57 protein-coding genes and 2 tRNA genes (1 of these 59 running past the window's edge) are annotated in these 54,636 nt (G+C 65.1%); 32 read left to right on the top strand and 27 right to left on the bottom strand.

Features of this window, described 5'->3' with window-relative positions:
* Together AC1DVR_RS12080 and fabD are read right to left on the bottom strand one after the other, a co-directional pair.
* A protein-coding gene (locus tag AC1DVR_RS12080) for a LysE family translocator (protein WP_478000821.1) crosses the window boundary here: on the bottom strand, positions 1-135 show its beginning. 492 nt of this gene lie to the left of the window's left edge; 135 of the gene's 627 nt are visible here — the first part of the coding sequence; it begins with the start codon at positions 133-135; its stop codon lies beyond the left edge, outside the window.
* 39 nt (positions 136-174) lie between these two features.
* On the bottom strand, positions 175-1,104 hold the full coding sequence (gene fabD, locus AC1DVR_RS12075; RefSeq protein ID WP_478000820.1) for an ACP S-malonyltransferase: 930 nt from the start codon (positions 1,102-1,104) through the stop codon (positions 175-177).
* Positions 1,105-1,196: 92 nt separating this feature from the next.
* Here fabD and AC1DVR_RS12070 point away from each other — a divergent pair, with 92 nt between their 5' ends.
* The 7 genes from AC1DVR_RS12070 to AC1DVR_RS12040 all read left to right on the top strand — a co-directional run bounded on the left by AC1DVR_RS12070 (position 1,197) and on the right by AC1DVR_RS12040 (position 7,724).
* The gene (locus tag AC1DVR_RS12070; RefSeq protein ID WP_478000819.1) at positions 1,197-1,616 is read left to right on the top strand and encodes a PACE efflux transporter; all 420 of its coding nucleotides are present in this window, start codon (positions 1,197-1,199) and stop codon (positions 1,614-1,616) included.
* 262 nt (positions 1,617-1,878) lie between these two features.
* Positions 1,879-2,379 carry a 30S ribosomal protein S6 gene (gene rpsF, locus AC1DVR_RS12065; RefSeq protein ID WP_478000818.1) on the top strand — a complete coding sequence of 167 codons (501 nt, stop codon included), beginning with the start codon at positions 1,879-1,881 and terminating at the stop codon, positions 2,377-2,379.
* 29 nt (positions 2,380-2,408) lie between these two features.
* A complete protein-coding gene (gene rpsR / locus AC1DVR_RS12060; RefSeq protein ID WP_125327012.1) occupies positions 2,409-2,636 on the top strand; it encodes a 30S ribosomal protein S18 in 228 nt (75 codons plus the stop codon).
* A gap of 10 nt (positions 2,637-2,646) precedes the next feature.
* Entirely contained in the window at positions 2,647-3,231 is a 585-nt protein-coding gene (gene rplI, locus AC1DVR_RS12055) for a 50S ribosomal protein L9 (protein ID WP_478000817.1), read from the top strand.
* A gap of 249 nt (positions 3,232-3,480) precedes the next feature.
* A complete protein-coding gene (locus AC1DVR_RS12050; RefSeq protein WP_478000816.1) occupies positions 3,481-4,872 on the top strand; it encodes a calcium-binding protein in 1,392 nt (463 codons plus the stop codon).
* A gap of 102 nt (positions 4,873-4,974) precedes the next feature.
* Entirely contained in the window at positions 4,975-6,717 is a 1,743-nt protein-coding gene (locus AC1DVR_RS12045; protein ID WP_478000815.1) for a calcium-binding protein, read from the top strand.
* A 62-nt stretch (positions 6,718-6,779) separates the two neighbouring features.
* Entirely contained in the window at positions 6,780-7,724 is a 945-nt protein-coding gene (locus tag AC1DVR_RS12040) for a DMT family transporter (protein WP_478000814.1), read from the top strand.
* A gap of 68 nt (positions 7,725-7,792) precedes the next feature.
* On the opposite strand, the gene tig is transcribed toward AC1DVR_RS12040, so the two are convergent.
* A complete protein-coding gene (tig, locus tag AC1DVR_RS12035) occupies positions 7,793-9,127 on the bottom strand; it encodes a trigger factor (protein WP_478000813.1) in 1,335 nt (444 codons plus the stop codon).
* Positions 9,128-9,151: 24 nt separating this feature from the next.
* Positions 9,152-9,236: transfer RNA gene (locus AC1DVR_RS12030), tRNA-Leu, on the bottom strand.
* 340 nt (positions 9,237-9,576) lie between these two features.
* On the opposite strand from AC1DVR_RS12030, the gene AC1DVR_RS12025 reads away from it, so the two are divergent.
* Entirely contained in the window at positions 9,577-10,059 is a 483-nt protein-coding gene (locus AC1DVR_RS12025) for a Hint domain-containing protein (protein ID WP_478000812.1), read from the top strand.
* A 115-nt stretch (positions 10,060-10,174) separates the two neighbouring features.
* Here AC1DVR_RS12025 and AC1DVR_RS12020 read toward each other — a convergent pair whose 3' ends face one another.
* Positions 10,175-11,719: an NAD(P)H-hydrate dehydratase gene (locus tag AC1DVR_RS12020; protein WP_478000811.1), complete on the bottom strand. Its 1,545-nt coding sequence runs from the start codon at positions 11,717-11,719 to the stop codon at positions 10,175-10,177.
* A 181-nt stretch (positions 11,720-11,900) separates the two neighbouring features.
* Here AC1DVR_RS12020 and AC1DVR_RS12015 point away from each other — a divergent pair, with 181 nt between their 5' ends.
* Positions 11,901-12,239 carry a P-II family nitrogen regulator gene (locus AC1DVR_RS12015; protein WP_478000810.1) on the top strand — a complete coding sequence of 113 codons (339 nt, stop codon included), beginning with the start codon at positions 11,901-11,903 and terminating at the stop codon, positions 12,237-12,239.
* Positions 12,240-12,377: 138 nt separating this feature from the next.
* The gene (gene glnA / locus AC1DVR_RS12010; protein WP_478000809.1) at positions 12,378-13,787 is read left to right on the top strand and encodes a type I glutamate--ammonia ligase; all 1,410 of its coding nucleotides are present in this window, start codon (positions 12,378-12,380) and stop codon (positions 13,785-13,787) included.
* A 78-nt stretch (positions 13,788-13,865) separates the two neighbouring features.
* Here glnA and AC1DVR_RS12005 read toward each other — a convergent pair whose 3' ends face one another.
* Positions 13,866-14,612, bottom strand: a complete 747-nt coding sequence (locus tag AC1DVR_RS12005; RefSeq protein ID WP_478000808.1) for a trypsin-like serine peptidase — start codon at positions 14,610-14,612, stop codon at positions 13,866-13,868.
* 215 nt (positions 14,613-14,827) lie between these two features.
* On the opposite strand from AC1DVR_RS12005, the gene AC1DVR_RS12000 reads away from it, so the two are divergent.
* Complete coding sequence (locus AC1DVR_RS12000) at positions 14,828-15,616, top strand: hypothetical protein (RefSeq protein WP_478000807.1); 789 nt, start codon at positions 14,828-14,830, stop codon at positions 15,614-15,616.
* 1 nt (position 15,617) lies between these two features.
* On the opposite strand, the gene aroB is transcribed toward AC1DVR_RS12000, so the two are convergent.
* Both aroB and AC1DVR_RS11990 read right to left on the bottom strand, forming a co-directional pair.
* Complete coding sequence (gene aroB, locus AC1DVR_RS11995) at positions 15,618-16,730, bottom strand: 3-dehydroquinate synthase (RefSeq protein WP_478000806.1); 1,113 nt, start codon at positions 16,728-16,730, stop codon at positions 15,618-15,620.
* 2 nt (positions 16,731-16,732) lie between these two features.
* Positions 16,733-17,272, bottom strand: coding sequence for a shikimate kinase (locus AC1DVR_RS11990; protein WP_478000805.1), 540 nt, complete (start codon positions 17,270-17,272; stop codon positions 16,733-16,735).
* A gap of 184 nt (positions 17,273-17,456) precedes the next feature.
* Between AC1DVR_RS11990 and AC1DVR_RS11985 the strand changes: the two genes are divergently transcribed.
* From AC1DVR_RS11985 to AC1DVR_RS11970, 4 genes are read left to right on the top strand one after another with little or no spacing between them, the layout of a single operon-like run.
* On the top strand, positions 17,457-17,591 hold the full coding sequence (locus AC1DVR_RS11985; RefSeq protein WP_478000804.1) for a hypothetical protein: 135 nt from the start codon (positions 17,457-17,459) through the stop codon (positions 17,589-17,591).
* A complete protein-coding gene (locus AC1DVR_RS11980; RefSeq protein ID WP_478000803.1) occupies positions 17,581-19,212 on the top strand; it encodes a hypothetical protein in 1,632 nt (543 codons plus the stop codon). The genes AC1DVR_RS11985 and AC1DVR_RS11980 overlap by 11 nt, the downstream gene beginning before the upstream one ends.
* Positions 19,212-20,204 carry a site-specific tyrosine recombinase XerD gene (locus AC1DVR_RS11975; RefSeq protein WP_478000802.1) on the top strand — a complete coding sequence of 331 codons (993 nt, stop codon included), beginning with the start codon at positions 19,212-19,214 and terminating at the stop codon, positions 20,202-20,204. Before AC1DVR_RS11980 ends, AC1DVR_RS11975 begins: the two co-directional genes overlap by 1 nt.
* A gap of 1 nt (position 20,205) precedes the next feature.
* A complete protein-coding gene (locus AC1DVR_RS11970) occupies positions 20,206-21,510 on the top strand; it encodes an HlyC/CorC family transporter (RefSeq protein ID WP_478000801.1) in 1,305 nt (434 codons plus the stop codon).
* Here the strand turns inward: AC1DVR_RS11970 and AC1DVR_RS11965 are convergent, their stop codons facing one another.
* Together AC1DVR_RS11965 and AC1DVR_RS11960 are read right to left on the bottom strand one after the other, a co-directional pair.
* A complete protein-coding gene (locus AC1DVR_RS11965; RefSeq protein WP_478000800.1) occupies positions 21,511-22,089 on the bottom strand; it encodes a hypothetical protein in 579 nt (192 codons plus the stop codon).
* A gap of 35 nt (positions 22,090-22,124) precedes the next feature.
* Positions 22,125-23,696, bottom strand: coding sequence for a helicase HerA-like domain-containing protein (locus AC1DVR_RS11960; protein ID WP_478000799.1), 1,572 nt, complete (start codon positions 23,694-23,696; stop codon positions 22,125-22,127).
* Positions 23,697-24,165: 469 nt separating this feature from the next.
* Here AC1DVR_RS11960 and AC1DVR_RS11955 point away from each other — a divergent pair, with 469 nt between their 5' ends.
* Entirely contained in the window at positions 24,166-24,834 is a 669-nt protein-coding gene (locus tag AC1DVR_RS11955; RefSeq protein ID WP_478000798.1) for an invasion associated locus B family protein, read from the top strand.
* On the opposite strand, the gene AC1DVR_RS11950 is transcribed toward AC1DVR_RS11955, so the two are convergent.
* From AC1DVR_RS11950 to AC1DVR_RS11935, 4 genes are all read right to left on the bottom strand, one after another.
* Positions 24,835-26,019 carry a beta-ketoacyl-[acyl-carrier-protein] synthase family protein gene (locus AC1DVR_RS11950; RefSeq protein ID WP_478000797.1) on the bottom strand — a complete coding sequence of 395 codons (1,185 nt, stop codon included), beginning with the start codon at positions 26,017-26,019 and terminating at the stop codon, positions 24,835-24,837. It abuts the gene before it with no gap.
* Complete coding sequence (locus AC1DVR_RS11945; RefSeq protein WP_478000796.1) at positions 26,019-26,279, bottom strand: acyl carrier protein; 261 nt, start codon at positions 26,277-26,279, stop codon at positions 26,019-26,021. The genes AC1DVR_RS11950 and AC1DVR_RS11945 overlap by 1 nt, the downstream gene beginning before the upstream one ends.
* Positions 26,276-27,376, bottom strand: a complete 1,101-nt coding sequence (gene lpxD / locus AC1DVR_RS11940) for a UDP-3-O-(3-hydroxymyristoyl)glucosamine N-acyltransferase (RefSeq protein WP_478000795.1) — start codon at positions 27,374-27,376, stop codon at positions 26,276-26,278. Before lpxD ends, AC1DVR_RS11945 begins: the two co-directional genes overlap by 4 nt.
* 85 nt (positions 27,377-27,461) lie before the next feature.
* The gene (locus tag AC1DVR_RS11935; protein WP_478000794.1) at positions 27,462-29,072 is read right to left on the bottom strand and encodes a L,D-transpeptidase family protein; all 1,611 of its coding nucleotides are present in this window, start codon (positions 29,070-29,072) and stop codon (positions 27,462-27,464) included.
* Positions 29,073-29,424: 352 nt separating this feature from the next.
* Here AC1DVR_RS11935 and mepK point away from each other — a divergent pair, with 352 nt between their 5' ends.
* Complete coding sequence (gene mepK / locus AC1DVR_RS11930) at positions 29,425-29,994, top strand: peptidoglycan L,D-endopeptidase MepK (protein WP_478000793.1); 570 nt, start codon at positions 29,425-29,427, stop codon at positions 29,992-29,994.
* 85 nt (positions 29,995-30,079) lie between these two features.
* Here mepK and AC1DVR_RS11925 read toward each other — a convergent pair whose 3' ends face one another.
* A complete protein-coding gene (locus AC1DVR_RS11925; protein ID WP_478000792.1) occupies positions 30,080-30,817 on the bottom strand; it encodes an RlmE family RNA methyltransferase in 738 nt (245 codons plus the stop codon).
* A gap of 13 nt (positions 30,818-30,830) precedes the next feature.
* Positions 30,831-31,964, bottom strand: a complete 1,134-nt coding sequence (locus AC1DVR_RS11920; RefSeq protein WP_478000791.1) for a Ppx/GppA phosphatase family protein — start codon at positions 31,962-31,964, stop codon at positions 30,831-30,833.
* Between the two features lie 175 nt (positions 31,965-32,139).
* Between AC1DVR_RS11920 and AC1DVR_RS11915 the strand changes: the two genes are divergently transcribed.
* From AC1DVR_RS11915 to AC1DVR_RS11900, 4 genes are read left to right on the top strand one after another with little or no spacing between them, the layout of a single operon-like run.
* The gene (locus AC1DVR_RS11915) at positions 32,140-32,442 is read left to right on the top strand and encodes a virulence factor (protein WP_478000790.1); all 303 of its coding nucleotides are present in this window, start codon (positions 32,140-32,142) and stop codon (positions 32,440-32,442) included.
* 15 nt (positions 32,443-32,457) lie between these two features.
* Positions 32,458-33,375, top strand: a complete 918-nt coding sequence (locus tag AC1DVR_RS11910) for a methylenetetrahydrofolate reductase (protein ID WP_478000789.1) — start codon at positions 32,458-32,460, stop codon at positions 33,373-33,375.
* 15 nt (positions 33,376-33,390) lie between these two features.
* A complete protein-coding gene (locus tag AC1DVR_RS11905) occupies positions 33,391-34,371 on the top strand; it encodes a methyltetrahydrofolate cobalamin methyltransferase (RefSeq protein ID WP_478000788.1) in 981 nt (326 codons plus the stop codon).
* 54 nt (positions 34,372-34,425) lie between these two features.
* Positions 34,426-34,653, top strand: a complete 228-nt coding sequence (locus AC1DVR_RS11900) for an N-(5'-phosphoribosyl)anthranilate isomerase (protein WP_478000787.1) — start codon at positions 34,426-34,428, stop codon at positions 34,651-34,653.
* A gap of 107 nt (positions 34,654-34,760) precedes the next feature.
* Here the strand turns inward: AC1DVR_RS11900 and AC1DVR_RS11895 are convergent, their stop codons facing one another.
* From AC1DVR_RS11895 to AC1DVR_RS11860, 8 genes are all read right to left on the bottom strand, one after another.
* Positions 34,761-35,291 (bottom strand): DsbE family thiol:disulfide interchange protein, encoded by a 531-nt coding sequence (locus tag AC1DVR_RS11895; protein ID WP_478000786.1) that lies wholly within the window; start codon positions 35,289-35,291, stop codon positions 34,761-34,763.
* The gene (gene ccmD / locus AC1DVR_RS11890) at positions 35,291-35,443 is read right to left on the bottom strand and encodes a heme exporter protein CcmD (protein ID WP_478000785.1); all 153 of its coding nucleotides are present in this window, start codon (positions 35,441-35,443) and stop codon (positions 35,291-35,293) included. Before ccmD ends, AC1DVR_RS11895 begins: the two co-directional genes overlap by 1 nt.
* Before the next feature lie 2 nt (positions 35,444-35,445).
* Entirely contained in the window at positions 35,446-36,177 is a 732-nt protein-coding gene (gene ccmC / locus AC1DVR_RS11885) for a heme ABC transporter permease CcmC (RefSeq protein WP_478000784.1), read from the bottom strand.
* Positions 36,178-36,232: 55 nt separating this feature from the next.
* A complete protein-coding gene (gene ccmB / locus AC1DVR_RS11880) occupies positions 36,233-36,889 on the bottom strand; it encodes a heme exporter protein CcmB (RefSeq protein ID WP_478000783.1) in 657 nt (218 codons plus the stop codon).
* A complete protein-coding gene (gene ccmA / locus AC1DVR_RS11875) occupies positions 36,886-37,512 on the bottom strand; it encodes a heme ABC exporter ATP-binding protein CcmA (RefSeq protein ID WP_478000782.1) in 627 nt (208 codons plus the stop codon). Before ccmA ends, ccmB begins: the two co-directional genes overlap by 4 nt.
* Positions 37,513-37,598: 86 nt before the next feature.
* Positions 37,599-39,398, bottom strand: coding sequence for an ABC-F family ATP-binding cassette domain-containing protein (locus tag AC1DVR_RS11870; RefSeq protein WP_478000781.1), 1,800 nt, complete (start codon positions 39,396-39,398; stop codon positions 37,599-37,601).
* 47 nt (positions 39,399-39,445) lie between these two features.
* Positions 39,446-40,201 carry a GNAT family N-acyltransferase gene (locus tag AC1DVR_RS11865; protein ID WP_478000780.1) on the bottom strand — a complete coding sequence of 252 codons (756 nt, stop codon included), beginning with the start codon at positions 40,199-40,201 and terminating at the stop codon, positions 39,446-39,448.
* Positions 40,202-40,361: 160 nt separating this feature from the next.
* Positions 40,362-40,853, bottom strand: coding sequence for an outer membrane protein assembly factor BamE (locus tag AC1DVR_RS11860; RefSeq protein WP_478000779.1), 492 nt, complete (start codon positions 40,851-40,853; stop codon positions 40,362-40,364).
* Between the two features lie 312 nt (positions 40,854-41,165).
* On the opposite strand from AC1DVR_RS11860, the gene AC1DVR_RS11855 reads away from it, so the two are divergent.
* The 8 genes from AC1DVR_RS11855 to AC1DVR_RS11820 all read left to right on the top strand — a co-directional run bounded on the left by AC1DVR_RS11855 (position 41,166) and on the right by AC1DVR_RS11820 (position 47,411).
* Positions 41,166-41,774 (top strand): YceD family protein, encoded by a 609-nt coding sequence (locus tag AC1DVR_RS11855; protein WP_478000778.1) that lies wholly within the window; start codon positions 41,166-41,168, stop codon positions 41,772-41,774.
* 249 nt (positions 41,775-42,023) lie between these two features.
* Positions 42,024-42,230: a 50S ribosomal protein L32 gene (gene rpmF / locus AC1DVR_RS11850; protein ID WP_478000777.1), complete on the top strand. Its 207-nt coding sequence runs from the start codon at positions 42,024-42,026 to the stop codon at positions 42,228-42,230.
* A 22-nt stretch (positions 42,231-42,252) separates the two neighbouring features.
* A complete protein-coding gene (plsX, locus tag AC1DVR_RS11845) occupies positions 42,253-43,401 on the top strand; it encodes a phosphate acyltransferase PlsX (protein ID WP_478000776.1) in 1,149 nt (382 codons plus the stop codon).
* Positions 43,398-44,369: a beta-ketoacyl-ACP synthase III gene (locus tag AC1DVR_RS11840; RefSeq protein WP_478000775.1), complete on the top strand. Its 972-nt coding sequence runs from the start codon at positions 43,398-43,400 to the stop codon at positions 44,367-44,369. The genes plsX and AC1DVR_RS11840 overlap by 4 nt, the downstream gene beginning before the upstream one ends.
* Positions 44,370-44,636: 267 nt before the next feature.
* Complete coding sequence (ihfA, locus tag AC1DVR_RS11835; RefSeq protein ID WP_478000774.1) at positions 44,637-44,936, top strand: integration host factor subunit alpha; 300 nt, start codon at positions 44,637-44,639, stop codon at positions 44,934-44,936.
* Between the two features lie 15 nt (positions 44,937-44,951).
* Positions 44,952-46,034, top strand: a complete 1,083-nt coding sequence (locus AC1DVR_RS11830) for a MerR family transcriptional regulator (RefSeq protein ID WP_478000773.1) — start codon at positions 44,952-44,954, stop codon at positions 46,032-46,034.
* A 122-nt stretch (positions 46,035-46,156) separates the two neighbouring features.
* A tRNA-Pro gene (locus tag AC1DVR_RS11825) sits at positions 46,157-46,234 on the top strand.
* 100 nt (positions 46,235-46,334) lie between these two features.
* Positions 46,335-47,411 carry a 2'-deoxycytidine 5'-triphosphate deaminase gene (locus AC1DVR_RS11820; RefSeq protein ID WP_478000893.1) on the top strand — a complete coding sequence of 359 codons (1,077 nt, stop codon included), beginning with the start codon at positions 46,335-46,337 and terminating at the stop codon, positions 47,409-47,411.
* Between the two features lie 143 nt (positions 47,412-47,554).
* On the opposite strand, the gene AC1DVR_RS11815 is transcribed toward AC1DVR_RS11820, so the two are convergent.
* From AC1DVR_RS11815 to AC1DVR_RS11805, 3 genes are read right to left on the bottom strand one after another with little or no spacing between them, the layout of a single operon-like run.
* Complete coding sequence (locus AC1DVR_RS11815) at positions 47,555-48,787, bottom strand: DegT/DnrJ/EryC1/StrS family aminotransferase (RefSeq protein ID WP_478000892.1); 1,233 nt, start codon at positions 48,785-48,787, stop codon at positions 47,555-47,557.
* Between the two features lie 20 nt (positions 48,788-48,807).
* Positions 48,808-50,067 (bottom strand): TCR/Tet family MFS transporter, encoded by a 1,260-nt coding sequence (locus tag AC1DVR_RS11810; RefSeq protein ID WP_478000772.1) that lies wholly within the window; start codon positions 50,065-50,067, stop codon positions 48,808-48,810.
* A 41-nt stretch (positions 50,068-50,108) separates the two neighbouring features.
* Positions 50,109-50,771: an HAD-IA family hydrolase gene (locus AC1DVR_RS11805; protein ID WP_478000771.1), complete on the bottom strand. Its 663-nt coding sequence runs from the start codon at positions 50,769-50,771 to the stop codon at positions 50,109-50,111.
* Between the two features lie 110 nt (positions 50,772-50,881).
* Here AC1DVR_RS11805 and glmU point away from each other — a divergent pair, with 110 nt between their 5' ends.
* The 3 genes from glmU to AC1DVR_RS11790 are packed head-to-tail and all read left to right on the top strand — an operon-like array spanning position 50,882 to position 54,597.
* Positions 50,882-52,231 carry a bifunctional UDP-N-acetylglucosamine diphosphorylase/glucosamine-1-phosphate N-acetyltransferase GlmU gene (gene glmU, locus AC1DVR_RS11800; protein ID WP_478000770.1) on the top strand — a complete coding sequence of 450 codons (1,350 nt, stop codon included), beginning with the start codon at positions 50,882-50,884 and terminating at the stop codon, positions 52,229-52,231.
* Positions 52,231-54,048, top strand: coding sequence for a glutamine--fructose-6-phosphate transaminase (isomerizing) (gene glmS / locus AC1DVR_RS11795; RefSeq protein ID WP_478000769.1), 1,818 nt, complete (start codon positions 52,231-52,233; stop codon positions 54,046-54,048). Before glmU ends, glmS begins: the two co-directional genes overlap by 1 nt.
* Positions 54,049-54,597, top strand: a complete 549-nt coding sequence (locus tag AC1DVR_RS11790) for a pyridoxamine 5'-phosphate oxidase family protein (protein WP_478000768.1) — start codon at positions 54,049-54,051, stop codon at positions 54,595-54,597.
* Positions 54,598-54,636 lie beyond the last annotated feature (39 nt).

Below are 54,636 nucleotides of genomic sequence, written 5' to 3'. Positions count from 1 at the left end.
GCCCAGCGTGTTGAACAGCCCCGCCCGCATGCCGCCGCGCAGCGTGTTGGCGATGATCACCGCAATCGTCGGCCCCGGAACGACGGCCAGTCCCGCCGCCGCCCCGCAAAAGGCCAGAAGGGACAGATCGCTCATCCGTCCTGCCGCTCTGCTGCCCGCGTCCCCGGCATCCGTTCAGCCCTTGGCCGCCGCGACATCCTCGGGCGACCCGATCGCCCGCGTCGTGGCCGCCGAGGCGATCCGCTTGATCATCCCCGACAGGGCCTTGCCGGCGCCGATCTCCCAGAACTCGGTCACGCCCGCCGCTTCCATCCACAAGACCGATTCCCGCCAGCGCACCGAACCCGTGACCTGCTCGACCAGCAACTTGCGGATCAGATCGGGGTCGCTGACCGCCTCCGCCCGCACATTGGCAACCAAAGGCACGACCGGCGCCTTGATGGTCACCCCGGCCAGAGCCTCGGCCATGACATCCGCCGCAGGCTGCATCAGCGCGCAATGGAAGGGGGCCGAGACCGGCAGCAGGATCGCCCGCTTGGCGCCCTTGGCCTTGGCAATCTCCAAAGCGCGCTCGACAGCCGCCTTGTGGCCCGAGACGACGACCTGTGCCGGGTCATTGTCATTGGCCGCCTGACAGACCTCGCCCTGCGCAGCCTCGGCGGCCACCTCCTTGGCGGTGGCAAAGTCGAGCCCGAGCAGGGCCGCCATCGCCCCCACGCCCACCGGCACCGCCTCCTGCATGGCCTTGCCCCGGATCCGCAGCAAACGCGCGGTATCCGACAGATCCAAAGCCCCCGCCGCGCAAAGCGCCGAATATTCCCCCAGACTATGCCCCGCGACATAAGAGGCATTGCCAATCCCCAGCCCCTCGGCCTCCAGAGCGCGCAAGGCGGCAATCGAGGTCGCCATCAGCGCTGGCTGCGCATTGGCCGTCAGCGTCAATGTGGCCGCATCGCCTTCCCAGATCAGCGCCGAAAGCTTTTCGCCAAGCGCCGCATCCACCTCGTCAAAGACGGCCTTGGCGGCAGGATAGGCCTCGGCCAGCGCCTTGCCCATTCCGATGGTCTGGGCGCCCTGCCCGGGAAACACATATGCGCGGCTCATCTGGCCCTCCGTTGTTTGGCGGCAGGCTTACCCCAAGGCGGCCCTTGCGCGCAACGCCCGCCCGTGCATTCTGCCGCCAAACGGGGGAATCCATGCGTCCGGGCGTCAGAAAGATCATCTATGCCGTCACCTTCGAAGCCGGAGGCATCCTCCTCGCCGGCCTGGCACTCACCCTGATGTCCGACGCCGGCGGCGCCAAATCCCTCTCCCTCGCCGCCTTCAGCGCCGGCCTCGCCATGCTCTGGTCCCTCGCCTTCAACACCGCCTTCGAGGCCTGGGAGACCCGCCAACCCGTCAGAGGCCGCCCGCCCCTGCGCCGCGTGGCGCATGCCTGCCTCTTCGAAGGCGGCCTCCTCCTGATCCTCCTGCCCGCCACCGCCTGGTGGCTCGACGCCACGATCATGGAGGCACTGCGCTACGAGGCGATCCTCATCGTCGTCTTCCTGATCTACGCCTGGGCCTTCACCCTCGCCTTCGACACCGTCTTCGGCCTGCCCAACTCCGCCAGATAGCAGGACCTTCCCCTGCTTTTTCCCAGTCCGCTCTTCCCCTTGCCCTCTGAAGAAATACTCGCGGGAGGGTCTGGGAGGGCAGCCAGCCCTCCCAGCCGGGGCCGCCGCGCGCCCTCCGGAATCTCTTCCTTGCATCCCGGGCCATTCCCGTCTAAAGACCCCCATCTTTCCGCAATCCCATGAACCGGCGCAGCCTCTCGTGGACGGGCCGCGGAAAGTGTTTGCCCGTCCTATGAAATGCGCCCTGAAAATCGGAGCTTACATGCCGCTTTACGAGCATGTCTTCATTTCGCGCCAGGACTTGTCCTCCGCGCAGGCCGAAGGGCTGATCGAGCACTTCGCCACGGTCGTCGCGGATAACGGTGGGTCGATCACCGAACGCGAATACTGGGGCGTCAAGACGATGGCCTACAAGATCAACAAGAACCGCAAGGGCCACTACGCCTTCCTGAAATCGGATGCCCCCCCGGCAGCGATTCTGGAAATGGAACGCCTGATGCGCCTGCATGACGACGTGATGCGCGTCCTGACCATCAAGGTCGACGCCCATGTCGAGGGCCCCTCGGTCCAGATGCAAAAGCGTGACGAGCGTGAGCGCGGCGACCGCCCCGAGGGTGGTTTCGGTGGCGGCGAGCGTCGTGAGCGTTCGTTCGGCGGCGACCGTGAGCGTTCGGGCGGCAGCAGCTTCGGCGGCGACCGCGAGCGTTCGGGCGGCTTTGGTGGCGATCGGGGCGGTGACCGCTCCTCCGCCCCGCGTCGTTGATCTCAGGCATCGGACAAGGACAGTAAATCATGGCGAACAAGCCCTTCTTCCGCCGCCGCAAGGTCTGCCCCTTCTCGGGCGACAATGCTCCGGCCATCGACTACAAAGACACGCGCCTGCTGCAGCGTTACATCTCCGAGCGTGGCAAGATTGTCCCCTCGCGGATCACCGCTGTCTCGGCCAAGAAGCAACGCGAACTGGCCACGGCCATCAAGCGCGCCCGCTTCCTTGCCCTCCTGCCCTATGCCGTGAAGTGAGGAGATAGACATGCAACTCATCCTCCTGCAACGCGTCGCCAAACTGGGTCAGATGGGCGAAGTCGTCACCGTCAAGGACGGTTACGCCCGCAACTACCTGCTGCCGCAAGGCAAGGCCCTGCGCGCCTCGGCCGCGAACGTGAAATCGTTCGAAGCAAAGAAAGCCCAGCTCGAAGTGCACAACCTCGAGACCAAGAAAGAAGCCGAAGCCGTGGGCGAAAAGCTCGACGGCCAGATCTTCACCGTGATCCGCTCCGCTTCGGACGCGGGCGCGCTCTACGGTTCGGTCACCACCCGTGACGCCGCCGAAGCTGCCACCGACGCAGGCTTCACCGTGAACCGTGGTCAGGTCGTTCTCGACCGTCCGATCAAGGATCTCGGCATGCACACGGTCAGCGTCACGCTGCACCCGGAAGTCGTGGTCAAGGTCAAGCTGAACGTCGCCCGTTCGGTCGAAGAAGCCCAGCTGCAAGCTGCCGGCAAATCGATCCAGGAACTGGCCGCCGAAGCCGAAGCCGCTGCAGAATTCGAGATCGCCGAGCTCTTCGACGAAATCGGCGCTGCCAACGACTTCGACCCGCGCGACGAGCGCTAAGCACTTCTCCCATCCGGGACATGAACCGCGCGAGGGCAACCTCGCGCGGTTTTTCGTTACGCCGAAGGCCGGCGGACAGAGCGGCCAGAAGAATTGCGCCACCGGGACAGTTCTGTTAGCTTTTTGAGGTAATTTTTCGATATCTTGGCGGAAACAGCCCGGAATGAACGGCTTAAGCGTCTGATTGTGTTAGGGTTTTAGACGCGGCGATTGCGGCCTTCAGGGCATGGATTTGATGGAGTGGATAAGATGACCGTGATCCCCGGCACCCCCGACCCCGAAGTCCTGAACGGCACCCAGGGCGATGACCTGATCACCGCCTATGGCGGCAATGACACGCTTTATGGCTATGGCGGCATCGATACCCTCTATGGCGGCGCCGGCGATGACAGCCTGGAGGGGCAGTTCGGCAATGACCTTCTGTTCGGCGAGGGCGGCAACGACCGGCTGATCTCGGGCGGCGACAGCGACCAGATGTTCGGCGGCACGGGCAACGACTACCTCATGGTCAATGACATCAACTATGCCGGAGAAAGCACCGCCTATGGCGGCGCGGATGACGACACCTTCGTCCTGTTCGGCGGCGGTGGCGGCAAGGTTTACGGCGGCGATGGCATCGACACGCTCTTTCTTGCCACCCTCGACAACTCCCCGCTGTTTGTCGACCTCGGCACCCAGACGCTGGATGGCCACGGGAACTTCTCTTACGTGACCTATGAGGGGATCGAGAGGTTGATGGTCCTGACCAACGCGGGGGATGACGAGATTCACGGCGGCGCGCTGAATGACGACATCCGGGTCGGCAGCGGTGCCAATCTGGTCATGGCGATGGGCGGCGACGACACGGTGACCTATATCACCCGTGGCGCCTCGACCCTGGATGGCGGCGACGGCAATGACGTGCTGACGGTCAGCGGCGGCGATGCCAGCCTTTACTTCATCTATGACCGCGGCGACGGCTCGATCGACGACGGCCAGCTTTCGGTTCTGACCGGGTTTGAAACCTTTATCGCCTATGGCGGCCGGCTGGCGGATGTGGTCGGTCTTGGTGCCGGGGATGACAGCTTCTTTGGTGGCGGCGGCTCGGACACCTCCGCTGGCTTTGACGGCGCCGATTGGCTGAGCGGTCAGGGCGGCGCGGATTCGCTGCTGGGCGAGGTGGGCAATGACCAGCTCTTTGGCGGCGCGGGCAATGACACGCTTTACGGCGGCGATGGCGCGGATTTTGTCGGCGGCGGGGATGGCGATGACCTGCTGTTCGGCGGCGCGGGCAATGACCGCATCCGGATGACCGAGGGACTGGACACCGCCACCGGCGGCGCGGGCCGCGACCGCTTCATCTTTGCCCAGCAAGACGGTGGCCCGGCCACGATCACCGATTTCCACGCGGGCGAGGATCAGCTGCGCTTCACCAGCGCCTATCTGACCAATGCCCCCGCGACCGGGAAGCTGGATGCCGCGCTTTTCAGCGAGGATCTGGCGCAGGGCAGCGCCGCGCAATTCGTCCGGCATTACGACGCGGGCAGCGATACGACCGCGCTCACCTGGGACGACAACGGCGCCGATGCCGGTGGCGCCCATCTCTTCGCCCTGTTCGACGGCGATAAGGCGATTAACGCCGCAGATATCTTCATCCTGTAGGGAATCGCGCGGATCTGGGCCTCCGTCGGCGACGGAGGCCTAAAATCTGCCACAAATGCCTCACAACTTGCGCGCGCATTCTGTAACGAGTTTGGGCAGGTCATGGCCATTTTGAACGGCGACGCGAACAACAATATCATCACCGGCGGCGATGAGGCCGACACGATCTACGGTCTGGAGGGCAATGACCGGATCTTCGGCATGGGGGGCAGCGATCTGCTTTATGGCGGCGCGGGCGATGACACGCTCCACGCCGGCAATGACACGGTGCTGGCCAGCGACGGCAGCCTGAACCTGCTGTACGGCGGGGAGGGCAACGACATGCTGATCGACAGCGTGTTCAACGCCAGTGACATCGCGCTTTATGGCGACAGCGGCGATGACTACCTGTATCTGGCAGAACACGGCAGCACGCATCTGCGCGCGGCCTATGGCGGCACCGGCAATGACAAGGTTATGGCCGAATTCAGCGGCATCTCCGATGTCGTGGTGCGCGGCGGCTCGGGGCTCGACAGGCTGGTCTTCGGTTATGTGAAACCCGGAACCGGACCGATCCGCTTTGACCTTGCGCCAAACATGCTTTTCACCGATCCCGTGACCGGCCATACCGCCAGCTTCACCAGCTTTGAATGCCTGGATCTCGCCTTCGGGGCCGAGCGCGACGTGGTCCATGCCGGGCGCTTCGCCGACAACATCGACGTCGGAGCCGGGCGCAACGCGGTTTTTGCCGGGGCGGGCGATGACCAGGTCAGCTATCTGCCGGGTCAGGTCAATCACCTCTATGGCGGCGCGGGCGATGACACGTTGGGTCTGTTCTGGCGCAACCTCAAGACCGGCCTCGGCGCCCTGCATTTCACCGTCGATCCGGTGACCGGGGATGCCAGCGACGGCTTTGGCTCGGTCCTGAAAGGCTTCGAGAATTTCATCATCGAGGCGCCGACCCACGACGCCTATGTCGAGTTCGGCGCCGGCAATGACCTGTTCAAATGGGGCGCTGGCGATGACACGATCTATGGCGGCGCCGGGAATGACACGCTGAGCGGCAGCGACGGCAAGGACGGTCTGTTCGGCGGCGCGGGGAACGACAGCCTGATCGCCGGCGCCGGGGCGGACTCGCTTTATGGCGGTGCGGGCAACGACATCCTGCAAGGTGGCGCGCATGCGACGCTCTGGGGCGATGCCGGGGCGGATACGCTTTACGGCGGCGGCGGCGCAGTGCTGATCGGCGGCGGCGGCGATGATCTGTTGCAGGGCAAGTCGGGCGACCGCCTGCTGGGGGGCAATGGCAACGACCATCTGATCAGCCTGGGCAGCAGCAGCCTGGACGGCGGCGTCGGCGATGATGTGCTTGAGGGCGGTCATGGCAGCGACTCCCTCTATGGCGGCGCGGGCAATGACCGGCTTTCCACCGTGCTTTCCACGATCGACTTCGACACCGACGTGCTGGACGGCGGCGACGGCGACGACAGTCTGACCTTGGGCTATTGCGGCGCCAGCCTGACTGGCGGCGCCGGGGCGGATCAGTTCATCTTCCCTTCCGTGGCACCGATCTGGAATGATCAGCAGACCTCCACCATCACCGACTTTGAAAGCGGGGTGGATCGGCTGATCTTTCATGAGATCTATTCCATCCCCCTGACGCCTGGCGCCATCACCACCGCGATGCTGGCCACCGATCTGGCCACGGGTCGCAAGCCGCAGTTCGTCCAGACCTATGATGCCGCCACCAACACCACGCATCTTAGCTTTGATCTGGACGGCGCCGGCAACGCTTTCGCGCCGCTGGCGATCATCGATTTCACCGGGCATGTGGTTCTGACCACAGCCGATTTCTTCATCCTCTGAGCCCGACACACCGCGTCGGAAAGGGATCAGCCGGGCCTCGGGCCGGACCCTAATCTCGGGCCATGAAACACCGATCCAACCTTGCCGCCATCCTGTGCCTTTGCGCCGGGATCGCGGTGTTCTCCGTGCAGGACCTGATCCTGAAACTGCTGTCGGACCGCTATCCCCTGTCCGAGGCGATGGTGATCCGCAGCCTGACCGCGGTTCCCTTCATGCTGGCGATCACCCGGGCCTTCGACGGCGGTTTTGGCACTTTGGTCAGCAAGGGCTGGCCCCTGATGCTGGCGCGCGGGGTTCTGAACTTTCTGGCCTATACCGCCTATTACCTGGCGCTGGCCGCCCTGCCGATGGCCACCACCGTGGCGCTCTATTTCACGGCACCCCTGATCATCGTGATCCTGTCGGTCCTGATGCTAGGCGAGCATGTCTCGATCAAACGCTGGGCGGCGGTGGGGCTGGGCTTTGTCGGCGTGGTGATCATGGTGCGGCCGGGCGGCGCGCTGTTTGATTGGGCGGCGCTGTTGCCGATCTTCTGCGGCCTGGCCTATGCGCTGTCGATGATCATGGCGCGGACCATGGGCAGCAAGGACAGCGCGGCGGCGATGGCCTTTTGGGGCAACAATGCCTTTCTGCTCTGCGGGCTGGCCCTGTCCGCCATTTACGGCAGCGGCGCCCATAGCGCGGCGGTCCACCCGAGCCTCGCCTTCCTGACCCGCGGCTGGGCCTGGCCCACCCCGACCGACGCCGCCTTGATGAGCGCTTGTGGCGGCATCGCCGCCGTCGGCCTCACCCTGCTGACGCAAGCCTATCGCAGCGGCATGTCCTCGGTCGTGGCGCCTTTCGAGTTTTCCTTCGCCTTCTGGGGCATCCTCTGGGGCTGGATGTTCTGGGGGCAACTACCCGATGGGCTCGGCTGGCTCGGCATCGCCATCATCATCGCCGCCGGGGTCTATGTCCTGCGCGCCGAGGGGGTGGCCGATGCCCCGCCCCGTCCCGCCGCAAGCTGAGGCCCACAAAGAAAAAAGGGCCGCGTCACACGGACGCGGCCCCCGATTTTTCGTCGAAAAATCGAGACTTACATCTCGTCCAAAGCTTCGACCAGCTTCTGCAGGTCGTCCTTCGAGATCTCTTTCTCGGTCACTTTGGCGCCAGCCACGATGTGGTCGACGACCTTGTCTTCGAAGATCGGCGCGCGCAGCTGTTGCTGGACTTGCTGGTTCTTCTGGACGAACTCGAAGTAGGCGCGCTCCTGGCCCGGGTATTGACGGGCGGCGTTCAGCACGGCTTGCGTCATCTCCTGGTCGGTGACGCTCACCTCGGCCTTGCGGCCAACTTCGGCGAGCAGGAGGCCCAGACGGACGCGACGCTCGGCCAGCACCTTGTGCTCTTCGGTCGTCTCGATGGCGTCATGGTTGTGGCCATGGTCATGCGGGTTCTCTTCGTGCCACAGCTGGTGGGCAATCTGGCCCGCCTCGGCATCGACCAGCGAAGCCGGCAGGTCGAACTTGACCAGCGCGTCCAGCTGATCCAGCAGCGCGCGCTTCATCACGGCGCGGGCGGCGCCCTTGTATTCGGCCTCCAGACGCTCGGCGATCTGGGCCTTCAGTGCGGCCAGATCCTCGGCGCCGTATTTCTTGGCCAGCTCGTCGTTCAGCTCGGCCGGAACCGGCTTCTTGACGGCTTTCACCTTGCATTCAAAGACCGCAGCCTTGCCGGCCAGATGCGCCGCGCCGTAAGCTTCCGGGAAGGTCACGTTGACGGTGACATCATCGCCAGCCGCCGCACCGACCAACTGAGCCTCGAACCCCGGAATGAAGGAGTTGGAGCCCAGAACCAGCGGGTAATCCTCGCCAGCGCCGCCATCGAAGGCTACGCCGTCGACCGAGCCTTTGAAGTCGATCGTGACCTGATCGCCGTCCTTGGCCTTGGAGCCCTTCTTGCGGTCCTCGAAGGTTTGCGAGGAGGCAGCGAGGTTGGTCAGCGCCTCGTCCACAGCGGCGTCATCGGCCTTGACGGTCAGACGGTCCAGCGTGATCGCGGAAGCATCGACATCCGGGATCGGCGGCAGGGCTTCGTAGCTCATCTCGACCACGACGTCCTGGCCCTCGGCCCAGGTCTCGCCGCCGACCATCTTGACTTCGGGCTGCAAGGCCGGGCGGTCGCCCGAGGCCTCGAAGTGGTCCTTCATCGCGGCGTCGATCGCCTCTTGCATCGCATCGCCCAGGATCCGCTGGCCGAATTGCTTTTTCAGGATCGCCATCGGCACTTTGCCCTTGCGGAAACCCTTGATTTCCACGTCGGGCTGCGCCTCGATCAGCTTTTCGTTGACCTTGGCGTCAAGTTCGGCCGCCGTCACGGTGATGGTATAGCCGCGCTTCAAGCCGTCTTTAAGGGTCTCGGTGACCTGCATTCTCTCGTCCTTCTCATCCCAATCTGGTGCGGGTGAAGGGACTTGAACCCCCACGCCTCGCGGCGCCAGAACCTAAATCTGGTGCGTCTGCCAGTTTCGCCACACCCGCATTCAACCAAATGCGCCCCGCCCCCTGTGAAAGAGGCCGGGCCGTCCCTGGCAAAATCCGCGCCCTTCTAACAAAGGCCGCGCCGGGATGCGAGCGGAAAATATAACACAAGGTGACAGCCCCGGACCATTGACGCTTGCACCTGCGCGCAAGGGCCGGTCGACGTGGTCCCGGCGCGGCGGCTGGCTCGAAAATCGGGATAATTTGCAACAGTTTACCGGATTTACCGGAATAGTCGGGCCAATAGCGACAATTGTCCCTGAAATAGCTCGCCCGTAACCGAATCTTGCCATATTCGTGATCAAAAAAGATGAGGCAGGACAATGCAGGAGAACCGGCCATGGGAACGACAAAAGTCGCAGCGGCTCAACAGGCAAGCGGCGCGGCCGACCAGGAGGTGCAGGGCATGCTCGCCGGCACCACGGTCATGACGCTGGAAGGTGCGCTTCCGGTCGATTATCTGGAGCCGGGCGACCGCGTGCTGACCCGTTCGGGCGCCCGCAGGATCGCCAGGGTCGAGGTCACCGTGATGCGCCACGCCCGCATGGTCCGCATCGCCCATGACACGCTGGGCGTCGGCAAGCCGCAGGACAATGTCACGGTCTGCGCCGCGCAGGGCATCCTTCTGCGCGACTGGCGCGCCAAGGCGCTTTATGGCGCCGCCCAGGCGGTTGTCCCCGCGCAGCGCCTGGTCGATGGCGACTATATCCGCGCCGAAACCCTGGACGAGGCCCGCATCTATACCCTCCTCTTCGAAGACCCCGCCGTGATCTATGCCGGCGGGCTGGAGCTGGCCTGCGCAGGCGTGGCCGTCCGGGCCTGAAGTATAAAAAGAGCGGGGGTTTCACACCCCCCACTTCGCGGTTTCATCGGTGCTGCGCACCAAACCGCTGCGTACTCCTGGGATATTTTTGTCTGAATGAAGAGGCGCGGGGTTTCTAGAGCCCCAGCGCCCTGAATACCTTTGGCAGTTCCTCGGGCAGGTCTTCGGCGATGAGACCGGGGCCGAAGGATCTTGCGCATTCGACATGGAGCCAGGCCGCCGTCTCGGCCGCCTGTTGCGGGGCAAAGCCGCGGGCGAGGAGGCCGGTGATGAAGCCGGCCAGAACGTCTCCCGATCCCGCCGTGGCGAGCCAGGGCGCCGCGCGGTCATAGACGGCGGAGTTGACGGCGCAGGTGCCGTCGGGCGAGGCGATCACCGTGTCAGGCCCCTTGAACAGCACGGTGCAATTGGCACGGGCGGCAGCCTCGCGCGTTGCATCGACCTTGGAATAGGCCGGGCCCCTGGTCGCCGGTTCGGCGAGTTTGGCGGCAATGTCGGGGAAAAGCCGGGCGAACTCGCCACCATGCGGGGTGAGGACGCAACCGGGATGAAGGGCCGCAAACAGGGCCGGATCGCGAGAGATCAGGGTCAGCGCATCGGCATCAAGCACCAGTCTGCGGGGGGCTGCGCGATCCTCACCCACCGCCGCAAGCGCCGCCGCCACCAGATCGGCGGAATGGGCGTCCAGCCCAAGCCCCGGACCGAGGCAGAGCGCGTTGATCCGCGTGTCGGTCAGGATCTCCGCCAGCCCTGCCCCATCCGCCACGGTTTTCAGCATGATCGCGGTCAGTTGAGCTGCATTTTCCGCCAAGGTCTCGGGCGCGCAGGCGACAGTCACCAGACCCGCACCGATCCTGAGAGCGCCTCGGGCGGTCATCCGGGCAGCGCCGGTGTGGCCGGGCGAGCCGGAGAGAATGAGGGCGTGGCCAAAGCCAAACTTGTGGCCATTGCGTTTTCGCAACCTCCCACCAAGCACAGATGTAAGTCGCGTAGTGCCCTCTGTGTCGCCCAAACCAATATCTACGCAGCGCAACGCCCAAGGTGCGTCGATATATTGACCCAAATAGTGGCCCAGTTTTGCTCGGTGAAAGGTGACTGTCAGGTGCGCAAAGTATGGTGCAGCCTTACCAAGCCTGCGCCCGCTATCAGCGCAAAAGCCCGATACAATGTCGATCGACACAATCTTGGTCTTAGAATTGGGGCTTGAAAGTAACGTCCGTTCCACCAGGCCATCAACTGCCGCCACGAGACCATCGGAAATGGAACGGGTCAGACCTATTCCAAACAGGGCATCGACGATCACTTCGAAATTGCCGCCGGGCATGGCATCCCGCACCTCCCCCATCCCCACCCACCGCTCATAATTCACCCGCGCATCGGGTGGCAATTTTGTGGCGTCGCCGTAGAGGAAAACGTGCACCTCCCAACCCCACTCCTTCAACAGCCGCGCCACCACAAAGCCGTCGCCGCCGTTGTTGCCCGGACCGCACAGAACCACGGCGCGGAAGGAGCCTGCGCGCAGCTCCGGCCATTCCTCGAACACCGCTTCGACCACGCCCAGCCCGGCGCGCTCCATCAACTCCAGCCCGGTCACTTCGCCGCTCGCGATGGCGGCGGCCTCGATGGCCCGCATCTGGGCGGCGGTCAGGAGTTCGGTCATCGGGTTGCCTTTTTTCAAACAGATCATTTTTTACGCGCATCGCGCAATTTATAGGCGCTCAAGGCGGAATCCCGCGCCGCGGCCCCGGCGCCACAGTCTAGTCAATTGTTCCCGCGCCGCGGAAGTGGTCAGACGATCAAAGACGAAAAACGCCGATTACACTACGCCCCGGGGGAGTCGCATGAAGAAGATCGAGGCCATCATCAAGCCCTTCAAGCTGGATGAAGTCAAAGAGGCCCTGCAGGAAGCAGGCATCCAGGGTCTTTCCGTGACCGAAGTGAAGGGTTTTGGCCGCCAGAAGGGTCACACCGAGCTTTATCGCGGCGCCGAATATGTGGTGGATTTCCTGCCCAAGGTGAAGATCGAAGTCATCCTCTCGGACGACATGGTCGAACCCGCCATCGCGGCGATCATCTCGGCCGCCCGCACCGACAAGATCGGCGACGGCAAGATTTTTGTCTCTTCCGTCGAACAAGCCATCCGCATTCGCACTGGCGAATCTGGCGACGACGCGATTTGATGCCATCCGCTGCTGGGGTGCCCTTCGGGTGCCTCAGGCGCTTGCCGTAACCGGGACATTCCAAAGGGAAAACCCGGATCGCGGAGCCCAGGCGCGCCAAGACGAACGAACAGTAACCCCAACCCGAAAGGCAGCATGATGAGCGCAGTTAGCGATGCTCTGAAACTGATCAAGGACGAAGACGTCGAATACGTCGACATCCGCTTTACCGACCCCAAGGGCAAGCTGCAGCACGTGACGCTGGTGGCTGACCTCGTGGATGAGGACTTCTTCGAAGAAGGCTTCATGTTCGACGGCTCCTCCATCGCTGGCTGGAAGTCGATCGACGAGTCGGACATGAAGCTGATGCCCGATGCGGCCTCGGTCTACATGGACCCCTTCTACGCCGAAAAGACGCTCTGCGTGCATTGCAACGTGGTCGAGCCCGACACCAACGAGCCCTACGATCGCTGCCCGCGCCAGATCGCGCTGAAGGCGGAAGCTTACCTGAAGTCCTCGGGCGTGGGCGATGTCGCCTATTTCGGGCCGGAAGCTGAATTCTTCATCTTCGACGACGTCCGTTATCAGATCGCGCCGAACAAGGTCTCCTACCAGATCGACTCGGAAGATGCGGCCTGGAACACCGACGCGGCCTTCGAAGGCGGCAACCTGGCCCACCGCGCCCCGTTCAAGGGCGGCTATTTCCCGGTGAACCCGGTCGATGCCAGCCAGGACCTGCGGTCGGAAATGCTGTCGACCATGAAGCGCATGGGCATCAAGGTGGACAAGCACCACCACGAAGTGGCCACCGCACAGCACGAGCTCGGCATGATCTTCGGTGGTCTGGTCGAACAGGCCGACAACATCCAGAAGTACAAATACGTCATCCACAACGTGGCTGCCGCCTATGGCAAGACCGTGACCTTCATGCCCAAGCCCATGAAGGGCGACAACGGCTCGGGGATGCACGTCAACATGTCGATCTGGAAAGACGGCAAGCCGCTCTTCGCCGGCGACAAGTATGCCGACCTGAGCCAGGAAGCCCTGTGGTTCATCGGCGGGATCCTGATCCACGCGAAAGCGCTGAACGCGATCACCAACCCCTCGACCAACTCGTACAAGCGCCTGATCCCCGGCTTCGAAGCCCCGGTTCTGCGTGCCTATTCGGCCCGCAACCGCTCGGGTTGCGTCCGTATTCCGTGGACCGAGTCGCCGAAAGCCAAGCGCGTCGAAGCCCGCTTCCCCGATCCGTCGGCCAACCCCTATCTGGCCTTCGCCGCCCTGATGATGGCCGGTCTGGACGGGATCAAGAACAAGATCGACCCGGGTCCGGCTTCGGACAAGGACCTTTACGATCTGCCGCCGGAAGAACTGGCGACCATCCCGACCGTCTGTGGTTCGCTGCGCGAAGCCCTGGACGAGCTGGAGAAGGACATGGACTTCCTCCTCGCCGGCGGCGTGTTCGAGCGCAGCCAGCTGGAAGCCTACATGGCGCTGAAGTGGGAAGAGGTTTACGCCTTCGAACACACGCCGCACCCGGTGGAATACGCGATGTACTATTCCTGCTGATCCTGATCGGCATGGGATTCAAAGGGGCGCCTCCGGGCGCCCCTTTTCCTTTGGCGGCCTTTTCCTTTGGCCCGCGCCTTACTTCAGAAGCGCGCGCAATTCGGCCAGATGCGGGGCGATGGAGAGGATCAGGCTGGCATTGGGGTTGACCCTGGTGCCGACCGTGGCCGAGACCACCGCCAGCAGTTGCGGCGTCTTGCCTGCCCCCAGCAGAACCGGCGCGCCCGACAGGCCCGGCACCAGCGGGCAGTCGATCTGGCCGACATGCCCCGCCGTCGCGGTCACCCTGCACCCCGACCGCATCGTGACCATATAGGGCCGGTCCTGGCCATAGCCGAGGACACTGACCAAAGCGTTCTGCGCCCCCGGCAAGGGCCATTCCACCACCTGCAAGGGCTGCGCCTCGTCGGGCGTAACCGGTTGATCCAGTTCCAGAAGGGCGATGTCGCTGGCGACCTGCTCCAGCCCGACCTTCTGCCCGATATAGACATAGCCCGGCAGAACCGCGGTCCGCACCACCCCGCGCAGCGCGGCATAGCTGTCGCGGCGCTGGCCCAGCACGAATTTGATGTCGGACGGGTCGGCGCGGTGATGGGTGATCGGGTGAAACAGGCAATGCGCCGCGGTGATCGCCTCGTGATCCGAGATCAGGCTGGCCGTGCAGGACCGGTTGCCCGCGACATGCAAGGGCCCCACCGCGCGCCACGCCGCAGCCTCGTCATCCGGGATCATCCGGGGCGGCGCGGGTTCGGCCAGCACCGGCAGCGCGGCCAGCGCCAGCGGGAGGAGAAACGGCAGTCCGTGACGCCAAAAACCCTGTCGCATCCGCAGCCCCCCTCCGGTTCCGCGCAAGGTTATGTCCGAAAACAGCCCTGCTACAACCCACCCGATCACTTTGCCCATCTCCTAGCCCGAACCGGGAAACAATCAACCCCAACGTGTGCAACACCACGCTTTGGCCCCACCAAAACCACCAAATTGCCAGAATCATCGCCAGACTTTGGGTCATTGATTACGATGTTTGTGTTGCGGAGCTTGTCATGGAACGTCCGTCATTGAAGGACCCCGTCCCCGATCGCCCCCCGATCTGGGTCGACGGGCGGCAGCAGCCGAAGTTCCATGTCAGGGCCTGGGCCATGGTCGGAACCGAGATCGCACGGCGCAGCCTCGCACCCAGGCTGGGGCGGGCGAGCATCCGTTTGGCCGGGTTTGGCGCAACCGTGGCGTCGGGGCGCTATAGCCCGGCAACCGGCTGGATGGGGCGTGCCGAGCGCTTCGTGCCCTCGCGGCTTCAGGTCGGCGCCGGGGTTTGCGCACTCGCCGCCCGGGTGGCGGAGGCGGGCAAGATCCTGATGCCGGACCCGACCCCGCCCGAGCCGCTGGCCTATCCCGACCTGATCCACCGGCCCGCCCGACCCGTGCCCGCCCAACCCTTGCCCAACCCACCCTTGCCCGTCAGGTCTTTGCGCGTGGAGCCAACCCCGCTCGTGCCGTTAAGCCTGGCGGCCGACAACCCCAGCGTCGCGCGCACCGATCAGGGCGAGCCTGCTTTGGCCGCAATCCGCGCGCTGATCCATGCCGTGCCGGACCTTCCCGCCGAAGCCGAAGCCCCCGCGCCGATCCCCCCCGCCGCCCGTTCCGTGGACGAACTGATCGTCCCGCCCCGCCCGACCCTTGGCCGCAGGCTTCTGGCCCGGGCGTCGCATCTGGCCCGGCCCGTGCTGGCCCATGCCATCGCTTGGTCCTGCCTGGTTCTGGTCCTGCCGGTCGGTCTGGCGCGGGCCGGCCTCTACCACCTGAACGGCGGCGATCTGCGCGAGTGGGAGTGACCTAGGTCCGCCGCAAAGCGTCCTGCAACAGGTTGGTGACGAGGGCTGGCGGCACGTCTTCGGCCACGAAAGCCTCGCCAATCCCGCGGGCGAGGATGAAGCGCAGCTTGCCGTCCACCACCTTCTTGTCCTGCCCCATCAGGGCCACCAAAGCCTCGGCCCCCGGCAATTCGCCCGGAATGTCGGAGAGGTCGGTCTTCATTCCCATGGCTTTGAGATGCGCCCGCACCCGGCTTGGCGCCTCCTGCGAACACAGGCCCATCCGCTGGCTCAGCTCAAATGCCAAGGCGCAGCCGATCGCCACCCCCTCGCCATGCAAAAGCCGGTCGGAATAGCCGGTGGCCTTTTCCAGCGCATGGCAGAAGGTATGGCCGAGGTTCAACAGGGCGCGCTCGCCCTCTTCCGTCTCATCGCGTTCCACGATACGCGCCTTCATCTCGACCGAGCGCGAAACGGCCTTCAGGATCACCCCGGCGTCATAGCGCGCCAGGGCCGGGCCCTCGGCCTCCAGATAGTCAAAGAAGGCGGCGTCGCCCAGCAGCCCGTATTTCACCACCTCGCCATAGCCGGCCAGAAGGTCGCGCTGCGGCAGGGTGTTCAGCACATCGGTATCGGCCAGCACCAGAACCGGCTGGTGAAAGGCCCCGATCAGGTTCTTGCCATGGGTCGAGTTGATCCCGGTCTTGCCGCCGACCGAACTGTCGACCTGTGACAGCAGCGTCGTCGGCACCTGCACGAAGCCCACGCCCCGCCGCAGCACCGCGCAGGCAAAGCCCACAAGGTCACCCACCACGCCGCCGCCGAGGGCCACGACAATATCACGCCGCTCGATCTTTTCGGCCAGCAGCCATTCGACGGTGCGGGTGAACTCCGGCCAGCCCTTGGTCGCCTCACCCGGCGGCAGCGCCAGAGAGGTCGCGGTGATGCCCTCGGCCGCCAGCGCGGCCATCACGGCGGGCAGATGCAGCGCGGCCACGGTTTCGTCGGTGACGATCGCCACCCTCTTACGGCGTAAGAACGGCGCGATCTCGGCCCCGAGCCGCCCAATCAGACCCGGACCGATCCGCACCTGATAGGACCGCGTCCCCAGATCCACCGCCACCACATTCGTCATTCTCAAATCTCCAGCACATCGGGGCGCTGGCTCAGCGCCGCGGCCACCCGTTCGGCCATCGCATCGACCGAAATGTCAGCGGCGGAATCCACCACCAGATCGGCCTGCGCATAGGCCGGCTGGCGCGCCTCGTAAAGCCCGCGCAGGGTTTCGCGCGGGTTGGTGGTGCGCAGCAAGGGCCGCGTCGTCTTGTGGCGCACCCTTTGCCACAAAAGCTCCAGATCGGCGCGCAACCAGACCGAGACGCCGCTGTCATGGATCAGCGCCCGGTTGACCGGCGCCAGAAAGGCGCCCCCGCCGGTGGAGAGGACACAGGGCACGCCATGCAGCAGGCGGTTCAGCACCTCGGTCTCGCGGGCGCGAAAGAAGGCCTCGCCGTCGCGCTCGAAGATCTCGGCGATGGACTGCTTGGCGGCTTTCACGATCTCCTCGTCCGAATCAAGGAAAGGCACGCCCAGAAGCCGCGCCAAGGCGGTCCCCACAGCGGTTTTTCCCGCCCCCATCATGCCGACAAGGACGACGGTTTTCCTCAAGCGCTGCATGGTTACGTCCCGTCCCCCCTTTCGCATGCGCCAAGGGCAGGATAATGCCGCCCTGGCAGATGACTTTCGTGTCCTGAATGGCGTGAAGTCGCGGCAAATGCCATATATAAATGTGGGATCGGATCAAGGCCCCGAAAGTGGGCTCCGGTCGGGGTGCAGGAACAGGCAATAGAAGGCGATCCTGATGGGACGACTGATCAAGGCGGTGTTGGTGTTGGCGGTTCTGGGCTTTGCCGCCCTGGTGGCCTATGCCTATCTCGCAGACCTTTCGCCGAAGACGGGCGAAATCAAAGTGCCGGTGACACTGAATGCCGAGTGACCGATTTACCAGGGGTGGTTCCGGACTGACGCCGCGGCGCGGGCCTGTGACGCGTGGCGTGACGGCGGCCCTGCGCGGCGCCGTGCTGGTGCTGCCCGTTCTGGTGATCTGCGATTTTGCAAGGACAGCCCGGGCCGAGGTGCAGCAACCTGCCCCGCTGTCGGCGATCGACTGGCTCAGCCAGTCGCTGGTGACCCCGGCGGCAATGCCCGCACCGGTCGAACCGCCTGTGACCAAGAAGGGCGCCGCCCCCGAGGATGTGACCGTCCAGACCCTTGGCGTCGAAAGCACCGACGCCCTTGGCCTTCTGCCGCCGAACGTGACGGGCCTGCCGCAGGACCTGTGGGGCATGGCCAAGGTCGAGGATATCAAGGCCCTGTTGTTGCGCGACAATGCCCAGGATCTGCCGGCGATGCAGGGCCTGACCCTGACCTTGCTGCTGGCCGAGGCCGACGCGCCGAGCGACATCCCCGCCGGGGAAAGCCTGTTTCTGGCCCGGGTCGACAAGCTGATGGAGATGGGGGCGCTCGATCAGGCCCGCGCTTTGCTGGACACCGCCGGCGCCGCCCGCTCGCCCGAGATCTTCCGGCGCTTCTTTGACGTGGCCCTGCTGATCGGCGACGAGGACCGCGCCTGCACCGCATTGAAACAGGCGCCGGGGCTGGCCCCTGCCTTGCCAACGCGAATCTTCTGCCTCGCGCGCGCGGGCGATTTCGACACGGCGGAGCTGACGCTCGACACCTCCAAGGCGCTGGGGACCGTCAGCCCGGAAGAGGCGGCCCTGCTGACCCGCTTCATGGACCCCTCGCTCGACGAGGAGGGCATCACGCCGATCATGCCAAAGCCGGTCACCCCGCTGATCTTCCGCATCTATGAAGCCATCGGCGAGCCTCTGCCCGAGACGAGCCTGCCCGTGGCCTTCACCTATGCCGACCTCTCCGATCAGGCCGGCTGGAAGGCGCAGCTGGAGGCGGTCGAACGCCTCAGCCGCCTCGGCTCGGTCGCGCCCAACCTGCTGCTCGGGCTTTACACCCAGCAAAGGCCCGCGGCCTCCGGTGGGGTCTGGGACCGGGTCGCAGCCTTTCAGGCCGTCGACAAGGCGATCGCCGCCAAGGACCCCAAGGCGGTGTCCCGCACCTTGCCGCCCGCCTGGGCCTTGATGAAACAGGCCGAGCTTGAGGTGCCCTTCGCCACGCTCTACGGCCCGGCCTTGGCCAAACTTACGCTGTCAGGTGAGGCCGCATCGGTGGCCCGCACGGTCATGCTCCTGTCGCCCGATTATGCGAAACTGACCAAGGGCCGCAGCGCAAGCGACCCCGAAGCCGCCTTCGCGCTGGCCCTGGCGCAGGGTACGCCCGATAAGGCGCAAGCCACGACCGACACGGCGCGCGCCATCCTCGACAGTTACACCGCGCCGCAGATCCCGCAAGACATCCAGTCCCTGATCGACCAGGGCCGCATCGGCGAGGCGCTGTTGATGACCATGCCCCTGATGCACGAGGGCGAGGCCGGCGATCTGCGCGCCGTCACCGCCGGGCTTTCGGTGCTGCATAAGCTCGGTCAGGAAGACGTGGCGCGCCGCGCCGCCCTGCAACTTTTGCTGCTGGACCGGCGCGGCTGATGGAAGATCCCGCGCAAGACGACGACAGTAGCGCCTTAAGAACGGGCAAGGGAACCGGAGACAGCCAGCGCTGGATCTCGACCTTCCTGCAGGCCCATGCCGCCGAACACAATGCCGCGCGCAACACGCAAGAGGCCTATGGCCGCGACCTGCTGGCCTTCGCCAGCCACCTTGCGCCGCGCCACCTTGCCGATGCCACGCGCAGCGATGTCGAGGATTACCTCGTCGCCTGCGCCAACGAGGGCCTGTCGCAAAGCACCCGCGCCCGCAGGCTTTCGGCGATCCGCCAGCTGTACCGCTTTGCCCATGAAGAGGGCTGGCGCGCCGACAATCCGGCGATCCGCATCGCAGGCCCCGGCGCCTCGCGCCACCTGCCGAAATCGCTGAGCCAGGCCGATGTGAAAGCGCTTCTCTCCGCCGCCGCCGAGACCGGCCGCAACCCGCGCGACCGCCAGCGCAACCTTCTGCTGATGGAATTGCTTTATGCCACCGGGCTGCGGGTCTCCGAACTCGTCGAATTGCCGATGGCCACGGTGCGGGGCGACCCGCGGATGATCCTCGTCAAAGGCAAGGGCGACAAGGAGCGGATGGCCCCGCTGTCGCCCCCCGCCCGCGCCGGCCTGACCGCCTGGCTGAAGCTGCGCGATGCCGAGGAAGACGCCGCCCGCAAGGAAGGCAAGCCGCCCAATCGCCATCTCTTTCCCGGCCCGGGCGCCGGGGGCCATCTGACGCGGCAGCAATTCCACGGGCTGGTCAAGGAGATGGCGCTGAAAGCCGGGCTCGACCCTGCCCAGGTGTCACCCCATGTGCTGCGCCATGCCTTTGCCACCCATCTTCTGTCCAATGGCGCCGATTTGCGCGTGATCCAGACGCTTCTGGGCCATGCCGACCTCTCGACCACCGAAATCTACACCCATGTGTTGGAAGATCAGCTGAAGGATCTGGTAATGAACCACCATCCGCTCTCCACCACCAAAAGGACCAAAGGATAAAATGGACTGGATCGCCGCCAACGCCACCCTTGTGCTGACCGCTTTGGCGGTGACGGGATTGCTGCTGCTTTCGGCCTTCTTCTCCGGCTCTGAAACCGCACTCACCGCCGCCTCGCGCGGGGTGCTGAAGGCGCAGGCCGACAAGGGGTCAAAGGGCGCCAAGGCGGCGCTGAAGGTGACGGACGACCGCGAAAGCATGATCGGCGCGCTGCTTCTGGGCAACAACGTCGCCAATATCCTGTCGGCCTCGCTGACCACGGCGCTGCTCACCGACCTGTTCGGGTCGAATGGCGTGGCACTGGCCACGGTGATCGTGACGGTCCTGGTGCTGGTCTTTGCCGAGGTGCTGCCCAAGACGGTCGCCATCATGATCCCGGTGCCCTTCGCCGTGCGCGTCGGGCCGGCGATCATCTTCCTGATCAAGGTCTTCACCCCGATCGTGACCACGGTGCGCGCCCTTGTCGGGCTGATCCTGCGGATCTTCGGCATGCGCGCCGACCCCGGCCGCCACATCCTCGCCCTGCGCGAGGAGATCGCCGGCGCCATCTCGCTCGGCCATTCCGAGGGCGCGGTGGAGAAAGAGGACCGCGACCGCCTGCTTGGCGCGCTGGATCTGTCCGACCGCACCGTGGACGAGATCATGCGCCATAGGCGCGAGACCGAGATGATCGACGCCGATCTGGCCCCCGAAGAGATCGTGAGCCGGGTTCTCGCCTCTTCGCACTCCCGCCTGCCGGTCTACCGCGGCAGCGACGAGAACATCCTTGGCGTCATCCATGCCAAGGACCTTTTGCGCGAGGTCGAGCGCCTCGACCATATCCACGACAGCCACGCCAAGGCGATGGAATCGCTCGATGTCGTCAAGGTCTCGATGAAGCCCTATTTCATCCCCGACACCACGACGCTCGACGAACAGATGCGCGAGTTCCTCAAACGCCGCACCCATTTCGCGCTGGTGGTGGACGAATACGGCACCCTGCAGGGCCTGATCACGCTGGAAGACATCCTGGAAGAGATCGTGGGCGAGATCACCGATGAATTCGACGTGGTCGACACCACCCATACCGTCAAGCGCACCGAGGATGGCGGCGTGATGGTCGATGGCGCGATGACGATCCGCGACCTCAACCGCGCCACCGACTGGGCGCTGCCCGACGACGAGGCCAATACCGTGGCGGGCCTCGTGATCCACGAAGCACAAATGATCCCGGCACAAGGCCAGGCCTTCAGCTTCCACGGCTTCCGCTTCGAGGTGATGACCCGACGCGAAAACCGCCTGACCCGGATCAAGGTCAGGAAGCTCTGATCACCACGTCAAGGTCAGAAGGTTGGCACAATCCGCGCTTCCCGCCTTCTGACAGGTTTTCCAAAGCGATAGCTGTCTGGCGTGCAGAGCGGTATGTTGAAACATAGCTACCGTCATCGCGCTATTCACGAGGCAGGCGACGTCGCGCCGTTTGCGCGACGCGTCCTCTTCGACTGACTGGGAACTGGGAAACGATGCCGCAAGCCCGCACAAATTGCCGAACAATTGTTCATCGTCCAGAAAGTTACTGATGGTCTGTGAAAGGTAGTTGTAGGGTAGCGCCGCAACGTCCCCGTGATTGACGGTCACAAGCAGGTTGCGGGCGAGCATATCGCGCCCAATCTTGCGCCATGCCAGCAGGTGCTTGGCATCGCAGACATCTGAGGTCTGCCAGAACAGGAAGAGGCAGTGATTGAACACGGGGCCAGCGCAGGTCTTGTAGGCAGGCATCACATCGACAGCCGGATCTGTTGCGGTCAGGGCCTTATCCAGACAATCCTCAATCTCGACGACAATCTGATCGACACCAGACAAAGGATCGAGATCCTCTGCGCTGGCCGAAGAAAGCGCCAGAAACACAACAAGTGTTGCCTTCAACCAAGTCAGACCGCGCCTCACTTGCCGAACAAACCGCCCAGAATCCCGCGCACCACGGCCTGGCCGGTCTTGGTGCCGATCTGGCGGGCGAAGCTTTTCGCAAAGGCCTCGGTCAGCGAATCGGTCCGGCTGCGCGGGGCCGGGCGCGGGGCGGCGGTGCCGCCCGTGCCCACCGGCCCGCCATAGCGCTTGGCATGGGAATAGGTGTCACCGTTGGTCGGCGGCGCCTGCGGTGGCTGCGGCGACTGCGGCGCTTGCCCCTCCGCCTGCCGCGCCGCCGCATCGGCCCGTGCCTTCAACCGCTCATAAGCCGAATCGCGGTCTACGGTCTGGTTGTACTTGGCCCCCATCGGCGAGGCGCCCACGATCTGCGCCCGCAGGCCCGGATCAATCGGCCCGACCTGGGTCGAGGGCGGGCGGATCAGGGTCCGCTCGACCACCCCCGGCACGCCCTTGTCTTCGAGGAAGGAGGTCACAGCCTCCCCCGTGCCCACCTCGCGGATCGCGGTGGCGGTGTCAAAGCGCGGGTTGGGGCGGTAGGTCTCGGCGGCATGGCCAAGGTCTTTCTGGTCCTTGGGGGTGAAGGCGCGCAGGCCATGCTGCACCCGGTTGCCGAGCTGGCCCAGGATCACCTCGGGAATATCGGCCGGGTTCTGGCTGATGAAATAGACGCCAACGCCTTTCGACCGGATCAGCCGCGCCACCTGTTCGACCTTGGAGATCAGCGCCTTGGGCGCGTCGGTGAAGAGAAGATGCGCCTCGTCGAAGAAGAAGACCAGCTTCGGGCGGTCAGGGTCGCCGACCTCCGGCAGGGTCTCGAACAGTTCCGAGAGCAGCCACAAAAGGAAAGTCGCGTAAAGCTGCGGGTTCAGCATCAGCTTTTCGGCCGACAGCACGTTGATCATCCCCGCACCATTGGCATCGACGCGCATCAGGTCGGCGAGCTGCAGCGCCGGCTCGCCGAACATCTGCACCGCGCCCTGGTTCTCCAGCACCAGAAGCTGACGCTGGATCGCGCCGATCGAGGTGCCGGCGACCAGCCCGTAACGCTTTGAAATCTCATCGGCATGATCGGCCACAAAGACCAGGAGCGCCTGCAGGTCCTTGAGGTCGAGGATCGGCAGCGCCTCCTCATCGGCCAGCCGGAAGGCCACGTTGAGCACCCCCTCCTGCGTGTCGTTCAGTTGCAGCATGCGGGCCAGCAGCAAGGGCCCCATCTCGGCCACAGTGGCGCGGATCGGGTGGCCGTTCTGGCCCCAGATGTCCCAGAAGGTCACCGGAAAGCTGCGGTATTGCAGGTCGAGCCCGATGGTCGCCGCCCGCTTCATGAAGGCGTCGTGCAGCTTGGCCGTGGCCGAGCCCGCAGCCCCGACCCCCGACAGATCGCCCTTCACATCGGCCATGAAGACCGGCACACCGGCAGCCGAAAACCCTTCGGCCAGGATCTGCAGCGTCACCGTCTTGCCGGTGCCGGTGGCCCCTGCGATCAACCCGTGCCGGTTGCCGTATTTCAGCAAAAGGGTTTGCGGCAGCCCATAGCCCTCGCCACCGCCGCCGACAAAGATCCTGTCCGCCATCGCATCGCTCATCTGACATCTCCTGCGGCCGTTCGAAATGCGGGCGCTCGGGCCGAGAATACATCCTTAACCTTCTTGTGCCATCCTCATCTGATCGGGCCCGCGACCTGTCGCCGCCCCGATACTTCCTCCCTGTCGGACTGGCCGCGCCCTCGGGTGCGGCCTTTTTTCGCGCCACGGGAATTTGACCCGGGCCCGTGAAAATCCTTGTTGACGATTATGTGAAACCGACATAGCGTCCGTTCATCAAGTCGGCCAGTCCGACAGGGAGCAAAAAAAGAGACAGAAAAAGGGCCGTTCCGCGGCCCTTTTTCCTTTTGAAGGCAAGGGTTTGCGCCCCGGACCTGCGCAAGCTTCCGCCGCAGGTGCACATTTTGCGTTTTGCGGCCTGACGCGGGGCGCGCGCCCGTGTTAAAGCAGGTCAACCGCGGGCCGGATCAGGGCCCGCCCCGGACGCCATCGCTCGTTGAAGGACATACATATGACTGCCAATTTCGCCCGCTACACCTCCAACCTGGCGCTGAGCCTGGGTCTGTGCGCGCTGACCCTCGGCATGGCGCCCGCCGCCATCGCCCAGACCACCGCGCCGCCCGCCGCCCCGGCGGATGCCGCCGCCGCACCTGCCGCGACCGATGGCGTTTCGATGGGGATCCCGGATGGCCTGCCCGACCAGACTCAGGCCGCCGTGGGCCAGGTCTATCTGGCCGCAAGCTTCGACTCCTGGGAACAGCGCTGCACCAAATCGGCCGATGGCGCCGATTTCTGCCAGCTCTACCAGCTGGTGAAGGACGAGAGCGGCGCGCCGATCTCGGAAGTCGTAATGTTCGCCCTGCCCGACGGTGGCCAGGCAGCGATGGGCGCCAATATCCTCGCGCCGCTGGAAACCCTGCTGACCGCCAATATCCGCATCGCGGTCGATGGCGACAAGGGCAAGCTCTACCCCTTCTACGTCTGCACCTCGAACGGCTGCCTCGCCAAGGTCGGCTTCACCGCCGCCGAGGTCGACGCGATGAAGAAGGGCAAGCAGCTGACCATGACCGTGGTGCCCGCTGCCTCGCCCGACAAGACCGTGGTGATCAACGTGCCGCTGAAGGGCTTCTCGGCGGGCGCGCAGGCCGTCAAGGACGCGCTGGCCAAGATCAAGAAGTGATCAGGCCTTCCTGAGGGCGAGCACCGCGTTCATGCCGCCGAAGGCAAAGGAATTCGACAGAACGGCCGCCACCGCGGCCGTTTTTCTTTGGGTGACAAGGTTCACCGGGCAATCGGCATCCGGCCCGAGATAGCCCGCCGTCGGCGCAATCACCCCGTCCTGCAGCGCCAGAAGGCAGGCGAGAAGCTCCACCGCACCCGCCGCCCCCATCAGATGGCCGTGCAGCGACTTTGTGGAAGATACCAGCACATCCTGTTGAAAAACCTGCGCAATCGCCTGCGCCTCGCAGCGGTCGTTGGCGAGCGTTCCGGTGCCATGGGCGTTGATATAGCCGACCTCAGCGGAAGACATGGCCGCATCGCGCAACGCCGCCTCCATCGCATGCACCGCGGCAGAGGTGCTGGGCTGCACCATGTCGGCGGCCTCGGTCGTCATGGAAAACCCGGCAATCTCGGCCAGGATCGGGGCGCCGCGCGCCAGGGCGTGGTCGCGGTCCTCCAGCACGAAGACGGCGGCACCCTCGCCCATCACCAGCCCGTCGCGGCCCGTCGAGAATGGCCGGCAGGCGGTTTCGGACAGCACGCGCAGCCCCTCCCAGGCCTTGAGCCCGCCAAAACACAGCATCGCATCGCTGCCGCCCGCCAGCATCACCGGCAGCATCCCGGCGCGGATCATCTGGAACGCCTGACCGATTGCGTGGTTGGAGGATGAACAGGCCGAGGCCACGGTAAAGCCCGGCCCGGTCAGCCCCAGATCGCGCGCCACCAGCGAGGCCGCCGCACTCGCCATCAGGCGCGGCACGGTGAAGGGATGCACGCGGCTTTTGCCTTGGGCATAGACGGCGCGGTAGCTGTCATCCACCGTCTGCAAACCGCCGCCCGCGCTGCCAAGGATCACGCCAGCGCCCGGAGCCTCGCCGCGCCGGAAGCCTGCCTGTGCGAAAGCCTCACGCGCCGAGGCCACGGCATATTGGGCGAAAGGGTCCATCCAGACAAGATCGCTCCGGTCGAAATCTCCGGTCCAATCCGTGACTTGCGCGCCGATCTTCACCTGAAGTCTGTCAAGCTGCGGGATGTTCAGGGCGCCGACCGCGACCTTGCCCTCTGCCATCGCTGCGGTGGTGGAAGCGCGGTCATGCCCCAGAGGATTGACCGTGCCCGCCCCGGTGATGACCACGCGTGCCATCAGGCCCGCGCCACCAAAGCCTCGACCGCCGTGACCACCGCGCCGAGCGTGGAGGTGTCAAAACTGCTCATCCCCGGGTCCTGCGCGTTGAAGGGGATCGAGATGTCGAACTCCTCCTCCATCGCGAAAATCGCCTCGACGAGGCCGAGGCTGTCGAGGCCAAGATCCTCGGGCCGCGCGTCCAGCCGCAGATCCTCGGGCGAAAGCAGCGCCTGCGCCGCGAGGATGGCGAGGATCCTGTCGCGCGGGGTCAGGTTCATTCCGCGTCACCCGGCGCATCGGTGGCGCCAAGCCGCGCCTCCAGCGCCGCCACCCGCAGGGCGAGGCGCGGCAGACGGCGGACGGCCTTGTTGATCTCGATCTGGTTTTCCATCTTGATCGCCGGATAGCCCAGCAGCACGCGGCCCGCCGGGGCATTGGTCAGGATCTTGGTCCCGGCCCCGGCAATCACGTCGTCGCCCATGAACAGGTTGTCGCCCAAGCCCGATTGCCCGGCCATCACCACCCGGTTGCCGATCCGCGACGAGCCCGCGATGCCGACCATGCCGCAGAGCAGACAATCCTCGCCCACCGTGACGTTGTGACCGATATGAACGAGGTTATCGAGCTTGGTGCGCGAGCCCACCACCGTGTCGCGGATCGTGCCGCGGTCGATGCAGGAATTGGCGCCGACCTCGACATCATCGCCGATGGTGACAGACCCCAGCGAGTGAATGCGGTTCCAGTGCTGTTCCTGAAAACCCTCACGAATCCCGAGGGTTGAGCGGATCTCTTCAACCCCCGATTTCTCGGCCGTCACGAAGGAGAACCCGTCCGAGCCGATGACACAGCCCGGCTGGCAGATCACCCGGTCGCCGATTTTCACCCGTTCACCAATCCGCGCGCCTTCCAGGATCAGCGCATCGGCCCCGATCACCGCCCCCGCGCCAATCGAGACATGGGCGGCGATCCGTGCCCCCGGCCCGATCCTCGCGCCGGCGCCAATGGTCACAAAGGGCGCGATGGCGGCACCCGCACCGATTTCGGCCGAAGGATCAATCACCGTCATCGGATGGATTCCGGGCGCAATGGCGGGGCCTGCGTCCAGGGTCCGGGTCAGGCCCGCCATGGCGAGCCGCCCGCGCGGCGCGAAGATCGCAGCCTGCAGCCCCATCGCCTGCCAGTCGGCACCCGGCCACAGCAAGGCGGCGCGCGCCTGACCAAGCTTCAGCCCATCGGCATATTTCGGGTTGGTGGCCAGCGCCAGATCCTGCGCCGAGGCCGAGGCGGGCTCGGCCGCACCCTGGATCAAAAGGCTGCCATCGCCTTCGAAACTGGCACCGATCGCACGGGCGATTTCTGCGATTTCATGAGCCATCCCCGCCTCCGCAACCGGGCAGAATGCCCGCAAATCCGACCACCCCGCGAAAAGCGGGATAGTCCTTCATATGCTCAGGTTCAGATCAGGTTTCAACACCCGCAAAGCTGACGCCCGCATCTTTCAGCGCGGCGTAAAGCTCGCCGTCGCGGCCATAGATGTCGCGGCGATAGCCGATGCGGCCCTGATCGTCCGGCCAGGCGGTGAAATAGACCAGGTGGACCGGCACCGGCGAAGCGATGTTCAAGACGGCCTCGCGCCCGCCGGAGAGGTATTTCTTGAACAGCGCCTGCGGATCCTCGCTTTGGCGGGCCAGAAGCACATAGGCAAAGTCGAAGGGCGCGCCGACCCGGATACAGCCGTGGCTGAAGGCCCGGACTTCCTTGGTGAACAAGGATTTCGACGGGGTATCATGCAGATAGATGTTGTACTTGTTGGGGAACATGAACTTGACCTTGCCAAGCGCATTGCCGTCCTCGGGCGGCTGGCGCAGGGCGAAGGGGAAGTTCGCCGGCGTATAGGCCGCAAAATCCACCGTGCTGCGGTCGACCACGCGACCGGCGCGGTCCAGAAGCTGCAACTGGCGCTGCGCCCCGGGGTTCTTCTGGAATTGCGGCAGGTATTCCTTGACCACGATCGAGCGCGGCACCGACCAGGTCGGGTTGATCACCATATATTCCATGGTGTCCGAGAATTCCGGGCTTTGGAAATCATGCCCGGTCTTGCCGATCACCACGCGGGATTCAAAGGTCACCGCGCCATCATCGACCACCTTCACCGTGAAATCGGGCTGGTTGACCCAGATGTGACGCGTGCCGCGCGGCGCGTTGCCCATCCAGCGCAGCCGCTCCATCGCGACGACCACGGCTTTCAAGCGGTCGGCGGCGGGCGTGTTCAACTCGGCCACCGTGGGCTTGCCCGCGACGCCATCGGGCGTCAGCCCGTTGTTGAGCTGGAAGCGTTGCACCGCGGCCTGGATCGTCTCGTCATAGGTGACCGAGAAGCTGCGGTCGAGGTAACCCAGCATGACCAGACGGTCGCGCAACTCGGTGACCGCGGCACCGCTGGCGCCCGGTTTCACCTCGGCGACCGAGATCACATTGCCATAGCCGCCACGCGAAATGACCGCCTCCAGCGCGAATTTCTCGGCCATCAGGCGGGCATATTCCGGCGCAGTCGGGGCGAGGCCCGACAGAAGGACCGGCAGATTGGCACTCGCCTGGCTCAGCAGCAGCGCGGGGTCAGGGCGGCTGATCTCGCGCTTGATGCTGTCGTCGATCCGGCCCGGCTCCAACGCGCCCGAGGACAGATCGCGGGCATAGGCCAGCATGGCGCGGGTCATGGTGACTTCCAGACGGCCGAGATCACCCTCGGTCTGGGCCTCCGCAAAGGCGCTGCGCAGGGCGGCGGCGTCATAGCGTTGCGTCGGCAGGCCGTGATCGGGGGCCGAATCGAAGGCCTGCAGCAGCGCCTCGCGCCGCGGCGCATCCTGCATCCCGGTCCACAGCGTCTGGTAGGCACGCGCGCCGTAGAAGTCGGCGATCACCGTGTCATCGCCCGCTTCGGCCACCAAAGCCTGCGAAAAGGCCGAGGGCAGCACCTGTGCCGAGGCCGCACCCAGCCGGAGCGCCGCCCCGAAGGCCAGAACCGAAGTCACAGCCCGAAGTGCGCCACGCCTGTTCATCTCAATCGCCATTGCCAAAATCCTTTGCCCGGACGCATCAGCGGCCATGGGCTTTTTGTGCTGCTTTTCCTAGAGGATATCGTGGAAATTATGACATTGCAAAGCCCTGCCGCACCGCCCATGCCCTGCCCTGGTTCGAATGTCTCTATTTGATCACGTCCCCGGTGAGGGGGAATTTCGGCGAATTACCGCCCTTGAATTCAGCGAATCTTTGCCTATTGGCGGCAGACTGGCCGTCGGGGACAGAATTCCCTGTTGGGACGACGGAAAAGATATGCCATTAAATGCACACGCTTTGGGGACGAGGCGGAAACAAAGCCGTCGCAAAGACGGTCACACAGAGACATACGGGACAGGCTTCACAATGATGGAAACGGAAAACGCAGGGGTTTCGCGGCGTGCTTTGCTGCGGATTTTTGCAGCTGGAACAGTCGTTGCCGCACCGACCTATGCCAAGGCCTTCGGCTTCCTGAAAGGAGCCGGCGACATCCGCCGCGTGAATATGTACTCCGGACGTTCGGGCGAAACTGTCAATGCGATCTACTGGGTCGATGGCAAATACATCCCGGAAGTCGTCAAGGAAATCAGCCACTTCATGCGCGATCTGCGCGCTGACCAGACCATCGCGATGAACCCGCACAACATGGACATCATCGCAGCGACGCACCACCTTCTGGACGTCAAAGAGCCCTACATGTTGTTGTCGGGCTACCGCACACCGCAAACCAATGCGATGCTTCGTTCGGAATCGCACGGCGTGGCCAAGCATTCGCTGCACATCCAGGGCATGGCCGCCGACCTGCGTCTGCGCTCGCGCAGCGTGTCGCAGATGGCTTCGGCAGCACAGGCCTGCCAGGCGGGTGGCGTCGGCCACTACTACCGCTCCAACTTCGTGCACATGGACTGCGGCCCGGTGCGCACCTGGGCTGGCTGAGACAAAGGCCCGGACAGAAATTTGCCGGACACGAAAAAGGGCACCCGCGGGTGCCCTTTTTCGTTTGCCGACAAATCCGAAACGATCAGATCTGCGTGAAGGCATCCGTCTCGGCAGAGCGGCCGCGGAAGCCCTGGGCCACCACAAACTTCTCCGACGAATCGGCACGGCTGGCCGGGGGTTTCACATTGGCCACTTTCTTGAACGATTTCTTGAGAAGTGTCTGCATCTGCACCTCGGCGCCGCCGGCCAGAACCTTGGCGACAAAGGTGCCGCCCTCTTCCAGCACGTCGAAGGCAAAGGCCAAAGCCGCCTCGACCAAGGCGATGATCCGCAAGTGGTCGGTGCCCTTGTGCCCCGAGGCCGAGGCCGCCATGTCGGACAGCACCACATCGGCCTTGCCACCCAGCCAGCCCTTGACCAGCTCATCCGCGCCTTCGGAGAGGAAGTCGAGCTGATGCAGCTCGCAGCCAGCAATCGGCTCGATCTCCTGCAAATCGACGCCGAGCACGGTGCCAATCGGCTTACCGGCCTTCTCGCCCAAAGCATTCACCCGCGGCACCGCCACCTGACACCAGCCGCCCGGCGCGCAGCCGAGGTCAACCACCCGGGCGCCGGGTTTGAGGAAGCCGTATTTGTCATCGAGCTCCAGGATCTTGTAGGCGGCGCGGCCACGGTAGCCCTCGCGCTTGGCCTTGATCACATAGGGGTCGTTCAGCTGCCGTTCGAGCCAGAGGGTCGAGGACAGTTTCCTGCCCTTGGCCGTCTTGACCTTCACCCGCAGCTCGCGCCGGCCACGTCCGGAATCATTCGTCTCAGTCATACGTCAAGGCCCATCACTCAAAAGGTCCGTCTTCCAACACGCCGTCGGCGCTCATCTGTGCGTATAGCAGACCTTCGCGCAGACCACGATCCGCCACCGAAAGCTGATCGGTCGGCCAGATCCGCATCAAAGCCTGCAGGATCGCCGCCCCCGACATGATCAGCGTATGCCGGTCGCGCCCGATGCGCGGGTCCGACCGGCGCCCCTCGGGACCAAGCGCCAGATAGTCGCGGATGACAAGGTCGATCTGGTCGGAACTCATCACCAGACCATCGACTTTCGCCCGATCATAGCGTCTGAGCCCCAGAAACGAGGCTGCGACCGTGGTCACGGTCCCCGAAGTGCCGATGATCTGGAAGCCCTTCCTCGGCTGCGCCGCATTGGCGGGCGAGAAGGTGGCGAGGCTTTCCTCGAAAAACCAGCTCATCAGGGCAAAGCGGGCGGCATCGTCTTCCACGTCGATGAACTGGTCCTTCAGCGTGGCGACGCCGAGGGGAACCGAGATCCAGTCCACCACCCGCGCATCGCCCTTGCCCTGCCGTTCAAAGCCGGAGGATAGCCGCATGATCGACCGTGGCCGATCCTCGGGTTCGACATCCGACAGGTCGATCCACACCAGTTCGGTCGAGCCGCCGCCGATATCGACGATCAGCAGCTGTTCCGATTCGCGCCGCACCAGCGGCGCGCAGGAGATCACGGCCAGCCGCGCCTCTTCCTCCGCGCCGATGATATCCACCGTCAGCCCGGTCTCGCGGCGGATCTGGCGCATGAACTCGCGGGCATTCTTGGCGCGCCGGCTCGCTTCGGTGGCGACCAGACGCATCCGTTTGACGCCGTGCTTTTCGATCTTCTTCTGGCAGATGCGCAAAGCCTGAATCGTGCGCCCCATCGAGGCGCGCGACAATTTCCCCGACGCCTCAAGCCCGGCGCCAAGCTGGACAGTCTTGGAAAAACTGTCGATGACCTGAAACTGACTGCCACGCGGTTGGGCAATCAGCATCCGGCACGAGTTTGTTCCCAGATCCACGGCGGCATAAAGCCGGGATCCGGTCGTAGAGGAGCCAGACGTTTCCGGCAGGAGGGATCCCGTCACAGGATCAACCTCGCGCGTTTCTGCGTCCGCTCCCCGGGGACGCTGGGGCGTCATCGCCGCCCTCCATCTATGGTTGCCCCCATCGTAGACCCGTTGTGACTTGCGCTCAAGCCCGCAATCGGGCGGAATGGGCCCCGTCGCATTGGAGCTGCCTCATGTCGAAATCCGGCATCGGCTGTCGCAAATCGGCGCTACACAGGGTCTCACATTCATTCGCCGGAATCAGCAAATGCCCGAAGTCACCATCGTCTACTGGCGCGACATTCCCGCCCAGATCATCGTCGGCAAGGGCCGCTCGGGCGCCAAGGTCAAGCTGACCGAAAGGTTCGAACAGGCCATCGACCGTTGCGCCATGAAGATCGGCGCCAAGGATGCCGATGCCTATCTCGCCGAATGGCGAAAAGCGCCGCCCTTCAGCGTCGAAGGCGAGCAGATGGCGGTGGCCGAGGCCGAAGCCGCCAAGATCGAGGCCGAATATGATTCCGAACGCCTGAAATCCCTCATCACCTCTGACGGTTGGGCGAAAGCCTGATTTAAAGGACACGACATGGCCCTGTTCAACTTCCGCCGCGACGCCGCAACCCCCGCCCCCGTGACCGAAGAGGTCGAGGCCTTCCTGCAAGGCTATTCGATCGAGGTCATGCCGCGCACCGCCGAGAAGGTCGAGGATTTCCGCGCCTTGCTGCCCAAGGGCACCCGCGTCTACATCGCCCATATCGAGGGCACGCCGATCGAAGACATGGTGACCACCGCCAGGCGGATCGCCGGCGAAGGTTTTGACGTGATGCCGCACTTTCCGGCGCGGATCATCCATGACAAGGCCACCCTCGCCTCCTGGATCGCGCGCTATCAGGGCGAGGCCGGGGTCAAGCAGGCTTTGTTGCTGGGCGGTGGGGTCTCTACGCCCGCAGGTGATTTCGACAATTCGATGCAGATGATCGAGACGGGCCTGTTCGACGGCTTTGAACGCCTGCATGTCGCGGGCCACCCCGAGGGCAACAAGGACATCGACAAGGACGGTGGAGATGCCATCGTGATGAAGGCCCTGGCCTGGAAACAGGCCTTCGCCGACCGGACCGATGCCAAGATGGCGATCGCGACCCAGTTCTGCTTCGAGGCGGCCCCGGTGATCGCCTGGGCCAACAAGCTGGCAGAGGCGGGCGTCAAGATGCCGGTGCATATCGGCGTGGCAGGTCCGGCAAAACTCCAGACCCTGATCAAGTTCGCCATCGCCTGCGGCGTCGGCCCCTCCTTGCGTGTGCTGCAAAAGCGCGCCATGGACGTGACCAAGCTGCTCTTGCCCTATGAGCCGACCGATGTCGTGGCCGAACTGGCCGCGCACAAGGCCAAGACCCCGGGCTTCAACATCGAGCAGGTGCATTTCTTCCCGCTGGGTGGCATCAAGACCAATGCCCAATGGGTAACCGATAATGGCGGCACCGCAGGCGTGCCGGCCAAAGCGTAAGAGGGAGGTTGAACAATGACCCGTACCGTCGTTGAATCGAAAACGAAAACCGTGATCATCGGCTTTGACGAGCCCTTCTGCGTGATCGGCGAGCGCATCAATCCCACCGGCCGCAAGAAGCTTGCCGCCGAGCTGGAGCTCGACAATTTCGACACCGTGATCCGCGACGCGCTGGAGCAGGTCGCCTGCGGCGCAAACCTTCTGGACGTGAACTCGGGCGCCGTTTTCACCAACAAGATGGCTGTTGATCCGCGCTATGCCGACAACAACTTCACCGAACCGCCCTTGATGAAGAAGCTGATCGAGATCATCCAGGGCATCACCGATGTGCCCCTGTGCATCGACAGCTCGGTGCCTGCCGCCCTTGAGGCCGGGCTTCTGGCCTGCGAAGGTCGGCCCCTTCTGAACTCGGTGACGGGCGAGGAAGAACGTCTGGAGCGCATCCTGCCCCTGGTGAAAAAGTACAATGTGCCAGTGGTGGCGATCTCCAACGACGACACCGGGATCAGCCAGGACCCCGACGTGCGCTTTGCCGTGGCCAAGAAGATCGTCGAACGCGCCGCCGATTTCGGCATCCCGGCGCATGACATCGTGGTCGACCCTCTGGTCATGCCGGTCGGCGCCATGGGCTCGGCCGGCCAGCAGGTCTTCGCCCTGGTCCGCCGCCTGCGCGAGGAGCTTGGGGTCAACACGACCTGCGGCGCCTCCAACATCTCCTTCGGCCTGCCGCACCGCCATGGCGTGAACGCGGCCTTCCTGCCGATGGCGATTGGCGCAGGGATGACCAGCGCGATCATGAACCCGGTGCGTCAGCCGGAAATGGAGGCGATCCGCGCCGCCAATTTCCTGATGAACCATGATGCCAATGGCGGCGAATGGATCCGTTTCGCCAAGGTGATCGAAGCCGTCGAGGCCGGTGCGACCTTCGCCGAGGCCTCGGCCGCAGCCACCGCCGCCACTTCGGGCCGCCGCGGCGGGCGTCGTGCACGGGGCTGAGATCGGGGTTGATCGTTAAAGAACTTGTTAACCATGGGGCGATAGAATCGCCCCATGGACACCATCCGCATCCACAATCCTGAATTCTGGCTTGATCAGGTTTTTGCAGCCAAGGCCGTGACACAGGGCGGTGTCATCCGACGGAGCAAGAATTGGATAGAGGCCGAGATTGGCCTGCCACGCTTTGAACAAGCCGTCCGGGCGCGGGGCTTTCATCTGATCGAGGCGGGAAGCCAATTGGTGGTGATCTGCCATTCCGGGCCGATCGCAGTGCGTTTCTAGAGCACAAATTTTCTGCGAAAATTTAGAGATCGATCTTTCTGCGAAAGATCAGCGTACTGAATTTTCGCAGAAAATTCGTCCCCTCGTGATTTTCGCAGAAAATCAGGTTACTCGGCCGCAGCTTTCGCCATCCCAGGTCGGACCATGCTCTCCAGGTTGTCTTCGGTGATCGGCCCCGCCAACCGCAGCACCACCACGCCCTTGCCGTCGATCACATAGGTCTCGGGCACGCCGTAAACCCCCCAATCGAGCGCCATCGGCCCAGCATCGGCGCCGATCTGCGCATAGGGACTGCCCATCTCGCCAAGGAATTTCAGCGCGTCGGCCGGCTTGTCCTTGTAGTTGATGCCATAGATCGTCACACCCTCGGCCTGCAGCTTCTCCAGCATCGGATGTTCGACGCGGCAGGGCTGGCACCAACTGGCCCAGAAGTTCAACAGCTTCACCCCCGGCTTGCGCAAATCGGCATCGGTCGGTGCAGGACCATCGCCAAGCGCGGTGACCCGCACAGCGGCCGCCTCATGCCCCTCCATCATCGAGGGCAAGGGCTGGTCGCCCTTCTGCATCCCCGCAAAGGCCAGATAGCCGAAGACGGCAAAAACGCCCAAGGGCAGCAGGATCAGCGGTTTGAACGCCATCAGTCTTTCCTTTCGCGGCGCTCGACCTCGTCCAGCGCCCGTTTCATCCTGGCCCCTTGCCACAGCGTCAGGACCACCAATGCCACCAGCAGCGCCAGGGCCGCGCCATAGGCCCCCAGCACGGTGACGGCATATTTCCCGAGATCCGGCATGATCACCCCTCTGCCCTTTCGCGCGCGATCAGCGCCTTTATCCTGCGGGTACGGATCTCGGTCCTTGTGCGCAACAGGACCAGCGTCACGAACAGCAGCACAAACCCCGCCACCGAAACCGCCAGGGGATAGCCGAAGACATTCGACACCTGATCCCCCCCCGCCACCGAGACCGAGGCGCCCTGATGAAGGCCCTGGTTCCAGAACAGCACAGCATAGCGTGACAGAAAGGCGAAGACCGATCCCACGATGCAGAGGACCGAGGTCAGGTCCGCCGCCGTATCCGGGTCCTCGACCGCGGCCCAAAGCGCGATATAGCCGAGGTAGAACAGCCCCAGGATCAGGAACGAGGTCAGCCGCGGGTCCCAGGCCCACCAGGTGCCCCACATCGGCTGGCCCCAGATCGCCCCGGTCACAAGGCCGATCACCGTGAAGGTCAGTCCCACGGGCGCCGCCGCCTTGGCGCTCAGCGCACTGACATGGTGCCGCCGGATCAGCCAGATCAGCGAGCCCACCAGCATCATGAACCAGGCCGAAATCGCCATCATCGCCGCCGGCACATGCAGGTAGATGATCTTGACGGTCGAACCCTGCTTGTAGTCATCCGGCGTGAAGAAAAATCCCCAGACCAGCCCCACGACCAGCAAAATCATCGCCAGCCCGGAGACCCAGGGCAGGGCCTGACCCGAGGTCTGCATGAACTTCTTGGGGTTGGCGTATTCCCAGATCGACATGGATCTCCTGTGCCCAACGGCGTTTTTCTTTGCAAATCACAGTAGCGTCAGATTGTCACTTCAGGTTGGCGCGTATTGCCGCACCACAGGCGAATGGCAAGAGTGCGCCGGCGCCGAGCGAGATGGCGGCCAGCAGCAAAAGCGGCACCATCGGGTCGGTGCCAGCAGCCCCGCGCCGCACCACCTCGGCCCCGAAGATCAGGGTGGGCACATACATCGGCAGCACGATCAGGGACAGGATCAGCCCGCCGCGCTTCAGCCCCACGGTCAGGGCCGCGCCGAAGCATCCTATCAGCGACAGGGCGGGCGACCCCAACGCAAGCGAGGCCACCAGCCAGACATAACCGCGCGGATCGAGGCTCAGAAGCAGGCCGAGCACGGGCGAGATCAGCACCAGCGGCAGGCCGGTGACCAGCCAATGGGCGAGGGCCTTCATTGCGGCCACGCCCTCCAGCGGCAAAGGGGAGACGGCCATCAGGTCCAGCGAGCCATCCTCGAAATCCAGGGCGAACATGCGGTCCAGCGACAGAAGACTCGCCAGCAGCGCGCCGACCCAGAGGATGCCGGGGGCGATCCGTGACAAGAGCTCCCCCGCCGGACCCACGCCCAAGGGCACCAGCACCGCGACCATCAGGAAGAAGGCGAGGCCGAGGCCGAAGCCGCCCCCGGCCCGCACCGCGAGGCGCAGATCGCGCAGCAGGAGCGCCTTCACAGGAAGGCCTCGTCAAAGGCGCCCGTGGCGGCTCCGGGCTTGGAAGGATTGGCTTTGAAGGGGGAGAGATCCAGCACTTCGGCCTCGGGCAGGCCGAGGTCGATATGGGTGGCGACGATGGCAGAACCGCCCTGCCCGAGATGACCGCGCAGCATGGCGCCGAAGAGGGCCACCGAGGCGGCGTCGAGGGAAACCGTCGGTTCATCCATCAGCCAGAGCTTGCGTCCGGTGACCATAAGCCGCGCCAGGCCGAGGCGGCGCTTTTGGCCTGCCGACAGATCGGCGGCGCGGCGGTCTTGCAGGGCGGTCAGGTTCATGGCCGACAGGGCCGCCGAGACCTGCGCCAGCCCATGCACCTCGGCCCAGAAGGTCAGGTTCTCGGCCACGGTCAGCGTGGCCTTCAGCCCGTCGGCATGGCCGGAATAGGTGATGCTGTCGGCCTCGGCCACAATCCGGCCCGACAGAGGCGGTTGCAGCCCGGCCAGGGTGCGCAGGAGGGTGGTCTTGCCGATGCCATTGGCGCCGCGCAGGATCAGAACGCGACCCGGGGCCAGCGCGAAGCGCAAGCCCTCCAGCACGGGCAGACCACCGCGCGCAATGCTCAGATCCTCAACCTCTATCATGGCAAAGACTTATCCCGGTCTGGGGCGGGCCAGCAAGCCCTGCCCCGGATGAAGACCTGCGGCATTCGGGCCAAGATCACGCCCAATCACGCCTTGTCGGACAGATCCAGCCATTCCTCTTCGGCCGCCGCCAGCGCCTCCTGCCGTTCGACCAGCATGTCGGAAGCTTTCTGGAACTTCACCGGCTCGCGCTTGTAAAGTTGCGGGTCAGAGAGCAGCTCGTTCAGCTTGGCAATCTCGGATTCCATCCGGGCGATCACTGAAGGCAGGCTGTCGAGGCGCTTTTTCTCGGTGAAGCTCAGACCCTCGGCCGGTTTTTTCGGCGCGCGGACCGGGGCGGGGGCGGGTTTGCTGGCCTGCGGGGTTTCCACCGCCGCAACCCCGCGTTGGGCGGCGTAATCCGACCAGCCGCCGGGATACACGGTGGCCTTGCCATTCCCTTCAAGCGCCACGGTGGTCGTGGCCACCCGGTCGATGAAATCGCGGTCGTGGCTGACCAGAAGCACGGTGCCGTCGTATTCGCCGAGGATATCCTGCAGAAGGTCGAGAGTTTCGACGTCCAGATCGTTGGTCGGTTCGTCCATGATCAGCAGGTTCGACGGCTTGGCCATCAGTTTGGCCAGCAGAAGCCGGGCCTTTTCGCCCCCCGACAGGGATTTGACCGGGGCGCGGGCCTGCGCCTCGTCAAAGAGGAAGTCCTTCAGGTAAGCCACCACATGCTTCGGATTGCCGCGCACCATGACCTGATCGGAATTGCCCGAGACGGCCATCAAAGGGTCATTGGTCAGGTTGTGCCAAAGGCTCGCCTCTGGGTCCAGACGCGCCCGGGTCTGGTCGAAAACCGCGATTTCCAGCGAGGTTCCCAAGGACACCGTGCCGGAATCGGGCGCAATCTCCCCCGTCAGCATCTTCAGAAGCGTGGTCTTGCCGACGCCGTTCGGGCCGACAAAGGCCACGCGGTCGCCGCGCAGGATGCGCAGGCTGAAATCGTCGAACAGCACCCGGTCGCCGAAGGCTTTCGAGATCGACTTGGCCTCGATCACCTTCTTGCCCGAGGTTGAACCCGAATCGAACTCCAAAGCCGCGGTGCCCTTGCGGCGGATCTGGGAGGAGCGTTCCTCGCGCAGCGCCGCCAAAGCGCGGACCCGGCCCTGGTTGCGCTTGCGCCGGGCTGAGATGCCCTCGACGGCCCAACGCGCCTCGGCCTTGATCTTGCGGTCGAGCTTGTGGCGGGCCTCGTCCTCGGCCTCCCAGGTCTCTTCGCGCCATTCCTCGAAGCCGAGGAAACCAAGCTCGCGGCGGCGCAGCACGCCGCGGTCCAGCCAGAAGGTCTGCCGGGTCAGGCGGTTCAGCAAAGCCCGGTCGTGGCTGATCAGCACATAGGCGGCGCGGGTTTCGGCCAGGAAGTTTTCCAGCCATTCGATGGCGGCAATGTCGAGGTGGTTGGTCGGCTCGTCGATCAGCATCAGCTCGGGCGCTTCGGCCACCAGCTTGGCCAGCGCGGCGCGGCGTTTCTCACCACCCGAAGCGGAAGACACCGGGGTATCCGGCTTGAAGCCCAGACCTTCGGCCGCGACTTCAACCCGGTAGCCCTCGCCCTCAGGGATGCGGCTGGCGGCGTAGTCGCCCAAGGTGGCGAAGCCCGACATGTCGGGGTCCTGTTCCATATAGCCGACCGTGACGCCGGGCGAGACGACGCGCAGGCCCTTGTCGGCCTCCACACTGCCGGCCATGACCTTCATCAGGGTGGATTTGCCCGAGCCGTTGCGGCCCACCAGCGCCAGCCGGTCGCCGGGCTGAACGGTGAGGGTGATGCCCTCGAACAAGGGGTTGCCGCCAAAGGTCAGCGACAGATCGGAGAGTTGCAAAAGGGGTGCGCGTGCCATGATGCCCTGCCCCTAAGGCCAAGGGCGGATGCGGTCAACCTTTAGCGTCACGGCGTTGCGGGGGAATCCTGCCCGACGATGCCACGCAGGGCGCGGGCCCGCGGCTGCGGCACGGCGGAAATCGGCAAGCCGGTGAAGACGTGCAGCGTGTCGAGGTCGCGGTCGATCACCGCATGGTCGGACACCCAGCCTCCCATCGCCAGATAGGTGCGCAACAGGGGCGGCAGGGCGGCGCGGTCGCCACCGCCCAAGGGCAGCGCCACCCTTTCGCGCGCCCGCGGGCCGGGCGCAAATTCGGGCGGGGCGACAAAGGGATGCAGGGCGGCCAGCGCCACCCGGTGCGGCGCAGGATCAGCCCCGGCAAAGCTGGAGCAGCCGAAGAGCAGCGTGATCGCCTCGGCATCGACGATCGAGGTCAGGGCGGCCCAGGTCAGGCGCAGGATCTCGGGGTCGTGGCGGGCGGGATGCAGGCAGAAGCGGCCCAGCTCCATCTTGCGCCCGGCGAAATGCGACAGGCGGCTCAGGTCGTAGAACTGGGCGGAGTAGCTGGCCGACAGATCGGTGCCGGCGGGAAAGTCCTGCAGGCGGCAGCAGGCGACCAGCGCGCCCTGCGCCTCGTGCACCAGAAGATGGCGGCAGATGATGTCGAAACTGTCATGGTCCAGCCCCGAGCCGGCCCCGCCCGACCCCGCCCCGCCGGCGCCCCGGCGAAAGGCCAGATGGCGCAGGGCCTGCGCCTCGGTCAGGTCATCGTCACCGCTCAACAGGCGCGCGGTATAGGGACCGCGCCTCAAAGGCTGCATCTTCTCTCCCGTCCTTGCTGTCCCCGCCTCGGTCTTTGAGTGGGCGCTTTGCGGATTTGGCCATCACGCGGCAGCGGATGCAATGGAGAAGCTGGATAAAACTCCGGCGCCCGGACGCTGGTGCCGCGTCCGGGTCGTACCCCTGGCCCGGGTGGCCGGGCTATTTCTTGTTGAGAAGCTGCGCCGGGTCGAGCCCGCCGATATTGCCGAACAATTGCAGGATGAAGCTTTTGCCCTTGATCGTTTCGGTGGTCACGCGGCGCGAGATGGTGACGACCTCGCCCTTCTCCAGCCCGAATCGCTCGACATTGGCGACCTTGCCCGCGTCGTTGAAGGTGATCGCCACGACCTGACGGTCGATTTCCTGCGGCGCATGACCGCCGACGGTCTTCCAGCGGCTCTGGACGTAGAACCATTCCTTGTCGCCCAAGAGCCCCTCGGTCGAGGGCCGGCCCAGAAAGGCCGCCACCGAATCGCGGGTGTCGAGCCCGGGCTTGACCTCGGCCAGATCCTGCTCATCGGGGATATAGCCGTGGTTGGCGTAAATCGGGGTGCAGGCCATGGCCAGAACCAGGGCCAGCCCACCGGCAGCCCGGACCAACGCCGTCGAGACCCTGCGCCCCTTGCCTATGATGGCCCCGGAGCCGGGCATTGCGCCCTGTCCGTCTGTGTTTCCTGCGCCGAAAGCCATGCCTTCCCCTGCCCTGCCAAACCCGCCTGACCCGCCTTTGCCCTGACGGGCCTGCCGGATCCGAACTCTTTCGCCTCATCTCGATGGCCCGCCGCGAAGGTCCTGGGCCACCGGCGCCGCACCTTTTTGACAAAGCCGGGTCTTGAAGTCCTCTGCGGGCCTGCAATCTCCTGTACCATCGCTTACATCATGCAGAGGCCCCGGTTCAAGAAAGGAACGCTTGACCCATGGCCGATAGCGGTTCAAAGCCCGCCGCCAGCACAGGAGCCTGTCATGACCAAATCTCCGATGAAACCTGAAACCGCCGCAACCGAGCCTGCAAAGGCCGATCCGGCCCTGCCCAGCCTGCCGTTCCGCGTGGCCGCCATCGCCGGGCGCACCTCGACCCATGTGCGGTTTCGCCCCTCGGCCCCCGAACGCAAGGCGATTGCCGAGGTGCTGGGCCTCCTGGATCTGCCCGTGCTGGAATTTGACGGCGACATCCGCCCGGCGGGCAAGCGCGACATGGTTTTGCGCGGCGCCCTGTCGGCGCGGGTGGTGCAGCCCTGCTCGATCTCGCTGGAGCCGGTGACGACGAAGATCGACGAAGAGGTGCGCCGGCAATATCTTGCCGATTTCATCGAGCCCGAGGCGGATGAGATCGAGATTCCCGACGACGACACGATGGAACCCCTGCCCGAGGTGATCGACGCCGCCGCCGTCGCCATCGAGGCCCTGGCCCTGGCCCTGCCGCTCTACCCGCGCGCGCCGGGGGTGGAACTGGGCGAGGCGGTCTATACCGAACCCGGCAAGTCCCCCCTGCGCGAGGGCGACCTCAAGCCCTTTGCCGGCCTCGCGGGGCTGGTGCTGAAGGCCAAGGACGACGGCGCGGACAAGGTCTGAACCGGCGTCCCTTCTTTGTCGGGCCCCCGGGCCCCGGCAAAGCCCGCCCCGTGCCGCGCGGAACACGCGGCCCGGGATACAGCTTGGCCACGCGGCTGGAAACCTTGCAGAAAAGGGCTTGCGCGTGGCGGAAATCCGTCTATGTTCCGCGCCTCATCCAAGGGGCTGAACCGGGGCTTGTTCCGGGCTCGGTATCCCGGAAACAGCAAAGAAATCAGGGGTCTGTCCCCTTTCAGTTTAAGGTGTGACATGGCAGTCCCGCAGAATCGTACGACCTCCTCCAAGCGCGACATGCGCCGCGCCCATGACTCGCTCGTGGCCGCAAACCCGGCTGAATGCTCCAACTGTGGCGAGCTGAAGCGCCCGCACCACGTTTGCGGCGCTTGCGGCCATTACGATGCCCGCGAAGTCGTGGCCTCGGCGCCTGCCGTCCTGAACGACGAGGACGCGGCGTAAGCCGCCCCTCGCAGGCAATCCGATGTCCCAAGCGAGCCCAGGCCCCGACGCCGAAGGCACGCCCAAGACGGCGCGGGGGTCTGATCGTATCGTACTTTCGGTCGACGCCATGGGTGGCGACCGCGGACCGGTGGCAGTTGTCGCCGGTCTTGCCATTTGTGCGCCCGAAATGGCCGATGCCGATTTCATCCTCCACGGTGACGAAGCCGAGCTGTCGAAGCTTCTGGCGCGTCAGCCCGCCCTGACGGGCCGGGTGCTGATCCGCCACGCGGCGCGGGTCGTGACCATGCAGGACAAGCCGAGCCAGGTGATGCGGCATGGCGAGGGCACCTCGATGTGGGGCGCCATCGATTCCGTCCGCTCGGGCGAGGCCAAGGTGGCGGTATCCTGCGGCAATACCGGGGCGATGATGGCGGTGGCGATGATCCGCCTGCGCAAGCTGCCCGGCGTCAACCGCCCGGCGATCGCCTGCCTGTGGCCCAGCCGCAATCCGGGCGGTTACAATCTGATGCTGGACGCCGGCGCCGATATCAAGGCCGATGCCGCCGACCTCGCGCAATATGCGCTGATGGGGGCCTCCTACGCGCGCAACGGCATGGGTCTGACCCGGCCGCGCGTCGGGTTGCTGAACGTCGGCACCGAGGAACACAAGGGTTCCGCCGAGTTGAAGGCCGCCAGCGACCTGATCGCCGCCGCCGCCGTGATGGGCGACTATGACTATATCGGCTATGTCGAGGGCGTCGACCTGCCCTCCTCGCGGGTCGATGTGATCGTGACCGATGGCTTCACCGGCAATGTTGCGCTGAAAACCGCCGAGGGCACGGCGCGGCTGATCTCGGATTTCCTGCGCGAAGAGCTCAACGCCTCGATCTTCTCGCGGATGGCCGCCGTGCTGTCCCTGACCACGCTGAACCGTCTGCGCAAGCGGATGGACCCGCGGCGGTCGAATGGCGGGGTGTTTCTGGGGCTGAACGGCATCGTGGTGAAATCGCATGGCTCCTCGGATGCCACCGGGGTCGCGGCGGCGCTGGACATGGCTTACAAGCTGGCGAAATCCGGTTTCCGCGAAAGGCTTGCGGCGCGGGTTGCATCCACTTTGGCAAGCGGGCAGAGTACCGCAGGGGGGGCCGCGACTTTGGCTCCGGATGCGGGAACGGGACAGACTTCATGACATTGCGCGCCGTGGTAACGGGCGTCGGGCACTATTTGCCCGAACGCATCGTGCCGAATTCGGAATTCGAAAGCCTGATCGACACTTCGGACGAATGGATTCGCAGCCGTTCCGGGATCGAGCGACGGCATTTCGCGGCCGAGGGTCAGAACACCTCGGACCTCGCGGCCGAGGCGGCGCGGGCCGCACTCGCCAATGCCGGTCTGGTGCCCGATGACATCGACGCCATCGTTCTGGCGACCTCCACCGCCGATCTGACTTTCCCTTCGGCCGCGACCATGGTGCAGGCCAAGCTTGGCATGACGCGCGGTTTTGCCTTCGACATGCAGGCGGTCTGCGCCGGCTTCATCTTCGCGCTGTCCACCGCCAACGGCATGATCCTGTCGGGCCAGGCGAGGCGCGTGCTGGTGATCGGGGCCGAGACCTTCTCGAAACTGATGGACTGGACCGACCGCGGCACCTGCGTGCTGTTCGGCGATGGCGCCGGCGCCCTGGTGCTGGAGGCGCAGGAGCTTTCGGGCACCAACGCCGACCGCGGCATCCTGGCCAGCGACCTGCATTCCGATGGCCGCTTCAAGGACCTGCTCTACGTCGATGGCGGGGTTTCGACCGGAACCGTCGGCAAACTGCGCATGCAGGGCAAGGAAGTCTTCCGCCATGCCGTTGAAAAGCTGGCCGAATCGGCGCATGGCGCGCTGGAGAAGGTCGGGCTCTCGGGTGAGGACGTCGACTGGATCGTGCCGCATCAGGCCAATATCCGCATCATCGAAGGCACCGCCAAGCGGATGCAGCTGCCGATGGAGCGCGTCGTGGTGACCGTGCAGGACCATGGCAACACCTCGGCCGCCTCGATCCCGCTGGCGCTGTCGATCGGCGTAGAGCGCGGCCAGATCAAGCAAGGCGACCTTCTGGTCACCGAGGCGATCGGCGGCGGCCTCGCCTGGGGTGCCGTGGTGTTGCGCTGGTGACATCTGCCGGACCGGAGGGTTTCACACCCTCCGGACCTCCCGTGGGATATTTGCCTCTGGATGAAGGGGGGTGCGGGGGGAAAGTGGCCCCTTTGCCCGGTACTTGGTGACATGGGGCCGCGGTTTACCCGGCCCCTGGTTCTCCCGGCCCTGCGCCCAGTGAAGCCAGCATCTAAAGAACGCGCGCCAAGCCCTTGTTCCAAGGCATTCTTATTGACTCGCATTTTGATCCGCTACATCCTTTTGGAAACACCAGAGGGGGACAGCATGGCTGAAAAGACGCTGACACGCATGGACTTGAGCGAATCGGTCTTTCGTGAAGTGGGCCTGTCGCGCAACGAATCCGCCCAACTGGTGGAATCGGTGCTGCAATATGTCTCGGACGCGCTGGCCGCGGGCGAGACGGTGAAGATCTCTTCCTTTGGCACCTTCTCGCTGCGCTCCAAGACCGCGCGCGTTGGCCGCAACCCCAAGACCGGCGACGAGGTTCCGATTTCGCCGCGCCGGGTTCTGACCTTCCGTCCCTCGCATCTGATGAAGGATCGCGTGGCGGGCGGCGGCAAGTAAGGGCGGTCAGGCCGGATGGACAAGGCACCGGACGCTTTCCGAACCATTTCCGAAGTGGCCGATGTGCTGGAGACCCCCGCCCATGTGCTACGGTTCTGGGAAAGCCGGTTTCCGCAGATCAAGCCGGTGAAGCGGGCCGGCGGGCGGCGGTATTACCGACCGGCGGATGTGGCCTTGCTGTCGGGCATCCGGCATCTGTTGCATGTCGAGGGGATGACGATCCGCGGCGTCCAGAAAATCCTGYGCGAGCAGGGCATCCGCCATGTTGCGGCCCTGGGCGGCGTCTTGGGCGCTGTCGATCTGGAAGAGGCGGAGGACGTGATCTCTGCCGAGGCCGTGGCGCCTTTCGAGACGGAAGAGGCCGCACCGCCGCTGATGGGCCAGGTTCTCGCGATGCCGAGCGGCGCGGGGCCGCTGCGCCCGGTCGCTGATCCGCCGCCGCAGGGCGCCGGGGCCGCCGTGCAATCGCTGTTCCCGACCCTGCCCGACATGCGCCCCCCCGCGCCCGCGCACCTTCTTGCCGAGGCGGAGGAGCCGGTCATCGACGATTCGCCCGATGCCCTGCCCGCCGAGCCGGGACCGGCGGAGGCAGCACTCGCCGGGGCCATTCCGCGCGCGGGCGAAGGCGGCTTTCTCGCCTTCTCTGCGCCGCGCCGCCCGAAGGCCGCGCCCTCCGGCGAGCCACCCAAGCAGGCCAAGCTGCCGCTGGACGAACCGGTGCCCGAGGCGCCGCATATCTTTGTCGAAGACGAGGCCGAGGCGCCCGAGGGACGTCTGCACAGCTTTGGCGCACCCGAGGCGCTGGATCAGGATGCCGCCGATGATTCCCTGATCGCCGCCTACGACATCCCGCTCTCCGACTTTGTCGAACCGCCGGTTGCCGATGTGGTGGATACCAACCAGAGGATCGATTCCGCAGCGCCCGAGCTTCCTGCGACGGAGGGCCTGCCGCTGCCCGACCTTTCGGGCCTCGCCGCCCGCCTGCGCGCGCTGGAGGGGCCGCTGTCGCCCGCCACGCAGGCAAAGCTGGCGGAACTGCACCCGCGTCTTGGCCTCCTCCTGGCCCAGATGGTCGAGGCGCAGCGGCCGCGGCGCTAGGCCCGCCATGCGCCAGGCTTGGCTCCGTGGTGGCCTCGTCATGCCCATGTCATATCCCGGACCAGAGATGAATTTTCCTGCTTGCCCCTGCCCGGAATATCGCTATGTATCGCCTCCATCGTCGGGTCGTAGCGCAGCCTGGTTAGCGCGTCCGTCTGGGGGGCGGGAGGTCGAGAGTTCGAATCTCTCCGGCCCGACCATTAAAGAAACCGCTCGTAGGGCCGCTGGCCTTGCGGGCGGTTTTCTCTTTGAAGCCACAGACTTGCGCGGAGGAGTTGCAGCATGACCGACCCAGAGCACATGGCCGGTGTCCTGCCCTCGCAGCGCCTGCGCCAGCTGATTGCCACGGGCGCCATCACCGGCCTGCCCACCATCGAAGCCGCCCAGATCCAGCCCGCCAGCCTCGATCTGCGGCTCGGGACCCGGGCCTACCGGGTGCGCGCCTCCTTCCTCGCCGGGGCCGGCCGCAAGGTGGCCGAACGGCTGGAAGAGTTCACCATGCACGAGGTCGACCTGACCCAGGGCGCCGTGCTGGAAAAGGGCGCGGTCTATGTCATCCCTCTGATGGAGGGGCTGGCCCTGCCCGAAGGCCTCTCCGCCGTGGCCAATGCCAAAAGCTCGACCGGGCGTCTGGATCTGCTGACCCGCACCATCATCGATGGCGGCACCGAGTTCGACCGCATCCCCGAAGGCTACCACGGTCCCCTCTATGCCGAGGTCTGCCCGAGGAGCTTTTCCGTCCTCGTCCGTCCCGGCCAAAGGCTCAACCAGATCCGCTTCCGCCTTGGCCATGCCACCCTTTCGGACGAGGCCCTGCGCGAACTCCACGCGACCGAGCCCCTGGTCTCCGGCACCCCGGTGATCTCCGAAGGCCTCGGCTTTTCGGTCGATCTGCGCCCGACCGCAGGCGACCTCCTCGGCTACCGCGCCAAGCCCCATACCGGCGTCGTCGACCTCGACCGCATCGGCCACTACCCCGCGCGGGAGTTCTGGGAGGAGATTCGCGCCACCAACGGCCAGATCATCCTCGACCCCGGCGCCTTCTACATCCTGGTCAGCCGCGAGGCCGTGACCATCCCCCCCGACTACGCCGCCGAGATGGCACCCTACCTCGCCATGGTCGGCGAATTCCGCGTCCATTACGCCGGCTTCTTCGACCCCGGCTTCGGCCATGCCGCGGCCGGCGGCGCTGGCTCGCGCGGCGTCCTCGAAGTGCGCTGCCACGAAGCGCCCTTCGTGCTCGAACACGGCCAGGTCGTCGGCCGCCTCGTCTACGAAAAGATGGCCGCCCGCCCCGACATGCTTTACGGCATGGGCATCGCCTCGAACTACCAAGGCCAGGGCCTCAAGCTCGCCAAACAATTCAAACTTGTCTAAATTTTTTCATTGGTCCCCAAATATCCCACGGGGGTCTGGGGGACGCCCGGCCGCGCAAAGCTTTGCGCGGCGTTCTTCGCTGAAAACCTTCCACTGGAAGGTTTTCCGGGCGCTCATCACCCCAGCCGGGTCCGCCGAGCGCCCTATTGGATCGCGGGTGCCACCATGGCTTCCGGCTCCGGTCCCTGCCCCACGGCCAGGGCCTCGGCGCGGACAATCCGGGCGATCTGGGCGCAGTCTTCCGGCGTGAAGGTCAAGGGCAGGCGCAGGTCGATCAGCCCGGCGAGGATCCGGTCGCTTTGCGGCAGGCTTTGCGGGCTGGCATAGCGCCAATGGTCATAGCGCGAGGTGAAAGCCACCGGGTCCGGCGCGCCGAACCATTTCAGCTCCACCCCGCGTGCCACGCTGCGGGTCAGGAAGGCCGCGATCCGCGCCGGTGACCAGTCCGGCAGCAGGAACTGGAAGGAGGAGCCGACAAAGCGTTCCGCCGCGGGCCGCGCGACCAGATGCAGACCCGGGGTGGCGCGCAGGCCGGTCTCTAGGGCGCGGTACAGGGCCTCCCAGCGGGCGACGCGGTCGGGCAATTCCTTCAGCTGCGGGCGCAGGATGGCGGCGCGCAGATTGTCCATCCGGCCGGACACGTTCGGGACCTCCATCCGCACAGTCTCGAACACTTCGGGCGGCGGGGCGGCGCGGTGTTTGGCGTAGAGCATATAGCTGCCCGACAGCAGGATCGCCCGCGCCATCAGCTCGGCATCGTCCGAGATCAGAAACCCGCCCTCGCCCGAGTTCACATGCTTGTAGGTCTGCATCGAATAGCAGGCGATCTTGCCATGCCGCCCTGAAGCGACGCCGTTCCACGCCGCCCCCATCGTATGGGCGCAATCCTCGATCACCGTCAGGCCCAGCCCGTCGCAAAGCCGCATCAGGGCCTCCATGTCGCACAGATGCCCGCGCATATGCGACAGGAGCAACAGCCGCGCCCCGCTCACGCGGGCCTTGGCCTCCAGATCGGCGAAGTCGATCACGAGGTCTTCCGTGACCTCGACAAAGACCGGGCTGCCGCCACAGGCCGCAATCGCCCCCGGCACCGGGGCCAGGGTGAAGGCATTGGTCAGCACGGGCTCCCCCACCCGCAGTTGCAGGGCGCGCAAGGCACAGCCCATCGCATAGCCGCCCGAGGCCACGGCGAGGCAATATTTCGCCCCGGTCAGCGCGGCGAATTCCTCCTCCAGAAGCGCCGTCTCGGCCACTTCGCCGGGGGCGGTGTTGTAGCGATGCAGCCGGCCATGGCGCAGCACGGCGATGGCGGCCTCGATCCCGGCTTCCGGGATCGGCTCCTGCTGGGTGAAACTGCCGGTGAAACGTTCCTGCATCCCGTTGGGCAAAGTGTCATTCATTCCGCCGCATCCTTCATCAAGATCGCCTCATCCCGCGCATGGCCGATCAGCCAGAGAAACAGGACCAGGGTCAGCGCCATCCCTGCACCTGCCACAAAATAGGACACATTGGGCGATTGGAAAGGCGCTTCTTCCGACATGAAATAGCCGAAGAGCTGGGCAAAAAACACTGTCCCGAGCAGCATCGCCACATTCATGATCGCCGACAGCCCGCCCTGCAGCTCGCCTTGGGCATTCTCGGGCACGCGTTTGGACATCAGCGCCGTCAGCATCGGATGGACAAAGCCCTCCGGCCCATGCACGAACATCAAAAGCACCACCATCGGCAGGGTGCCGACAAAGCCATAGCCCGTCGCCACCAGCCCGGCGCAGAGAAGCCCGATTGCCACCGATTTCCGTTCGCCGAACCAGGCGATGAAGCGACCCGAGAGCCCGCCCTGAAACCCCGCCATCACCAGGCCGAACAGGGCGAGCGACAGGCCCACCGTCGCCTCGGACCAGCCGAAGCGCGCCTTGCCCCAGAAGGGCCAGATCGCGGGGTAGATCGAGCTGAAGAAGAAGAAAAAGGCCAAGACCAGACACATGGGCAAGACGCCCTTGTAGCGGGCAAAGACCCGGAAGGCGCCGAAGGGATTGGCGCGCGCCCAGTCAAAGGGGCGGCGGTTGGCGGGGGTCAGCGTCTCGGGCAGCACAAACAGCCCATAGATAAGGTTGAGGCCCGAGATCAGTGCCGCGACATAGAAAGGCACCCGCGCCCCGAACTCGCCCAACAAGCCGCCGATGGCCGGACCTATGACAAAGCCCAGACCGAAAGCCGCGCCCATCATGCCAAAGGCCTTGCCGCGGCCCTCGGGCGGGGTGATGTCGGCGATATATGCATTGGCGATCACCCAGGAGGCGCCACAAACCCCGGCGAGGATGCGCCCGAAGAACAGCCAGGCCAAAGTCGGCGCCAACGCCTGCGCCAGAAAGTCGACGCCGAGGCCGAAGATCGACAGCAAAAGCAAGGGCCTGCGCCCGAAGCGGTCCGAGAGGTTGCCCATGAAGGGGCCAAAGCCGAACTGTGCCACCGAATAAGCCGCCGCCATCCAGCCGCCGATCCGCGCCGCCTCGGCCAGGTCGACATGGCCCACCGTCTCGATCAGCTTGGGCAGCACCGGAATGATGATGCCAAATCCCACCATGTCCAAGAGCACGGTGATCATCACGAAGGTCACGGCATGGCGTGAGGCGGGCGCTGGGGTCGCGTCCGGCATGGGTCTCTCCAATATCATCCGACGTTGTGGCCGGGTTTGTCTCAGGAAATCAGGCGCGAGACTAGCACGGGAAGGTCATCGTAATGTCGCAGAAGCGCATCGGGCGACAGGCGGCTGACGCCCTCGCCTTCCGGCCCGAAGGTCACCAGCACAATCGGCACCCCCGCCGCCCGCGCCGTATCGCGGTCGGTTTGCGTGTCGCCGATCAGAAGCGAGCGTTCGGGCGCCCCCCCGGCCCGCGTCACCGCCATGCGGTAGGGCAAGGGATCGGGCTTGCGCACCGGGTAGGTATCGGCCCCGATCAGCGCGCCGAAAAGGTCGCTGATGCCGAGACGGCGGACCAGTTCGACGGCAAGCCCCTCGGGCTTGTTGGTGCAGATCGCGGTGGCATAGCCCGCAAGGCGCAAGGCCTCGACCGCCTGCACGGCGCCGGGGTAAAGCTGCGTTTCGCGATCCAAGCCCTCGGCGTAATGCGCCAGAAGGTTCGGGTATTCGCGACTGACATCCTCTTCGGTCCAAGGCGCATCAAGCCGCGAGAAGCCCAAGCGCAGCATCGCCCGCCCGCCATGAAAGGCGGTCAGGGCATCGCCCGGGCCTAACAGCGGCCCATGCCCCAGCCGGTCAAAGCATTCATTGGCCGAGGCGAGCAGATCCGCGCTGGTATCGGCCAGCGTGCCATCCAGATCAAAGACCACCGTGCGCATTTCGCCTCCAAACCGGCCTCTTGGCCCGTGCTGTAACATCGCGTGAAGCCTTGCCCCTTGCGGGCCGGCTCTTGCGGGGTAAAACGGGGCAAGAACAAAGGAAAGAGCGGATGCAGGTTTCATTGATCGTTTTGGCGGCTGGCATGGGAACACGGATGAATTCCGACCTGCCCAAGGTGCTGCATAAACTCGCCGCCGTGCCGATGCTGCACCATGCGCTGGCCGCTGGCCGCGCCTTGGAGCCGTCGCGCGTCGTCGTCGTCACCGGGCATGAGGCCGAGGCCGTGGCCAAAGCGGCAGCGGAGTTTGACGAGGCGGTGGAAACCGTGGTCCAGGACCCGCAACTGGGCACCGCCCATGCCGTGGCCCAGGCGGCCCCCCTGCTGGCCGAGGCCGAGGGCGAGGCCATCGTGCTTTACGGCGACACGCCCTTCGTGCGGCCCGAAACCCTTGGCCTGATGCTGGAGGCGCGGGCGATCCATGACGTGGTCATCCTCGGCTTCAATGCCAAGGACCCGGGCCGCTATGGCCGCCTGATCGTTCAGGGCGATCAGCTGGAAAAGATCGTCGAGTTCAAGGATGCCACGGCGGCGGAGCGCGAGATCACTTTGTGCAATTCGGGTGTGGTCTGTGCTTCGGCCCGGACGCTGTTTGCGCTGGTCTCTCAGGTCAAGAACACCAATGCGGCGCAGGAATACTACCTGACCGATGTGGTTGAACTCGCCCGGGCGGCGGGCATGTCGGTGGGCTTTGTCACCTGCCCGGAATCCGAGACGCTGGGCATCAACACCCGTCAACAGCTCGCCGCAGCCGAAGCCGCCTTCCAGACCCGGATGCGCGCCGAGGCTTTGGAGACCGGCGTCACCCTCACTGCCCCCGAAACCGTCTTCTTCGCGCTGGACACCTGGATCGGTCGCGATGCGGTGGTGGGGCCGAATGTGATCTTCGGGCCGGCGGTCACGGTGGAATCCGGGGCCGAGATCAAGGGTTTCTGCCATCTCGAAGGCTGCCATATCTCGCGCGGGGCCACCGTCGGCCCCTTCGCCCGCCTGCGCCCCGGCGCGGAACTGGCCGAGGATGTCCATGTCGGCAACTTCGTCGAGATCAAGAATTCCGTGCTGGATGAGGGCGTCAAGGTCGGGCATCTGACCTACCTTGGCGATGCCCATGTCGGCGAATTCACCAACATCGGCGCGGGCACCGTGACCTGCAACTACGATGGCGTGATGAAACACCGGACCGAGATCGGCAAGAATGTCTTCATCGGGTCCGATACCATGCTGGTCGCTCCGGTTGTGGTCGGCGATGGCGCAATGACCGGCTCGGGCTCGGTCATCACCCAGGATGTGCCGGCCGAGGCCGTGGCGATCGGCCGGGCGCGGCAGGTCACCAAACCGGGTCTCGCCACCGTGCTTTTCAACCAGCTCAAGGCCCGGAAAGCCGCGAAAGGAAAATCATAATGTGCGGGATCGTCGGCGTTCTGGGCAATCACGAGGCCGCCCCGCAACTGGTCGAGGCGCTGAAGCGGCTGGAATATCGCGGCTATGATTCCGCGGGCATCGCCACCGTGAACAACGGCACGCTGGACCGCAGGCGCGCGGTGGGCAAGCTTGTGAACCTGTCGGACCTGCTGGTCCACAACCCGCTCGCCGGGAAATCCGGCATCGGCCACACGCGCTGGGCCACGCATGGCGCTGCCACAACGCTCAACGCCCACCCGCACCGCTCCGGCCCCGTCGCGGTGGTGCATAATGGCATCATCGAGAACTTCCGCGAGCTGCGCGCCGAACTCGCCGCCGCTGGCCTGACCCAGGAATCCGAGACCGATACCGAAACCGTCGCCCTTTTGACCCGCCACCTGATGGATCAGGGCCGCACCCCGGTGGAAGCCGCGCGCGAGACCTTGAAGCGGCTGCACGGCGCCTTCGCCCTGTGTTTCCTGTTCGACGGCGAGGATGATCTGATGATCGCCGCCCGCAAAGGTTCCCCCCTCGCCATCGGGCATGGCACGGGCGAGATGTTTGTCGGCTCCGACGCCATTGCCTTGGCCCCTATGACCGACCGGATCACTTATCTGGAGGAAGGCGACTGGGCCGTCATCACCCGCAAGGGCGCGCAGATCTTCGATGCCAGTGACCGTCTGGCCAACCGCGCCGAGAGCCGGATTCAGGTCGGTGCCACGACAATTGAAAAGGGCGGCTACAAGCATTTCATGGCGAAAGAGATCGCCGAGCAGCCGGTGGTCATCGCCGATGCCTTGAAGCGCTACGTCGCTGCTGGCCCCAGCCTGCGCCTGCCGGACGAGGTCGATTTCACCGGGGTGGACCGGCTGACGCTGGTGGCTTGCGGAACCGCCTCCTATGCCTGCCATGTCGCGAAATACTGGTTCGAGCAGATCGCGGGCCTGCCCTGCGACATCGACGTGGCCTCGGAATTCCGCTACCGCGAGCCGCCCTTGTCGGACAAATCCTGGGCCCTGTTCGTCAGCCAGTCGGGTGAGACGGCGGATACTCTGGCCGCACTCCGCTACGCCAAGGAGCGGGTTGCCAAGGTCGTGGCGGTGGTCAATGTCGCCACCTCCTCCATCGCGCGGGAAAGCGATCTCGCCCTGCCGATCATGGCGGGGATCGAGGTCGGCGTGGCCTCGACCAAGGCTTTCACCTGCCAGCTGATCACGCTGGCCCTTCTGGCCCTGAAGGCGGCGCAGGACCGTGGGCGCTTGGATGCGCAGGCGATGGCCGGGCATCTGAACGACCTTGCCGCCCTGCCGGGGCTGATGAACCACGCGATGGGCCTGTCCGACCAGATCGCCACCATCGCCGAGGAACTGGCCGAGGCGCAGGATGTGCTGTTCCTGGGCCGGGGGGCCATGTATCCGCTGGCGCTGGAAGGCGCGTTGAAACTCAAGGAAATCAGCTACATCCACGCCGAAGGCTATGCCTCGGGCGAGTTGAAGCACGGGCCCATCGCCCTCATTGACGCCCGCGTGCCGGTGATCGTTCTGGCGCCGCGCGATGCGCTTTTCGACAAGACGGTGTCGAACATGCAGGAGGTGATGGCCCGCCACGGCAAGGTGCTGCTGATCTCGGACGCGCAGGGCGTGGCCGAGGCGGGCAAAGGTGTGTGGCGGTCGCTGACCATGCCGCAGGCCTCGCCGCTTTTCGCCCCGGTGCTTTACGCGGTGCCGGCGCAATTGCTGGCCTATCACACCGCCATCGCCAAGGGGACCGATGTGGACCAGCCGCGCAACCTCGCGAAATCGGTGACGGTGGAGTGAATGGCCAAGCAATTCGAGGGCTTTGACGCCGATCACACCGCCTTCATCGCGGCGCAGGCGATCTATTTTGTCGCCTCCACCGCCCCCGAGGCGCGGATCAACCTGTCGCCCAAGGGCATGGACTCCTTGCGCGTCCTTGGCCCCAACCGGCTGATCTGGCTGAACCTGACCGGTTCGGGCAACGAGACGGCGGCGCATCTGAGCCTTGACCCGCGGATGACCGTGATGTGGTGCAGCTTCGGGACCCGCCCCCTGATCCTGCGTGCCTTCGGGACGGCGCGCTGCCTGCACCGCACCGACCCCGATTGGCCGGAGCTGATGGCGGTGCTGCCGCAAAGCCCCGGCGCGCGGCAGATCTACGACATGACGGTCGACCTTGTGCAGACCTCCTGCGGCTATGCGGTGCCCTATATGGACAATGCCCGCGAAAGGCCGACGCTGCGGACCTGGGCCGAGGGCAAGGGGCCGGAGGGGCTTGCGGACTACTGGGACACCAGAAATCGCGAGTCGATCGACGGTTTGCCGACCGGGATCGAGGCCAATCTTTGAGCCAAGGCGGCGCGCAGGCATAATTCGCGACTCTTGAGC

Source organism: Rhodobacter sp. P2_H5 (assembly GCF_056403335.1).
Note: the sequence above shows the minus strand (reverse complement) of the source record. Positions and strands in the feature narration are given on the sequence as shown.

Coding starts and splice junctions, on each gene's coding strand:
- fabD (WP_478000820.1), bottom strand. CDS start 1,104: ATGAGCCGCGCATATGTGTTTCCCGGGCAGGGCGCCCAGACCATCGGA.
- AC1DVR_RS12070 (WP_478000819.1), top strand. CDS start 1,197: ATGCGTCCGGGCGTCAGAAAGATCATCTATGCCGTCACCTTCGAAGCC.
- rpsF (WP_478000818.1), top strand. CDS start 1,879: ATGCCGCTTTACGAGCATGTCTTCATTTCGCGCCAGGACTTGTCCTCC.
- rpsR (WP_125327012.1), top strand. CDS start 2,409: ATGGCGAACAAGCCCTTCTTCCGCCGCCGCAAGGTCTGCCCCTTCTCG.
- rplI (WP_478000817.1), top strand. CDS start 2,647: ATGCAACTCATCCTCCTGCAACGCGTCGCCAAACTGGGTCAGATGGGC.
- AC1DVR_RS12050 (WP_478000816.1), top strand. CDS start 3,481: ATGACCGTGATCCCCGGCACCCCCGACCCCGAAGTCCTGAACGGCACC.
- AC1DVR_RS12045 (WP_478000815.1), top strand. CDS start 4,975: ATGGCCATTTTGAACGGCGACGCGAACAACAATATCATCACCGGCGGC.
- AC1DVR_RS12040 (WP_478000814.1), top strand. CDS start 6,780: ATGAAACACCGATCCAACCTTGCCGCCATCCTGTGCCTTTGCGCCGGG.
- tig (WP_478000813.1), bottom strand. CDS start 9,127: ATGCAGGTCACCGAGACCCTTAAAGACGGCTTGAAGCGCGGCTATACC.
- AC1DVR_RS12025 (WP_478000812.1), top strand. CDS start 9,577: ATGGGAACGACAAAAGTCGCAGCGGCTCAACAGGCAAGCGGCGCGGCC.
- AC1DVR_RS12020 (WP_478000811.1), bottom strand. CDS start 11,719: ATGACCGAACTCCTGACCGCCGCCCAGATGCGGGCCATCGAGGCCGCC.
- AC1DVR_RS12015 (WP_478000810.1), top strand. CDS start 11,901: ATGAAGAAGATCGAGGCCATCATCAAGCCCTTCAAGCTGGATGAAGTC.
- glnA (WP_478000809.1), top strand. CDS start 12,378: ATGAGCGCAGTTAGCGATGCTCTGAAACTGATCAAGGACGAAGACGTC.
- AC1DVR_RS12005 (WP_478000808.1), bottom strand. CDS start 14,612: ATGCGACAGGGTTTTTGGCGTCACGGACTGCCGTTTCTCCTCCCGCTG.
- AC1DVR_RS12000 (WP_478000807.1), top strand. CDS start 14,828: ATGGAACGTCCGTCATTGAAGGACCCCGTCCCCGATCGCCCCCCGATC.
- aroB (WP_478000806.1), bottom strand. CDS start 16,730: ATGACGAATGTGGTGGCGGTGGATCTGGGGACGCGGTCCTATCAGGTG.
- AC1DVR_RS11990 (WP_478000805.1), bottom strand. CDS start 17,272: ATGCAGCGCTTGAGGAAAACCGTCGTCCTTGTCGGCATGATGGGGGCG.
- AC1DVR_RS11985 (WP_478000804.1), top strand. CDS start 17,457: ATGGGACGACTGATCAAGGCGGTGTTGGTGTTGGCGGTTCTGGGCTTT.
- AC1DVR_RS11980 (WP_478000803.1), top strand. CDS start 17,581: ATGCCGAGTGACCGATTTACCAGGGGTGGTTCCGGACTGACGCCGCGG.
- AC1DVR_RS11975 (WP_478000802.1), top strand. CDS start 19,212: ATGGAAGATCCCGCGCAAGACGACGACAGTAGCGCCTTAAGAACGGGC.
- AC1DVR_RS11970 (WP_478000801.1), top strand. CDS start 20,206: ATGGACTGGATCGCCGCCAACGCCACCCTTGTGCTGACCGCTTTGGCG.
- AC1DVR_RS11960 (WP_478000799.1), bottom strand. CDS start 23,696: ATGAGCGATGCGATGGCGGACAGGATCTTTGTCGGCGGCGGTGGCGAG.
- AC1DVR_RS11955 (WP_478000798.1), top strand. CDS start 24,166: ATGACTGCCAATTTCGCCCGCTACACCTCCAACCTGGCGCTGAGCCTG.
- AC1DVR_RS11950 (WP_478000797.1), bottom strand. CDS start 26,019: ATGGCACGCGTGGTCATCACCGGGGCGGGCACGGTCAATCCTCTGGGG.
- AC1DVR_RS11945 (WP_478000796.1), bottom strand. CDS start 26,279: ATGAACCTGACCCCGCGCGACAGGATCCTCGCCATCCTCGCGGCGCAG.
- lpxD (WP_478000795.1), bottom strand. CDS start 27,376: ATGGCTCATGAAATCGCAGAAATCGCCCGTGCGATCGGTGCCAGTTTC.
- AC1DVR_RS11935 (WP_478000794.1), bottom strand. CDS start 29,072: ATGGCGATTGAGATGAACAGGCGTGGCGCACTTCGGGCTGTGACTTCG.
- mepK (WP_478000793.1), top strand. CDS start 29,425: ATGATGGAAACGGAAAACGCAGGGGTTTCGCGGCGTGCTTTGCTGCGG.
- AC1DVR_RS11925 (WP_478000792.1), bottom strand. CDS start 30,817: ATGACTGAGACGAATGATTCCGGACGTGGCCGGCGCGAGCTGCGGGTG.
- AC1DVR_RS11920 (WP_478000791.1), bottom strand. CDS start 31,964: ATGACGCCCCAGCGTCCCCGGGGAGCGGACGCAGAAACGCGCGAGGTT.
- AC1DVR_RS11915 (WP_478000790.1), top strand. CDS start 32,140: ATGCCCGAAGTCACCATCGTCTACTGGCGCGACATTCCCGCCCAGATC.
- AC1DVR_RS11910 (WP_478000789.1), top strand. CDS start 32,458: ATGGCCCTGTTCAACTTCCGCCGCGACGCCGCAACCCCCGCCCCCGTG.
- AC1DVR_RS11905 (WP_478000788.1), top strand. CDS start 33,391: ATGACCCGTACCGTCGTTGAATCGAAAACGAAAACCGTGATCATCGGC.
- AC1DVR_RS11900 (WP_478000787.1), top strand. CDS start 34,426: ATGGACACCATCCGCATCCACAATCCTGAATTCTGGCTTGATCAGGTT.
- AC1DVR_RS11895 (WP_478000786.1), bottom strand. CDS start 35,291: ATGGCGTTCAAACCGCTGATCCTGCTGCCCTTGGGCGTTTTTGCCGTC.
- ccmD (WP_478000785.1), bottom strand. CDS start 35,443: ATGCCGGATCTCGGGAAATATGCCGTCACCGTGCTGGGGGCCTATGGC.
- ccmC (WP_478000784.1), bottom strand. CDS start 36,177: ATGTCGATCTGGGAATACGCCAACCCCAAGAAGTTCATGCAGACCTCG.
- ccmA (WP_478000782.1), bottom strand. CDS start 37,512: ATGATAGAGGTTGAGGATCTGAGCATTGCGCGCGGTGGTCTGCCCGTG.
- AC1DVR_RS11870 (WP_478000781.1), bottom strand. CDS start 39,398: ATGGCACGCGCACCCCTTTTGCAACTCTCCGATCTGTCGCTGACCTTT.
- AC1DVR_RS11865 (WP_478000780.1), bottom strand. CDS start 40,201: ATGCAGCCTTTGAGGCGCGGTCCCTATACCGCGCGCCTGTTGAGCGGT.
- AC1DVR_RS11860 (WP_478000779.1), bottom strand. CDS start 40,853: ATGCCCGGCTCCGGGGCCATCATAGGCAAGGGGCGCAGGGTCTCGACG.
- AC1DVR_RS11855 (WP_478000778.1), top strand. CDS start 41,166: ATGACCAAATCTCCGATGAAACCTGAAACCGCCGCAACCGAGCCTGCA.
- rpmF (WP_478000777.1), top strand. CDS start 42,024: ATGGCAGTCCCGCAGAATCGTACGACCTCCTCCAAGCGCGACATGCGC.
- plsX (WP_478000776.1), top strand. CDS start 42,253: ATGTCCCAAGCGAGCCCAGGCCCCGACGCCGAAGGCACGCCCAAGACG.
- AC1DVR_RS11840 (WP_478000775.1), top strand. CDS start 43,398: ATGACATTGCGCGCCGTGGTAACGGGCGTCGGGCACTATTTGCCCGAA.
- ihfA (WP_478000774.1), top strand. CDS start 44,637: ATGGCTGAAAAGACGCTGACACGCATGGACTTGAGCGAATCGGTCTTT.
- AC1DVR_RS11820 (WP_478000893.1), top strand. CDS start 46,335: ATGGCCGGTGTCCTGCCCTCGCAGCGCCTGCGCCAGCTGATTGCCACG.
- AC1DVR_RS11815 (WP_478000892.1), bottom strand. CDS start 48,787: ATGCAGGAACGTTTCACCGGCAGTTTCACCCAGCAGGAGCCGATCCCG.
- AC1DVR_RS11810 (WP_478000772.1), bottom strand. CDS start 50,067: ATGCCGGACGCGACCCCAGCGCCCGCCTCACGCCATGCCGTGACCTTC.
- AC1DVR_RS11805 (WP_478000771.1), bottom strand. CDS start 50,771: ATGCGCACGGTGGTCTTTGATCTGGATGGCACGCTGGCCGATACCAGC.
- glmU (WP_478000770.1), top strand. CDS start 50,882: ATGCAGGTTTCATTGATCGTTTTGGCGGCTGGCATGGGAACACGGATG.
- glmS (WP_478000769.1), top strand. CDS start 52,231: ATGTGCGGGATCGTCGGCGTTCTGGGCAATCACGAGGCCGCCCCGCAA.
- AC1DVR_RS11790 (WP_478000768.1), top strand. CDS start 54,049: ATGGCCAAGCAATTCGAGGGCTTTGACGCCGATCACACCGCCTTCATC.